51 protein-coding genes and 1 pseudogene (1 of these 52 only partly in view) are annotated in these 57,671 nt (G+C 51.9%); 24 read left to right on the forward strand and 28 right to left on the reverse strand.

Annotated elements, in window-relative coordinates:
- The 12 genes from ACJHX7_RS06725 to yrbL form a co-directional block, all read left to right on the forward strand.
- On the forward strand, positions 1–334 hold the 3' portion of the coding sequence (locus tag ACJHX7_RS06725; protein WP_022646167.1) for a calcium/sodium antiporter. Its footprint begins 644 nt before the window's first position; the window shows 334 of its 978 coding nt (coding positions 645–978); its start codon lies off the left edge, out of view; its stop codon occupies positions 332–334.
- Positions 335–347: 13 nt separating this feature from the next.
- Complete coding sequence (gene kdsD, locus ACJHX7_RS06730; RefSeq protein WP_001295557.1) at positions 348–1,334, forward strand: arabinose-5-phosphate isomerase KdsD; 987 nt, start codon at positions 348–350, stop codon at positions 1,332–1,334.
- Between the two features lie 20 nt (positions 1,335–1,354).
- Positions 1,355–1,921, forward strand: a complete 567-nt coding sequence (kdsC, locus tag ACJHX7_RS06735) for a 3-deoxy-manno-octulosonate-8-phosphatase KdsC (RefSeq protein ID WP_000030005.1) — start codon at positions 1,355–1,357, stop codon at positions 1,919–1,921.
- Positions 1,918–2,493: an LPS export ABC transporter periplasmic protein LptC gene (lptC, locus tag ACJHX7_RS06740; RefSeq protein WP_000030537.1), complete on the forward strand. Its 576-nt coding sequence runs from the start codon at positions 1,918–1,920 to the stop codon at positions 2,491–2,493. Before kdsC ends, lptC begins: the two co-directional genes overlap by 4 nt.
- Positions 2,462–3,019 (forward strand): lipopolysaccharide ABC transporter substrate-binding protein LptA, encoded by a 558-nt coding sequence (gene lptA, locus ACJHX7_RS06745; RefSeq protein ID WP_000669785.1) that lies wholly within the window; start codon positions 2,462–2,464, stop codon positions 3,017–3,019. Before lptC ends, lptA begins: the two co-directional genes overlap by 32 nt.
- Positions 3,020–3,025: 6 nt before the next feature.
- The gene (gene lptB / locus ACJHX7_RS06750; protein ID WP_000224099.1) at positions 3,026–3,751 is read left to right on the forward strand and encodes an LPS export ABC transporter ATP-binding protein; all 726 of its coding nucleotides are present in this window, start codon (positions 3,026–3,028) and stop codon (positions 3,749–3,751) included.
- Positions 3,752–3,798: 47 nt separating this feature from the next.
- Positions 3,799–5,232, forward strand: coding sequence for an RNA polymerase factor sigma-54 (gene rpoN, locus ACJHX7_RS06755; protein WP_000809051.1), 1,434 nt, complete (start codon positions 3,799–3,801; stop codon positions 5,230–5,232).
- A 22-nt stretch (positions 5,233–5,254) separates the two neighbouring features.
- Complete coding sequence (gene hpf / locus ACJHX7_RS06760; RefSeq protein WP_001176599.1) at positions 5,255–5,542, forward strand: ribosome hibernation promoting factor; 288 nt, start codon at positions 5,255–5,257, stop codon at positions 5,540–5,542.
- A 117-nt stretch (positions 5,543–5,659) separates the two neighbouring features.
- Positions 5,660–6,151: a PTS IIA-like nitrogen regulatory protein PtsN gene (gene ptsN / locus ACJHX7_RS06765; RefSeq protein ID WP_000183676.1), complete on the forward strand. Its 492-nt coding sequence runs from the start codon at positions 5,660–5,662 to the stop codon at positions 6,149–6,151.
- A 45-nt stretch (positions 6,152–6,196) separates the two neighbouring features.
- A complete protein-coding gene (gene rapZ / locus ACJHX7_RS06770; RefSeq protein WP_000243741.1) occupies positions 6,197–7,051 on the forward strand; it encodes an RNase adapter RapZ in 855 nt (284 codons plus the stop codon).
- The gene (gene npr, locus ACJHX7_RS06775) at positions 7,048–7,320 is read left to right on the forward strand and encodes a PTS phosphocarrier protein NPr (RefSeq protein WP_000216791.1); all 273 of its coding nucleotides are present in this window, start codon (positions 7,048–7,050) and stop codon (positions 7,318–7,320) included. Before rapZ ends, npr begins: the two co-directional genes overlap by 4 nt.
- Positions 7,321–7,532: 212 nt before the next feature.
- The gene (gene yrbL / locus ACJHX7_RS06780; protein WP_000620399.1) at positions 7,533–8,165 is read left to right on the forward strand and encodes a PhoP regulatory network protein YrbL; all 633 of its coding nucleotides are present in this window, start codon (positions 7,533–7,535) and stop codon (positions 8,163–8,165) included.
- On the opposite strand, the gene mtgA is transcribed toward yrbL, so the two are convergent.
- The 4 genes from mtgA to ACJHX7_RS06800 form a co-directional block, all read right to left on the reverse strand.
- Positions 8,162–8,890, reverse strand: a complete 729-nt coding sequence (gene mtgA / locus ACJHX7_RS06785) for a monofunctional biosynthetic peptidoglycan transglycosylase (RefSeq protein ID WP_000047098.1) — start codon at positions 8,888–8,890, stop codon at positions 8,162–8,164. The two genes, yrbL and mtgA, sit on opposite strands and share 4 nt — an antisense overlap.
- Positions 8,887–9,540, reverse strand: coding sequence for an isoprenoid biosynthesis glyoxalase ElbB (gene elbB / locus ACJHX7_RS06790; RefSeq protein ID WP_001302019.1), 654 nt, complete (start codon positions 9,538–9,540; stop codon positions 8,887–8,889). Before elbB ends, mtgA begins: the two co-directional genes overlap by 4 nt.
- A 229-nt stretch (positions 9,541–9,769) precedes the next feature.
- Complete coding sequence (gene arcB, locus ACJHX7_RS06795) at positions 9,770–12,106, reverse strand: aerobic respiration two-component sensor histidine kinase ArcB (protein WP_000809774.1); 2,337 nt, start codon at positions 12,104–12,106, stop codon at positions 9,770–9,772.
- 50 nt (positions 12,107–12,156) lie between these two features.
- A complete protein-coding gene (locus ACJHX7_RS06800) occupies positions 12,157–13,131 on the reverse strand; it encodes a TIGR01212 family radical SAM protein (RefSeq protein ID WP_410231547.1) in 975 nt (324 codons plus the stop codon).
- Between the two features lie 674 nt (positions 13,132–13,805).
- Here ACJHX7_RS06800 and gltB point away from each other — a divergent pair.
- From gltB to ACJHX7_RS06815, 3 genes and pseudogenes are all read left to right on the forward strand, one after another.
- Entirely contained in the window at positions 13,806–18,266 is a 4,461-nt protein-coding gene (gltB, locus tag ACJHX7_RS06805) for a glutamate synthase large subunit (protein WP_097465940.1), read from the forward strand.
- Positions 18,267–18,278: 12 nt separating this feature from the next.
- Positions 18,279–19,697, forward strand: a complete 1,419-nt coding sequence (gene gltD, locus ACJHX7_RS06810; RefSeq protein WP_094030174.1) for a glutamate synthase subunit GltD — start codon at positions 18,279–18,281, stop codon at positions 19,695–19,697.
- A gap of 183 nt (positions 19,698–19,880) precedes the next feature.
- Positions 19,881–20,994 (forward strand): annotated as a pseudogene (locus tag ACJHX7_RS06815) (YhcG family protein).
- Between the two features lie 59 nt (positions 20,995–21,053).
- Here ACJHX7_RS06815 and nanQ read toward each other — a convergent pair.
- The 6 genes from nanQ to nanR all read right to left on the reverse strand — a co-directional run bounded on the left by nanQ (position 21,054) and on the right by nanR (position 26,529).
- Positions 21,054–21,518 (reverse strand): N-acetylneuraminate anomerase, encoded by a 465-nt coding sequence (gene nanQ, locus ACJHX7_RS06820; protein WP_000979888.1) that lies wholly within the window; start codon positions 21,516–21,518, stop codon positions 21,054–21,056.
- Entirely contained in the window at positions 21,515–22,390 is an 876-nt protein-coding gene (gene nanK / locus ACJHX7_RS06825) for an N-acetylmannosamine kinase (protein WP_000208998.1), read from the reverse strand. The genes nanQ and nanK overlap by 4 nt, the downstream gene beginning before the upstream one ends.
- Positions 22,387–23,076, reverse strand: coding sequence for an N-acetylmannosamine-6-phosphate 2-epimerase (locus tag ACJHX7_RS06830; protein ID WP_000054239.1), 690 nt, complete (start codon positions 23,074–23,076; stop codon positions 22,387–22,389). Before ACJHX7_RS06830 ends, nanK begins: the two co-directional genes overlap by 4 nt.
- Before the next feature lie 47 nt (positions 23,077–23,123).
- Positions 23,124–24,614 carry a sialic acid transporter NanT gene (nanT, locus tag ACJHX7_RS06835; RefSeq protein ID WP_000108473.1) on the reverse strand — a complete coding sequence of 497 codons (1,491 nt, stop codon included), beginning with the start codon at positions 24,612–24,614 and terminating at the stop codon, positions 23,124–23,126.
- A gap of 108 nt (positions 24,615–24,722) precedes the next feature.
- On the reverse strand, positions 24,723–25,616 hold the full coding sequence (gene nanA / locus ACJHX7_RS06840; RefSeq protein WP_000224714.1) for an N-acetylneuraminate lyase: 894 nt from the start codon (positions 25,614–25,616) through the stop codon (positions 24,723–24,725).
- Between the two features lie 121 nt (positions 25,617–25,737).
- A complete protein-coding gene (nanR, locus tag ACJHX7_RS06845) occupies positions 25,738–26,529 on the reverse strand; it encodes a transcriptional regulator NanR (protein WP_000523843.1) in 792 nt (263 codons plus the stop codon).
- A gap of 379 nt (positions 26,530–26,908) precedes the next feature.
- Here nanR and dcuC point away from each other — a divergent pair, with 379 nt between their 5' ends.
- On the forward strand, positions 26,909–28,276 hold the full coding sequence (gene dcuC / locus ACJHX7_RS06850) for an anaerobic C4-dicarboxylate transporter DcuC (protein ID WP_410231548.1): 1,368 nt from the start codon (positions 26,909–26,911) through the stop codon (positions 28,274–28,276).
- Between the two features lie 43 nt (positions 28,277–28,319).
- Here the strand turns inward: dcuC and sspB are convergent, their stop codons facing one another.
- From sspB to zapE, 5 genes are all read right to left on the reverse strand, one after another.
- Positions 28,320–28,817, reverse strand: a complete 498-nt coding sequence (sspB, locus tag ACJHX7_RS06855; RefSeq protein WP_000366126.1) for a ClpXP protease specificity-enhancing factor — start codon at positions 28,815–28,817, stop codon at positions 28,320–28,322.
- A gap of 5 nt (positions 28,818–28,822) precedes the next feature.
- Entirely contained in the window at positions 28,823–29,461 is a 639-nt protein-coding gene (gene sspA / locus ACJHX7_RS06860; protein WP_000257293.1) for a stringent starvation protein SspA, read from the reverse strand.
- Positions 29,462–29,854: 393 nt separating this feature from the next.
- A complete protein-coding gene (gene rpsI / locus ACJHX7_RS06865) occupies positions 29,855–30,247 on the reverse strand; it encodes a 30S ribosomal protein S9 (protein ID WP_000829818.1) in 393 nt (130 codons plus the stop codon).
- Positions 30,248–30,262: 15 nt separating this feature from the next.
- Complete coding sequence (rplM, locus tag ACJHX7_RS06870; protein WP_000847559.1) at positions 30,263–30,691, reverse strand: 50S ribosomal protein L13; 429 nt, start codon at positions 30,689–30,691, stop codon at positions 30,263–30,265.
- Between the two features lie 218 nt (positions 30,692–30,909).
- The gene (gene zapE / locus ACJHX7_RS06875; RefSeq protein ID WP_001192358.1) at positions 30,910–32,037 is read right to left on the reverse strand and encodes a cell division protein ZapE; all 1,128 of its coding nucleotides are present in this window, start codon (positions 32,035–32,037) and stop codon (positions 30,910–30,912) included.
- A 193-nt stretch (positions 32,038–32,230) separates the two neighbouring features.
- On the opposite strand from zapE, the gene zapG reads away from it, so the two are divergent.
- The 3 genes from zapG (at position 32,231) to degS (ending at position 35,307) form a co-directional block, all read left to right on the forward strand.
- Positions 32,231–32,629: a Z-ring associated protein ZapG gene (gene zapG, locus ACJHX7_RS06880; protein WP_001295270.1), complete on the forward strand. Its 399-nt coding sequence runs from the start codon at positions 32,231–32,233 to the stop codon at positions 32,627–32,629.
- A 153-nt stretch (positions 32,630–32,782) separates the two neighbouring features.
- Positions 32,783–34,150 carry a serine endoprotease DegQ gene (degQ, locus tag ACJHX7_RS06885; protein ID WP_001365000.1) on the forward strand — a complete coding sequence of 456 codons (1,368 nt, stop codon included), beginning with the start codon at positions 32,783–32,785 and terminating at the stop codon, positions 34,148–34,150.
- 89 nt (positions 34,151–34,239) lie between these two features.
- Positions 34,240–35,307 carry an outer membrane-stress sensor serine endopeptidase DegS gene (gene degS / locus ACJHX7_RS06890; RefSeq protein WP_000497723.1) on the forward strand — a complete coding sequence of 356 codons (1,068 nt, stop codon included), beginning with the start codon at positions 34,240–34,242 and terminating at the stop codon, positions 35,305–35,307.
- A 62-nt stretch (positions 35,308–35,369) separates the two neighbouring features.
- Here degS and mdh read toward each other — a convergent pair whose 3' ends face one another.
- Positions 35,370–36,308 carry a malate dehydrogenase gene (mdh, locus tag ACJHX7_RS06895; protein ID WP_001315036.1) on the reverse strand — a complete coding sequence of 313 codons (939 nt, stop codon included), beginning with the start codon at positions 36,306–36,308 and terminating at the stop codon, positions 35,370–35,372.
- A 434-nt stretch (positions 36,309–36,742) separates the two neighbouring features.
- On the opposite strand from mdh, the gene argR reads away from it, so the two are divergent.
- A complete protein-coding gene (argR, locus tag ACJHX7_RS06900) occupies positions 36,743–37,213 on the forward strand; it encodes a transcriptional regulator ArgR (protein ID WP_001257846.1) in 471 nt (156 codons plus the stop codon).
- A 364-nt stretch (positions 37,214–37,577) separates the two neighbouring features.
- Positions 37,578–37,841 carry a peroxide/acid stress response protein YhcN gene (gene yhcN / locus ACJHX7_RS06905; protein WP_000695690.1) on the forward strand — a complete coding sequence of 88 codons (264 nt, stop codon included), beginning with the start codon at positions 37,578–37,580 and terminating at the stop codon, positions 37,839–37,841.
- A 55-nt stretch (positions 37,842–37,896) separates the two neighbouring features.
- On the opposite strand, the gene ACJHX7_RS06910 is transcribed toward yhcN, so the two are convergent.
- From ACJHX7_RS06910 to aaeX, 4 genes are all read right to left on the reverse strand, one after another.
- Complete coding sequence (locus ACJHX7_RS06910) at positions 37,897–38,169, reverse strand: barstar family protein (RefSeq protein WP_094030176.1); 273 nt, start codon at positions 38,167–38,169, stop codon at positions 37,897–37,899.
- 91 nt (positions 38,170–38,260) lie between these two features.
- On the reverse strand, positions 38,261–40,228 hold the full coding sequence (aaeB, locus tag ACJHX7_RS06915; protein WP_000510964.1) for a p-hydroxybenzoic acid efflux pump subunit AaeB: 1,968 nt from the start codon (positions 40,226–40,228) through the stop codon (positions 38,261–38,263).
- A gap of 5 nt (positions 40,229–40,233) precedes the next feature.
- Complete coding sequence (aaeA, locus tag ACJHX7_RS06920) at positions 40,234–41,166, reverse strand: p-hydroxybenzoic acid efflux pump subunit AaeA (protein ID WP_000854033.1); 933 nt, start codon at positions 41,164–41,166, stop codon at positions 40,234–40,236.
- Positions 41,167–41,173: 7 nt separating this feature from the next.
- The gene (gene aaeX, locus ACJHX7_RS06925) at positions 41,174–41,377 is read right to left on the reverse strand and encodes a p-hydroxybenzoic acid efflux pump operon protein AaeX (RefSeq protein ID WP_000051841.1); all 204 of its coding nucleotides are present in this window, start codon (positions 41,375–41,377) and stop codon (positions 41,174–41,176) included.
- 182 nt (positions 41,378–41,559) lie between these two features.
- Between aaeX and aaeR the strand changes: the two genes are divergently transcribed.
- Positions 41,560–42,489, forward strand: a complete 930-nt coding sequence (aaeR, locus tag ACJHX7_RS06930) for an HTH-type transcriptional activator AaeR (RefSeq protein WP_000440317.1) — start codon at positions 41,560–41,562, stop codon at positions 42,487–42,489.
- Positions 42,490–42,616: 127 nt separating this feature from the next.
- Here the strand turns inward: aaeR and tldD are convergent, their stop codons facing one another.
- The 8 genes from tldD to csrD all read right to left on the reverse strand — a co-directional run bounded on the left by tldD (position 42,617) and on the right by csrD (position 55,092).
- On the reverse strand, positions 42,617–44,062 hold the full coding sequence (tldD, locus tag ACJHX7_RS06935) for a metalloprotease TldD (protein WP_094030178.1): 1,446 nt from the start codon (positions 44,060–44,062) through the stop codon (positions 42,617–42,619).
- A gap of 155 nt (positions 44,063–44,217) precedes the next feature.
- On the reverse strand, positions 44,218–48,018 hold the full coding sequence (gene yhdP, locus ACJHX7_RS06940) for an AsmA2 domain-containing protein YhdP (protein ID WP_094030179.1): 3,801 nt from the start codon (positions 48,016–48,018) through the stop codon (positions 44,218–44,220).
- A 67-nt stretch (positions 48,019–48,085) separates the two neighbouring features.
- Positions 48,086–49,555 (reverse strand): ribonuclease G, encoded by a 1,470-nt coding sequence (rng, locus tag ACJHX7_RS06945; RefSeq protein WP_000123197.1) that lies wholly within the window; start codon positions 49,553–49,555, stop codon positions 48,086–48,088.
- On the reverse strand, positions 49,545–50,138 hold the full coding sequence (gene yhdE / locus ACJHX7_RS06950; RefSeq protein ID WP_000203099.1) for a nucleoside triphosphate pyrophosphatase YhdE: 594 nt from the start codon (positions 50,136–50,138) through the stop codon (positions 49,545–49,547). Before yhdE ends, rng begins: the two co-directional genes overlap by 11 nt.
- 8 nt (positions 50,139–50,146) lie before the next feature.
- Positions 50,147–50,635 carry a rod shape-determining protein MreD gene (gene mreD / locus ACJHX7_RS06955; RefSeq protein ID WP_000179409.1) on the reverse strand — a complete coding sequence of 163 codons (489 nt, stop codon included), beginning with the start codon at positions 50,633–50,635 and terminating at the stop codon, positions 50,147–50,149.
- Positions 50,635–51,738: a rod shape-determining protein MreC gene (mreC, locus tag ACJHX7_RS06960; RefSeq protein WP_000802511.1), complete on the reverse strand. Its 1,104-nt coding sequence runs from the start codon at positions 51,736–51,738 to the stop codon at positions 50,635–50,637. The genes mreD and mreC overlap by 1 nt, the downstream gene beginning before the upstream one ends.
- A 65-nt stretch (positions 51,739–51,803) precedes the next feature.
- Positions 51,804–52,847, reverse strand: a complete 1,044-nt coding sequence (mreB, locus tag ACJHX7_RS06965) for a rod shape-determining protein MreB (protein ID WP_000913396.1) — start codon at positions 52,845–52,847, stop codon at positions 51,804–51,806.
- Between the two features lie 304 nt (positions 52,848–53,151).
- Positions 53,152–55,092 (reverse strand): RNase E specificity factor CsrD, encoded by a 1,941-nt coding sequence (gene csrD, locus ACJHX7_RS06970; RefSeq protein ID WP_094030180.1) that lies wholly within the window; start codon positions 55,090–55,092, stop codon positions 53,152–53,154.
- 151 nt (positions 55,093–55,243) lie between these two features.
- Between csrD and ACJHX7_RS06975 the strand changes: the two genes are divergently transcribed.
- Positions 55,244–56,218 (forward strand): MDR family oxidoreductase, encoded by a 975-nt coding sequence (locus tag ACJHX7_RS06975; RefSeq protein ID WP_001148472.1) that lies wholly within the window; start codon positions 55,244–55,246, stop codon positions 56,216–56,218.
- 977 nt (positions 56,219–57,195) lie between these two features.
- Positions 57,196–57,666 (forward strand): acetyl-CoA carboxylase biotin carboxyl carrier protein, encoded by a 471-nt coding sequence (accB, locus tag ACJHX7_RS06980; protein WP_000354622.1) that lies wholly within the window; start codon positions 57,196–57,198, stop codon positions 57,664–57,666.
- The last annotated feature ends 5 nt before the right edge of the window (positions 57,667–57,671 follow it).

Raw genomic sequence — 57,671 nt, forward strand, 5'->3', positions numbered from 1 at the left:
AATTGCTATCGGAACCAGCCTGCCGGAACTGGCAACCGCAATAGCGGGGGTTCGCAAAGGTGAAAACGACATTGCTGTCGGAAATATCATTGGCGCAAACATATTTAATATTGTCATCGTGTTGGGTTTACCCGCGCTGATAACGCCAGGAAAGATTGATCCACTGGCGTACAGTCGTGACTACAGCGTGATGTTGCTGGTGAGCATTATTTTTGCGTTGCTGTGCTGGCGGCGCTCCCCGCAATCGGGCCGTGGTGTAGGGGTATTATTAACTGGCGGATTTATCGTATGGCTGGCGATGTTGTACTGGTTATCGCCAATACTCGTTGAATAACTGGAAACGCATTATGTCGCACGTAGAGTTACAACCGGGTTTTGACTTTCAGCAAGCAGGTAAAGAAGTCCTGGCGATTGAACGTGAATGCCTGGCGGAGCTTGATCAATACATCAATCAGAATTTCACGCTTGCCTGTGAAAAGATGTTCTGGTGTAAAGGGAAAGTTGTCGTCATGGGGATGGGGAAATCGGGGCACATCGGGCGCAAAATGGCGGCAACGTTTGCCAGCACCGGTACACCTTCATTTTTCGTCCATCCTGGTGAAGCCGCGCATGGTGATTTAGGCATGGTCACCCCACAGGATGTGGTGATTGCTATCTCTAACTCAGGTGAATCCAGCGAAATCACGGCCTTAATTCCAGTGCTTAAGCGTCTTCACGTACCGTTAATCTGCATCACCGGTCGCCCGGAGAGCAGCATGGCGCGCGCCGCAGATGTGCATCTGTGTGTTAAAGTAGCGAAAGAAGCCTGTCCGTTAGGGCTGGCACCGACCAGCAGCACCACCGCCACGCTGGTTATGGGCGATGCCCTCGCTGTCGCGCTGTTAAAAGCACGCGGCTTTACTGCTGAAGATTTTGCGCTCTCACACCCAGGCGGCGCACTGGGTCGTAAACTTCTGCTGCGCGTAAACGATATTATGCATACGGGCGATGAGATCCCGCATGTTAAGAAAACGGCCAGTCTGCGTGACGCATTGCTGGAAGTTACCCGCAAAAATCTTGGTATGACTGTCATTTGCGATGACAATATGATGATTGAAGGCATCTTTACCGACGGTGATTTACGCCGTGTCTTCGATATGGGCGTGGATGTTCGTCAGTTAAGTATTGCCGATGTGATGACGCCAGGGGGAATACGTGTGCGCCCTGGCATTCTGGCCGTTGAGGCACTGAACTTAATGCAGTCCCGCCATATTACCTCCGTGATGGTTGCCGATGGCGACCATTTACTCGGTGTGTTACATATGCATGATTTACTGCGTGCAGGCGTAGTGTAAAGATTCAAGGATAAACAACAATGAGCAAAGCAGGTGCGTCGCTTGCGACCTGTTACGGCCCTGTCAGCGCCGACGTTATAGCAAAAGCAGAGAACATTCGTCTGCTGATCCTCGATGTCGATGGCGTACTGTCAGATGGCCTGATTTATATGGGCAATAATGGCGAAGAGCTGAAAGCGTTCAATGTTCGTGACGGTTATGGCATTCGTTGTGCGCTCACCTCTGATATTGAAGTCGCTATCATTACCGGGCGAAAGGCTAAACTGGTAGAAGATCGTTGTGCCACATTGGGGATCACTCACTTGTATCAGGGGCAGTCAAACAAACTGATCGCCTTTAGCGATCTGCTGGAAAAACTGGCGATTGCCCCGGAAAATGTGGCTTATGTCGGCGATGATCTCATCGACTGGCCGGTAATGGAAAAAGTGGGGTTAAGCGTCGCCGTGGCCGATGCGCATCCACTGTTGATCCCGCGCGCCGATTACGTGACGCGCATTGCTGGCGGTCGTGGCGCAGTGCGAGAAGTTTGCGACTTATTACTCCTGGCGCAGGGCAAACTGGATGAAGCCAAAGGGCAATCGATATGAGTAAAGCCAGACGTTGGGTTATCATTGTGCTATCACTGGCGGTTCTGGTGATGATCGGCATTAATATGGCCGAAAAAGACGATACCGCCCAGGTGGTCGTCAACAACAATGATCCCACCTATAAAAGCGAGCATACGGACACGCTCGTCTATAACCCAGAAGGGGCACTAAGCTATCGATTGATTGCTCAACATGTTGAATATTATTCCGATCAGGCCGTTTCGTGGTTTACGCAGCCGGTACTTACCACGTTTGATAAGGATAAAATCCCGACATGGTCCGTAAAAGCAGATAAAGCCAAGCTGACCAATGACCGGATGCTCTATTTATATGGACACGTTGAAGTCAACGCACTCGTGCCGGACTCTCAACTTCGCAGAATCACGACGGATAACGCGCAGATCAATCTGGTGACGCAGGATGTTACCTCTGAAGACCTCGTCACGTTATACGGAACAACATTTAACTCCAGCGGTCTGAAAATGCGCGGCAACTTACGCAGCAAGAACGCCGAGCTGATTGAAAAGGTTAGAACATCCTATGAAATTCAAAACAAACAAACTCAGCCTTAATCTTGTGCTTGCCAGCTCACTTCTGGCCGCCAGCATTCCGGCATTTGCCGTAACCGGAGACACTGATCAGCCGATCCACATTGAATCGGACCAGCAATCTCTTGATATGCAAGGCAACGTGGTTACCTTTACCGGTAATGTCATCGTCACCCAGGGCACCATCAAAATTAATGCCGACAAAGTGGTCGTTACCCGTCCGGGCGGCGAACAAGGTAAAGAAGTGATTGACGGCTACGGTAAACCGGCAACGTTCTACCAGATGCAGGACAATGGTAAACCCGTTGAAGGTCACGCTTCCCAGATGCACTACGAACTGGCAAAAGATTTTGTCGTTCTGACGGGTAATGCTTATCTGCAGCAGGTCGATAGCAACATTAAGGGCGATAAGATCACTTACCTGGTGAAAGAGCAGAAAATGCAGGCTTTCAGCGACAAAGGTAAGCGCGTAACCACCGTTCTGGTGCCGTCGCAGCTGCAGGACAAAAACAACAAAGGCCAGACCCCGGCACAGAAGAAGGGTAATTAATTCGTTATGGCAACATTAACTGCAAAGAACCTTGCAAAAGCCTATAAAGGCCGTCGCGTGGTAGAAGACGTCAGCCTGACCGTCAACTCCGGGGAAATTGTCGGTCTGCTGGGGCCAAACGGTGCCGGTAAGACCACCACTTTCTACATGGTTGTAGGCATTGTGCCGCGCGATGCGGGCAACATCATTATTGATGATGACGATATCAGTCTGCTGCCTCTGCATGCACGCGCGCGCCGCGGTATCGGCTATCTGCCACAGGAAGCCTCCATTTTCCGTCGCCTCAGCGTTTACGATAACCTGATGGCGGTACTGCAAATTCGTGACGACTTGTCTGCTGAACAACGTGAAGACCGCGCGAACGAGCTGATGGAAGAGTTTCACATTGAGCACCTGCGTGACAGCATGGGGCAGTCACTCTCCGGGGGTGAACGTCGCCGTGTAGAAATTGCCCGCGCACTGGCTGCGAATCCGAAATTTATTCTGCTCGACGAACCGTTTGCCGGGGTTGACCCGATCTCGGTTATCGACATTAAACGCATCATTGAACACCTGCGCGACAGCGGCCTGGGCGTACTGATCACTGACCACAACGTGCGTGAAACACTGGCGGTTTGTGAACGCGCTTATATCGTCAGTCAGGGGCATTTGATCGCCCACGGCACGCCTACAGAAATCTTACAAGACGAACACGTTAAGCGTGTATACCTTGGGGAAGACTTCAGACTCTGATAGGGTAGAAGTTTGCGACGTTTTAGCAGGAGAGTACGATTCTGAACATGAAGCAAGGTTTGCAACTCAGGCTTAGCCAACAACTGGCGATGACGCCACAGCTCCAACAGGCAATTCGTCTGTTGCAGTTGTCGACGCTGGAACTTCAGCAGGAGCTACAGCAGGCGCTGGAGAGTAATCCGCTGCTTGAGCAAATCGACACTCATGAAGAAATCGACACCCGCGAAACGCAAGACAGTGAAACACTGGACACCGCCGACGCGCTCGAACAAAAAGAGATGCCGGAAGAGCTGCCGCTCGATGCCAGTTGGGACACCATTTACACCGCTGGTACACCATCCGGCACCAGCGGTGACTACATTGACGACGAGCTGCCGGTCTATCAGGGCGAAACGACGCAGACCTTGCAGGATTACCTGATGTGGCAGGTCGAGTTGACACCGTTTTCCGACACTGACCGCGCTATTGCTACCTCTATCGTCGATGCCGTTGATGACACTGGTTATCTGACTGTCCCGCTGGAAGATATTCTCGAAAGTATGGGCGATGAAGAGATTGACATCGACGAAGTTGAAGCCGTCCTTAAGCGGATCCAACGGTTTGATCCGGTCGGTGTGGCGGCAAAAGATCTGCGTGACTGCCTGCTGATCCAACTCTCCCAATTCGATAAAACCACGCCGTGGCTGGAAGAGGCCAGACTGATTATTAGCGATCATCTCGATCTGTTAGCCAATCACGACTTCCGCACTTTAATGCGCGTCACGCGTCTGAAAGAAGATGTGCTGAAAGAAGCCGTCAATCTGATCCAGTCGCTCGATCCGCGCCCCGGGCAGTCGATCCAGACTGGCGAACCTGAGTATGTCATTCCAGATGTGCTGGTGCGTAAGCATAACGGTCACTGGACGGTAGAACTCAACAGTGACAGCATTCCGCGTCTGCAAATCAACCAGCACTACGCCTCGATGTGCAATAACGCGCGCAACGATGGTGACAGCCAGTTTATCCGCAGCAATCTGCAGGATGCCAAATGGTTGATCAAGAGTCTGGAAAGCCGTAACGATACGCTACTGCGCGTGAGTCGCTGTATCGTTGAACAGCAGCAAGCCTTCTTTGAGCAAGGTGAAGAATATATGAAACCGATGGTACTGGCCGATATCGCCCAGGCTGTCGAAATGCATGAATCGACGATATCTCGCGTGACCACGCAAAAATACCTGCATAGTCCACGAGGCATTTTTGAACTGAAGTATTTCTTTTCCAGTCACGTCAATACCGAGGGCGGCGGCGAAGCTTCCTCCACGGCGATTCGTGCGCTGGTGAAGAAATTAATCGCGGCGGAAAACCCAGCGAAACCGTTGAGCGACAGCAAGTTAACCTCTTTGCTGTCGGAACAAGGTATCATGGTGGCACGCCGCACTGTTGCGAAGTACCGAGAGTCTTTATCCATTCCGCCGTCAAACCAGCGTAAACAGCTCGTTTGACCCAACCGATAAGGAAGACACTATGCAGCTCAACATTACCGGAAATAACGTCGAGATCACCGAGGCACTGCGCGAATTTGTTACAGCCAAATTTGCCAAACTTGAGCAATATTTTGACCGAATCAACCAGGTCTATGTTGTTCTGAAAGTGGAGAAAGTCACCCACACCTCAGATGCAACACTGCATGTAAACGGTGGTGAAATTCATGCCAGCGCGGAAGGTCAGGACATGTACGCTGCCATTGATGGCTTAATTGATAAGCTGGCACGCCAGTTGACCAAACATAAAGATAAACTGAAACAACACTAATTGTCCGGGCAATTAGCATGTGCATGGCGGCCTGTTGTGCGGCACAACGGGCCATTTGTACGGTTAATGCTCCGAGCCTGTTCCACTGTTTGAGTGGGCAGGTTCTTAGGTGAAATTATGACAAATAATGATACAACTCTACAGCTTAGCAGTGTTCTTAACAGGGAATGTACGCGAAGCCGCGTCCACTGTCAGAGCAAAAAACGCGCCCTGGAAATCATCAGCGAGCTGGCGGCGAAACAACTTAGCCTGCCGCCTCAGGTGGTTTTTGAAGCTATCCTGACGCGGGAAAAAATGGGCAGTACCGGTATCGGCAATGGTATTGCCATTCCGCATGGCAAACTGGAAGAAGATACTCTGCGTGCCGTTGGCGTTTTCGTTCAGCTCGAAACGCCTATAGCTTTCGATGCCATCGACAACCAACCGGTGGATTTACTTTTTGCCCTGCTGGTGCCGGCAGACCAAACTAAAACGCACCTGCATACTCTGTCACTGGTGGCGAAACGTCTGGCGGACAAAACCATCTGCCGCCGTTTACGCGCAGCCCAGAGCGATGAAGAGCTGTATCAAATCATTACGGATACCGAAGGTACTCCGGATGAAGCGTAGTTATTCGGTAATGTCTCTTTTAGACGTTGTGAGGAGAAACAGTACATGGTACTGATGATCGTCAGCGGACGTTCAGGTTCAGGTAAATCTGTCGCCCTGCGTGCGCTGGAAGATATGGGTTTTTACTGCGTGGATAACCTTCCCGTAGTGTTGTTACCCGATCTGGCTCGAACTCTGGCCGATCGCGAGATTTCTGCCGCCGTCAGCATTGATGTTCGTAATATGCCGGAGTCACCAGAAATATTCGAACAGGCGATGAGTAACCTACCTGACGCTTTCTCACCGCAACTACTGTTCCTGGATGCCGACCGTAATACCTTAATTCGTCGTTACAGTGACACGCGCCGACTGCATCCGCTTTCCAGCAAAAACCTGTCGCTGGAAAGTGCTATCGACAAAGAAAGCGATTTGCTGGAGCCTCTGCGTTCGCGAGCGGATCTGATTGTCGATACCTCAGAAATGTCCGTTCACGAGCTGGCTGAAATGCTGCGTACCCGTCTGCTGGGTAAACGTGAACGCGAACTGACCATGGTCTTTGAGTCTTTTGGCTTCAAACACGGTATCCCTATCGATGCAGATTACGTCTTTGACGTGCGCTTCTTGCCGAACCCGCACTGGGATCCGAAACTGCGTCCAATGACAGGTCTGGATAAGCCTGTCGCCGCGTTCCTCGACCGCCACACAGAAGTACACAATTTTATCTACCAGACGCGAAGCTATCTTGAGCTATGGTTACCTATGCTGGAAACCAACAACCGTAGCTACCTGACGGTCGCCATTGGTTGTACCGGCGGGAAGCACCGTTCGGTGTATATTGCAGAGCAACTGGCAGACTACTTCCGCTCGCGCGGTAAAAACGTCCAGTCACGCCATCGTACGCTGGAAAAACGTAAACCATGACCGTCAAGCAAACTGTTGAAATCACAAACAAGCTGGGCATGCATGCCCGGCCTGCAATGAAGCTGTTTGAATTAATGCAAGGTTTTGACGCTGAAGTGCTGTTACGTAATGACGAAGGCACCGAGGCTGAAGCCAACAGCGTTATTGCACTGCTGATGCTGGATTCTGCCAAAGGACGGCAGATTGAAGTTGAAGCGACCGGTCCGCAGGAAGAGGAAGCACTGGCCGCCGTTATCGCCCTCTTTAACTCTGGTTTTGATGAAGATTAATCTTCATCACTTTGACATTCAAATCCCTTCAAGCTCCCCCGGCAATAAGAAAAGCGCGTACTGAAATCGTTATCAATCAACGTCAATTGTACATTTCGTGCGCTTTTTACTTTCAGAAGAACCTTAAGAAAACCTTAAGAAGCATTGTTTAGATTTCGTTTAAGTTAATCGACCATACTGGAGATCGTCAGAAAATATTTCCAGGAGATGGCATGATTCGCTTATCTGAACAAAGTCCCCTGGGCACCGGAAGACATCGGAAATGTTATGCGCATCCGGAAGATGCCCAACGCTGTATCAAGATTGTCTACCATCGTGGCGATGGTGGCGATAAAGAGATCCGCCGTGAGTTAAAGTACTACGCGCATCTTGGTCGTCGGTTAAAAGACTGGAGTGGAATACCGCGCTATCACGGTACCGTTGAGACGGATTGCGGAACCGGTTATGTCTACGATGTGATTGCAGATTTTGACGGCAAACCCTCCATTACGCTGACCGAATTTGCTGAACAATGCCGTTACGAAGAAGACATTGCACAACTGCGCCAGATACTGAAACAGCTGAAGCGTTATTTGCAGGATAACCGTATCGTGACGATGTCGCTGAAGCCGCAGAATATCCTCTGTCACCGCATCAGTGAGTCAGAGGTTATCCCCGTCGTCTGCGACAACATTGGTGAAAGCACATTGATTCCACTGGCGACCTGGTCGAAGTGGTGTTGTCTGCGTAAGCAAGAGCGGTTATGGAAACGATTTATCGCCCAACCGGCGCTGACTATTGCCCTGCAGAAAGATCTGCAACCTCGTGAAAGCAAAACGCTGACCCTCACTTCGCGCGAAGCTTAATCCAGCTGGTGTTGTTGCATAAACGACTCACCGCCTAACTGATACATCTGCCGTAAAATCCACGCCTGACGGCTACGCACGTAGCCCGATGGCGCGGAGACTTTGAAACGAAGTGGATTAGGTAATACAGCTGCCAGTAATGCAGCTTCCGACCGGGTAAGCTTGCTCGCGGGTTTGTGGAAATAACGTTGTGCCGCAGCTTCGACGCCAAACACACCGTCGCCAAATTCGGCGATATTCAGGTAAACCGTCAGGATACGCTTTTTGCTCCAGACCGTTTCTATCCCCAGCGTTAATCCAGCTTCCAGCCCTTTTCGAACCCAGCTACGCCCATCCCATAAAAAGAGATTTTTGGCAGTCTGCTGAGAAATCGTTGAAGCACCGCGAATACGGTTTTCATTGCGCTCGTTGTGCGCCAGGGCTTTCTCAATGGAAGCGACATCAAAGCCCCAGTGCTCAGGAAATGTCTGATCTTCTGCGGCAATCACCGCCAGTCCCATCCACGGCGAGATTTGATCCATACTGACCCAGTCAGAATGTGCCACGTAACGAAAATTGCCATGCAGCCAGGCGCTGACCTGTCGCTCGACCATTACCGCTGAGAAAGGAACAGGCGCAACGCTAAACAACGCGATGCCCCCGCCCCAAAAAACGGCGAGGACAACCATTAACCGCAAAAGAAAACGGCGAACGAAACTAAACACCGTTAAGCGGCTTTTACTCATTCAGCCAGAACCAGCACGCGGGAAACCAGCTTATCAATGCCGCTCGCCGCTTCTGCAATGTTCTGCGCCAGCATATATGCCGGGGTGGTGACAATCTTATTGTCTTCATCAACCACGATATCATCGACAGGACACGGCACATGCTCCGCGCCCATCTCTTCCAGCACTTCTGCGGTATCAATATCAGTACCGATGGTCAAACGCAGCGGGAAATCGAAAATTTTCGGCAGCATCGCCGGGGCAATACACATAAAACCAAGCGGTTTTCCGGCCTGATGCATCGCTTGTGCCAGCGCCTTTAATTCACGGTCAACGGTGCATTCGCGACCAAGACTGGCAAAATTGCTTAAATTCTTCGCCGCGCCAAACCCCCCCGGCACAATCAACGCATCCAGTTCAGCGGCATCGGCCTGGGCCAGAGGACGGATTTCACCGCGCGTTATTCGTGCCGCTTCAATCAGCACATTGCGCGTTTCCGTCATCGCTTCGCCCGTTAAATGGTTGATAACATCAACCTGCTGCTTATCCGGTGCAAAGCAGACCGCCTGCGCACCGCTGCGTGAAATAGCTAACAACGTCAACACCGCTTCATGAATTTCAGAACCGTCATAAACGCCGCATCCGCTCAGAATTACGCCAATTTTCTTCATTGTGATCATCCTTTCGCAATTGACTGAAACACATTAATTTTTTTAATAAAAATGCTACGCATCACACATTTAACTGATTCATGTAACAAATCATTTAAGTTTTGCTATCTTAACTGCGTGCGGCCTGAAAAACAGTGCTGTGCCCTTGTAACTCATCATAATAATTTACGGCGCAGCCAAGATTTCCCTGGTGTTGGCGCAGTATTCGCGCACCCCGGTCTAGCCGGGGTCATTTTTTAGTGGCTTTTGCCACCCACGCTTTCAGTACTTCTACGTCGTGACGCCACTCTTCTTTCATCTCTTCAATCCATTCACCGACGTTATCTTCCCAGGCGGGAAGGTCAGGAGACTGAATTTGCTGACCCAGCTGTTGCAGATGGCGTAACCCCACTGACCCCGCCGCACCTTTAATTTTATGTCCTTCCTCAACAATGCCTTTTTTATCCTGCGCCGTCAGATTCGACTCCAGCACGCTGACATAGCCCGGCATCATCTTCTCAAACACCGCTAACCCGTCGGTGATCAGCTTCGGTCCTACAAGTTCGAGATACTGTTCCAGCATGGGAATATCGAGCAATGCTTCTGATTTACTGTTCTCTTCTGTCGTCACCGTACTTTCCTCATCATCCTGGGTATCCCAGAATTTCTTGATCATCGCGGTTAGCGCCGGAACAGAAAGCGGCTTACTCAGCACATCATCCATTCCAGCATTGAGGTACTCTTGTTTGTCTTTCAGCACGTTAGCGGTTAAGGCCACCAGCGGTGGTAAATCCTCGCGCGGATAACGCTTCGTCAGTTCACGAGAGATATCCAGCCCGGTCATATCTGGCAACTGAATATCCAGCAACACCAGGTCGTATTCGCCCGGTTTAAACATCTCCAGCGCCGCCTTGCCGGTCATGGCGACATCAACGCTGTTACCTAATTTTTCCAGCACAGAGCGTGCGACAATCACGTTCAGTTCAATGTCTTCCACCAGCAGCACATTCAGCGCCGGTAAAGGCATATCGTCTTCATCAAACGCATCATCAACCTCTTCTGCTACCGACGGTGCGTGGATCGTCAACGTAAAGGTTGAACCTTTGCCCTGTTCGCTGGTAACCGTAATATCGCCGCCCATATTTTTCGCCAGACGACGAGAAACGGCCAGACCAATACCGGTGCCGGTGGCAGGTTTACCGCCATGACTGTCTTTCACCTGGTAATACATGGCGAAGATTTTATCCAGCTCATCCTGCGGAATGCCGATACCAGAGTCTTCCACTTCAAAATGCAGCATATCGCCTTCATCGTAGCGCACGCGCACGGTAACCTGGCCTTGCTGGGTGAATTTGACGGCGTTACTGATGAGGTTCCACAGGATCTGCCGTAAACGCGTCCCGTCGGTAATGACCTGATGCGGTAATGGCAGCGTCGGCTCCAGATTAAAGCGCAATCCTTTTTGTTGCGCCTGCAAGGCGGAGAGATTTTCCAGATCGGCAAGGAAGCTGGTGAAATCAACCGGCTGATTATCAAGCTGGACCTTGCGCCGTTCCATCTTATCCATGTCGATAATATCGTTGAAGATATTCCCCAGCGTGACGGCCGAAACATGGATGGTTTTGAGGTATTTTTCCTGCTCGGCGGTGAGTTCGGTATCCAGCAGAATGCGGCTCAGGCCGACGATACCATTCAGCGGTGTACGCAATTCGTGACTGATGGTGGAGATAAACGTCGTTTTGTCGCGGCTGGCCCGTTCAAGCGCATCCTGATACCGCTTACGCTCGGTAATGTCGCGACCAAAGCCCATCAAACCGTGACGTTTACCCACGCGGTCGTAGTACGGCACTTTACGGATTTCAAAGCAGGCTTTGCGCCCGTCCGGGTAATCCAGCCACTGTTCATAGGTCAGTGACACATTATGACGGAACACTTTTTCATCGGTTTCAATGACTTTTGCGGCGGCTTCCGGTGAGTAAACATCAGCAGGTTTCAGGTGAACCAGTTGTTTTTCGCTTTTTCCGGTCAGCAGCTCCATCGCGCGGTTACAGCCGGAAAACTCTTTATCTTCGTTACGATAAAAAACCAGGTCGGGTGAAGCATCAAGGAAGGAACGTAAGAATGAGGATTGCTGTTCGAGCTGAATTTGTGTCTCTTCACGCTCTTTAATTTCAATTTTCAGTTGGCCGAAGGTTTCCTGCAGTTCTGCTTCCGCTTTTTCACGAACGGCGATTTCCTGATTTAGCTGGGCAATATTATCTTTTAACTGAACGTTGAGGCTCAAATCGCGCTCGCGCATCTCCTCCAGTTTTTGCACCAGCCGTGACAGACGTTGCCGTGACTCCTCCAGTTGCTCGACGACCACCGATAGAAAGTAGACCGCCCACGGCGTAATCAGCAAACCAAAGAAGATAGAACGAATAACATCAATGCTTTCGACCTGACCATGCAGCACCATGGTTACCGCCATTTGTACCACAATGGCAAGAACGACGAGGGCCAGCGCCAGCAACATTGAGAAGCGCACCAGACCTAACTTCATCATCAGGTCAACATAATACTGCGCCAGCAGACGAATTTGCTTCATTAGGGAATTCCTTCACGACAACCTGCCCCAATAATACCCAATTCTGACAGTTACGTTATAAATTGTGTGAGAAATGCGGAATTCCCCTCAATGACCCACTCCGTAGGAGGTAGCCACGGACGTCCCAGCGCCGATCCCTGTACGCCATGTTCATTCAGATAGCGATCCAGCTCGACCATTCCCGTCCATCGATTTTCGCACCACAGCGGAGCAAGCAGCGTCGGGCGACGGGCGCTGGCGGAAATGCGGTGGTAGATCACTTCCGGTGGCGTATGGCGAATCATTTCTCCGGCAGTGAGCGTGTAATCCTCCAGTTCAATTCCGTTCAAACGCCCCGCTTCCCAGGCTTTCGCCATAATGCTGCCTTTCACTATATGCAGCGGATGCAGCTTTATGCCGTCCACGCCGGTTTCAACCACTCGCTCCAGCGTTTGCAAACATTCAGCCTGCCCTTCGCCAGGCAGGCCGACAATTAAGTGAGAACACACCTTCAGCCCACGCTCACGCGCCAGCTGCGTCGTGCGCTGATAACAGGCAAAATCATGACCGCGATTGATGCGATGCAACGTTTTGTCGTGGGCGGTTTGTAGCCCCAGCTCCAGCCACACTTCGTAACCCTGGTCCTTATATTCGCAAAGCAGATCCAGCACCGCATCCGGCACGCAGTCCGGGCGGGTACCAACACACAAACCGACAATATTGGCCTGGCTCACCGCCTGCTGATACATAGAACGCAGCACCTGAACTTCCGCAAAGGTGCTGGTATACGCCTGAAAGTAGGCCAGATAGCGTTTAGCGCGGTTAACTAAATTCGCCTGGTGCGCCAGTTGCTCGGCAATGGAACGATGCTGCTGCGCTTCATCGGCAAACGAGGCAACATTACAGAATGTGCAGCCACCACGCCCGATGGTACCGTCACGGTTAGGGCAGCTAAAACCGCCGTGCAGCGTCAGCTTATGCACCTTTTGCCCATAACGACGGGTGAGATCACCACCAAACATATTGACTAATTTCTGTAACTGCATAATCTGATAGACCGCGCCTTGAAAAGAGGCCAAAGCCTGCCATTTTTAGCTCAATTCGGCGATGACCTGGATCAATCGTCCCGGCCTGCTTTTATCAACTGCATAATCAATCAAAATTACCGAAATTTCATGCATAATCACATAAATCACTTTTGCTTATCTTGTGTCAGATTTTTTTATCTCCTTATGGATTTTAGGCAAAAACAGTAGCATGAAACGTCATTACCAATTAAGGCAGTATAAAATGCTGGTTTTCTCGTTAGTTCAAGGCAGGATAAGGGTTAACACGCCTTTATGACAGTCAGGAATTGGCTGTTTCTCTAACGACGCCCCTTTTAGCCTTAATTAGAAAATCCATTTTAATTTCAGTCAATTAATAAAGAATTTTGCGCTAAAGCACATTTCTGTACCAATAAGCTTGCCATTTGACCTGTATCAGCTTTCCCGATAAGTTGGAAATCCGCTGGAAGCTTTCTGGATGAGCAGCCTGCTCATCATATTTATGCAGTAATTGAGATCCCCTCTTCACCGTATTAACCGATGCGAAAAGGACAACAAGGGGGCGAATGCGAGGCGCGCGTATGACACGCAAACCCCGTCGCCACGCTCTTTCTGTGCCCGTGCGCAGCGGTTCGGAAGTGGGGTTCCCGCAGAGCCTGGGGGAGGTTCACGATATGTTGTACGATAAATCCCTTGAGAGGGATAACTGTGGTTTCGGCCTGATCGCCCACATAGAAGGCGAACCTAGCCACAAGGTAGTGCGTACTGCAATACACGCACTGGCCCGCATGCAGCACCGTGGCGCGATTCTCGCCGATGGTAAAACCGGTGACGGTTGCGGCTTGCTGTTACAAAAACCGGATCGCTTTTTTCGCATCGTTGCGCAGGAGCGCGGCTGGCGTTTAGCGAAAAACTACGCCGTCGGGATGCTCTTCCTGAATAAAGATCCTGAACTCGCCGCTGCCGCACGCCGCATCGTTGAAGAAGAGCTGCAACGCGAAACCTTATCGATTGTGGGCTGGCGTGATGTCCCCACCAACGAAGGCGTGCTGGGTGAAATCGCCCTCTCCTCTCTGCCACGCATTGAGCAAATTTTTGTGAACGCCCCGGCAGGCTGGCGTCCGCGCGATATGGAGCGCCGTCTGTTTATCGCCCGCCGCCGCATTGAAAAGCGTCTCGAAGCCGACAAAGACTTCTACGTCTGTAGCCTGTCGAATCTGGTGAACATCTATAAAGGTCTGTGTATGCCGGCGGATCTGCCGCGCTTTTATCTGGATCTTGCGGACCTGCGTCTGGAATCGGCCATTTGCCTGTTCCACCAGCGCTTCTCCACTAACACCGTACCGCGCTGGCCGCTGGCGCAGCCGTTCCGCTACCTGGCGCATAACGGTGAAATCAACACCATCACCGGTAACCGCCAATGGGCGCGTGCGCGTACCTATAAATTCCAGACGCCGCTGATCCCTGACCTGCACGACGCCGCGCCGTTCGTCAACGAAACCGGCTCTGATTCCAGTTCCATGGATAACATGCTGGAACTGCTGCTGGCAGGCGGGATGGATATCATCCGTGCCATGCGCCTGTTAGTGCCACCCGCCTGGCAGAACAACCCGGATATGGACCCGGAACTGCGTGCCTTCTTTGACTTTAACTCCATGCATATGGAGCCGTGGGATGGCCCGGCGGGCATCGTGATGTCCGATGGTCGCTTCGCTGCCTGTAACCTCGACCGTAACGGTCTGCGTCCGGCACGCTACGTCATTACCAAAGATAAGCTCATCACCTGCGCCTCTGAAGTCGGCATCTGGGATTATCAGCCTGACGAAGTGGTCGAAAAAGGCCGCGTCGGGCCAGGCGAACTGATGGTGATCGACACCCGCAGTGGGCGCATTCTGCACTCGGCAGAAACTGATGACGATCTGAAAAGCCGCCATCCATATAAAGAGTGGATGGAGAAAAACGTCCGCCGACTGGTACCGTTTGAAGATCTGCCCGATGAAGAAGTAGGTAGCCGCGAACTGGACGACGACACACTTGCCAGTTACCAGAAACAGTTTAACTACAGCGCGGAAGAGCTGGACTCCGTAATTCGCGTACTGGGCGAAAACGGTCAGGAAGCGGTCGGTTCGATGGGCGACGACACCCCATTCGCCGTGCTCTCCAGTCAGCCGCGCATTATTTACGACTACTTCCGCCAGCAGTTTGCCCAGGTGACTAACCCGCCAATCGACCCGCTGCGTGAAGCGCATGTTATGTCGCTCGCCACCAGTATCGGTCGTGAAATGAACGTCTTTTGCGAAGCAGAGGGCCAGGCGCACCGTTTAAGCTTTAAATCGCCGATTCTGCTCTACTCCGATTTCAAACAGCTCACGACGATGAAAGAGGAGCACTACCGCGCAGATACGCTGGATATCACCTTTGACGTCACCAAAACCACGCTCGAAGCGACGGTCAAAGAGCTGTGTGACAAAGCCGAAAAAATGGTACGTAGCGGCACTGTGCTGCTGGTGCTCTCCGACAGGAATATCGCTAAAGATCGCCTGCCGGTTCCAGCCCCGATGGCGGTTGGCGCGATCCAGACCCGTCTGGTCGATCAAAGCCTGCGTTGCGATGCCAACATCATCGTCGAAACCGCCAGCGCCCGCGATCCGCACCATTTCGCCGTGTTGCTGGGCTTCGGTGCGACGGCTATTTATCCATACCTTGCCTATGAAACGCTGGGCCGCCTGGTAGACACCCATGCGATTGCCAAAGATTATCGTACCGTGATGCTGAACTACCGTAACGGCATCAACAAAGGCTTGTACAAAATCATGTCCAAAATGGGCATCTCCACCATCGCCTCTTACCGCTGCTCGAAACTGTTTGAAGCGGTCGGTCTACACGATGATGTAGTGGGCCTGTGCTTCCAGGGCGCGGTCAGCCGCATTGGCGGGGCAAGCTTTGAAGACTTCCAGCAGGATCTGCTGAATCTGTCGAAACGTGCCTGGCTGGCGCGTAAGCCCATCAGCCAGGGCGGCCTGCTGAAATATGTGCACGGCGGCGAATACCACGCCTACAACCCGGACGTGGTGCGCTCGCTGCAACAGGCGGTACAAAGCGGCGAGTACAGCGACTATCAGGAATACGCGAAGCTGGTTAATGAGCGTCCGGCAACCACGCTGCGCGATCTGCTGGCAATTACGCCGGGTGAAAACGCGGTCAACATTGCTGATGTTGAACCGGCAAGCGAACTGTTTAAACGCTTCGATACCGCTGCGATGTCTATCGGCGCGTTAAGCCCGGAAGCCCACGAGGCGCTGGCGGAAGCGATGAACAGCATCGGCGGTAACTCGAACTCCGGTGAAGGCGGTGAAGATCCGGCGCGCTACGGCACCAACAAAGTGTCGCGCATCAAGCAGGTGGCGTCCGGTCGCTTCGGTGTTACTCCGGCGTACCTGGTCAATGCCGACGTCATTCAGATTAAAGTCGCCCAGGGCGCGAAGCCGGGCGAAGGCGGTCAATTGCCGGGTGATAAAGTCACTCCTTACATTGCCAAACTGCGCTATTCGGTGCCCGGAGTGACGCTGATCTCCCCGCCGCCGCACCACGATATCTACTCTATCGAGGACTTAGCGCAGCTCATTTTCGACCTCAAGCAGGTTAACCCGAAAGCGATGATCTCCGTGAAGCTGGTGTCCGAACCGGGCGTTGGTACCATCGCGACTGGCGTGGCGAAAGCTTATGCCGATTTAATCACCATCGCAGGCTATGACGGCGGCACCGGCGCAAGTCCGCTTTCATCGGTGAAATACGCAGGCTGTCCGTGGGAGCTGGGACTTGTTGAAACACAACAGGCACTGGTTGCCAACGGCTTGCGTCATAAAATCCGTTTGCAGGTCGATGGCGGCCTGAAAACCGGCGTTGATATCATCAAAGCGGCGATTCTCGGCGCAGAAAGCTTCGGCTTCGGCACTGGCCCGATGGTGGCGCTCGGCTGTAAATATCTGCGTATTTGCCACCTGAACAACTGCGCGACGGGTGTAGCAACTCAGGATGACAAACTGCGTAAGAATCACTATCACGGCCTGCCGTTCAAGGTGACTAATTACTTTGAGTTTATCGCCCGTGAAACCCGCGAGCTGATGGCACAGCTGGGCGTAACACGTCTGGTGGATCTGATTGGTCGCACCGACCTGCTGAAAGAGCTGGACGGTTTCACCGCCAAACAGCAGAAACTGGCGCTGTCGAAGCTGCTGGAGACTGCCGAGCCGCATGCAGGTAAGGCACTTTACTGCACCGAAAACAATCCGCCGTTTGATAACGGCCTGCTGAACGCGCAGTTGCTGCAACAGGCAAAACCGTTTGTTGATGAACGCCAGAGCAAAACCTTCTGGTTCGATATCCGCAACACCGACCGTTCTGTCGGCGCGTCGCTTTCAGGCTATATCGCCCAGACGCACGGCGATCAGGGGCTGGCAGCCGATCCGATCAAGGCGTACTTCAACGGCACCGCAGGCCAGAGCTTCGGCGTGTGGAACGCGGGCGGCGTGGAACTGTACCTGACCGGTGATGCCAACGACTATGTCGGTAAAGGCATGGCGGGCGGCTTAATCGCCATTCGTCCTCCGGTTGGCTCAGCCTTCCGCAGCCATGAAGCAAGCATTATCGGCAACACCTGCCTGTATGGCGCGACCGGAGGTCGTCTGTATGCCGCAGGCCGCGCGGGTGAACGTTTCGGCGTACGTAACTCCGGTGCTATCACCGTGGTAGAAGGCATTGGCGACAACGGCTGTGAATATATGACGGGCGGTATTGTCTGTATTCTGGGTAAAACCGGCGTTAACTTCGGCGCGGGCATGACCGGCGGCTTCGCTTACGTTCTCGATGAAAGCGGCGATTTCCGCAAACGCGTTAACCCGGAACTGGTCGAGGTCTTAAGCGTTGACGATTTGGCGATCCATGAAGAGCATCTGCGTGGTCTTATCACCGAGCATGTGCAGCATACCGGTTCCCAGCGCGGTGAAGAGATTCTGGCGAACTGGTCAACCTTCGCCACGAAATTCGCGCTGGTTAAACCGAAGTCCAGTGATGTAAAAGCACTGCTGGGTCACCGTAGTCGTAGCGCAGCAGAGTTGCGCGTGCAGGCGCAGTAAGGGGTAGCAACAATGAGTCAGAATGTTTATCAATTTATCGACCTGCAGCGCGTTGATCCGCCAAAGAAACCGCTGAAGATCCGCAAAATTGAGTTTGTTGAAATTTACGAGCCGTTTTCCGAAGGCCAGGCCAAAGCGCAGGCTGACCGCTGCCTGTCGTGCGGCAACCCATACTGCGAGTGGAAATGCCCGGTACACAACTACATCCCGAACTGGCTGAAGCTCGCCAACGAGGGGCGTATTTTTGAAGCGGCGGAACTGTCGCATCAGACCAATACCCTGCCGGAAGTGTGCGGACGTGTCTGCCCGCAAGACCGTCTGTGCGAAGGTTCCTGCACCCTGAACGATGAGTTCGGCGCAGTGACCATCGGCAACATTGAGCGCTATATCAACGATAAAGCGTTCGAGATGGGCTGGCGTCCGGATATGTCCGGCGTGAAACAGACCGGTAAAAAAGTGGCGATTATCGGCGCAGGCCCGGCGGGTCTGGCGTGTGCAGATGTCCTGACGCGCAACGGCGTAAAAGCAGTCGTCTTCGACCGTCACCCGGAAATCGGCGGCTTGCTGACCTTCGGTATTCCGGCCTTCAAGCTGGAAAAAGAGGTAATGACGCGCCGCCGTGAAATCTTCACGGGCATGGGTATTGAATTCAAACTCAATACCGAAGTGGGCCGCGACGTACAGCTGGACGATCTGCTGAGTGATTACGATGCCGTGTTCCTTGGCGTCGGAACTTATCAGTCAATGCGCGGCGGGCTGGAAAACGAAGACGCCGATGGCGTGTACGCAGCGCTGCCGTTCCTCATCGCCAACACCAAACAGTTAATGGGCTTTGGCGAAACCAACGACGAACCGTTCGTCAGCATGGAAGGTAAACGCGTGGTGGTCCTTGGCGGTGGCGACACTGCGATGGACTGCGTGCGCACGTCTGTACGCCAGGGGGCAAAGCACGTTACCTGTGCCTATCGTCGTGATGAAGAGAACATGCCGGGTTCCCGCCGCGAAGTGAAAAACGCGCGGGAAGAAGGCGTAGAGTTCAAATTCAACGTCCAGCCGCTGGGTATTGAAGTGAACGGCAACGGTAAAGTCAGCGGCGTGAAAATGGTGCGCACAGAAATGGGCGATCCGGATGCCAAAGGCCGTCGCCGCGCGGAGATCGTTGCAGGTTCCGAACATATCGTTCCGGCAGATGCGGTGATCATGGCGTTTGGTTTCCGCCCACACAGCATGGAATGGCTGGCAAAACACAGCGTCGAGCTGGATTCGCAGGGGCGCATTATCGCCCCGGAAGGCAGCGACAACGCTTTCCAGACCAGCAACCCGAAAATCTTTGCTGGCGGCGATATCGTCCGTGGTTCCGATCTGGTGGTGACCGCTATTGCCGAAGGTCGTAAGGCGGCAGATGGCATTATGAACTGGCTGGAAGTTTAAGCTCTGTCCCAGCGCCGCCTCCTCAGAAAAGAGTCGGCGCTGAAATTCTCCTTTCGTACTGGAAAGCGCCTCGCATAATCTGAAGAAAACCAATGTAATACGCACATCTGGATTGTTACCGGCAGATACCCGGCGTATAGCTGATTCCATTATTCAACGCAGCGCCATATAAAGGGACAGATAATGGAATCGCTCTCAGAGAGAACCTCAACAGGCTACCAGCAAATCCACGACGGTATTATTCACCTGGTCGATAGCGCCCGGACAGAAACGGTACGTAGCGTTAACGCGTTAATGACCGCGACGTACTGGGGAAATTGGCCGACGGATTGTCGAATTTGAACAAGGTGGTGAGGCCAGAGCAGCTTATGGTGCACAGCTTATCAAACGGCTCTCAAAGGATTTAAGTCTAAGGTATAAGCGTGGGTTTTCCACCAGAAATTTATGGCAGTTTAAGAATTTTTATATTTGTTTTCAACGAATTGAAATTGTGCAGACACTGTCTGCACAATTCACCCCCACAATTCGCCAGACACTATCTGGCGAATCTTGCCATTTAGCGCAACTGGCCAAATCCTTCCCCCTGCCCTGGTCCACCTACGTCCGTTTACTTTCCGTTAAAAACGCTGACGCCCGCTGCTTTTATGAAAAAGAGACGCTCCGCTGTGGCTGGTCTGCTCGTCAGCTCGAACGGCAAATTGCGACCCAATTTTATGAACGGACACTACTGTCACATGACAAATCAGCCATGCTGCAACAACACGCTCCTGCCGAGATGCATATTCTTCCGCAACAGGCGATACGCGATCCCTTTGTGCTCGAATTTCTGGAATTGAAAGATGAATATTCAGAATCTGATTTCGAGGAGGCGCTGATCAACCACCTGATGGATTTCATGCTGGAACTTGGGGATGATTTTGCCTTTGTTGGTCGGCAGCGAAGGTTACGCATTGATGACAACTGGTTTCGGGTCGATCTGTTGTTTTTCCACCGCCGTTTACGCTGCCTGCTAATCGTCGATCTAAAAGTGGGCAAATTTAGCTATAGCGATGCCGGACAAATGAATATGTATCTCAACTACGCCAAAGAGCACTGGACGCTACCGGATGAAAATCCGCCCATCGGTCTGATTCTCTGTGCAGAGAAAGGAGTCGGAGAAGCGCATTATGCACTGGCTGGTTTACCTAACACCGTTCTGGCGAGTGAATATAAGATGCAACTACCTGATGAAAAACGACTCGCGGATGAACTCGTTCGAACACAGGCGGTGTTAGAGGAAGGCTATAGACGCCGTTAATTTCAGCGGTTTCGAATTCTCCAGACACTGTCTGGAGAATCTTTAAAACGAACTAAGTTTTAAGCCATTAAATCAGCCTTAACCTTCACCACAACCTTTTTAATTTCTCCAGGCTCGCCAACAACGCATCCTGGTTTATGCGGTTCTCCCGGCATAAACACGGCGAACATTCCCGGTTTTAAGATGATGGCTTGCTCGTTCTCAATGGCGCTGCAAAGCTGGTAATCATCCTCATGGTGGAACTCTTCACACTGACGCGCAGTGCCTGCCGTGCCAAACAGAATCCGTTCCTCACCGTTTAATAACAGCTGGATATCAATGTATTGCTCGTGCAGCTCCGCTTTTTTCTCAACGGGCGATTGAGTGTTAAACGTCATGACATTCATAAAGATATTGTCACCCTGTAATTCGTAACGGCCAGGCGCTTTTTCTTGCGGTCTGGCAGCTAATGCCAGCGTTAACGCGTCCTGTAACGCAGGATGTAATCCGGCAGACGGTAATGACTGTACTTCACCCATCATCATAATTTTTCTCCCTGGGCCAACAGCGCAGCCCCAAGTAAACCTGCATCATGGCGGTAGTGCGCCGCCAGTAAATCAACATGAAATGCCGCTGGCTCCTGCGCCAGATACGTTTCCACCAACGCCAGATACCCTTCTGCCAGACCAACGCTGCCACCGACCACTACGCACTGACAATCAGTTGTGGCTTTAATATCAGCGATCAGCCTTGCCAGCACATGTGCGGAGCGGTGAATCAGTTGCTGCGCCTGCTCATCGCCCTGCCCGGCGTGCGTGAAAATAGTTTTCGCATTCGCACCAGCCAACTCCCCTTGCGCCGCCGCCGCAATGCCGCGACCAGAAGCAATCGCCTCCACGCAACCTGTGCGTCCACAGCCGCAGACTGGACCATGCGGATCGGCAAGCGTATGCCCGATGTGCCCCGCCAGACCGCCAGGGCCGGTAAGCAGTTTGCCGCCGCTCACTACACCGCCGCCGACGCCAGTGGAAACGGTGATAAACACCATATCGGTTATATCGCCTTCCAGCGCCTGATACTCCGCCCACGCTGCTGCCTGCGCGTCGTTAATGGCAATGGTCGGCAAATCGGTAAGTTGTTCCAAAGTTTTGACTAACGGAAAGTGTAGCAATCCACCGAGATTATGCGGATTCAGCGCCAGCAGGCTGCCGTCGCGAATAATTCCGGTAGAAGCGATGGCAACCCGCTGCGCATGAGCTTGCAACGGAGAGACTAATGCGGATAAGGCATCACGCAAGGCTTCTGGTGTCTGGCTGGCAGGCGTAGGAAGTTCTCGGCGATCGCGGATCTGCCCGTCAGCGCCAATCAGCGCGGCGGCAAGTTTAGTACCGCCGATATCAATCGCCAGTGTGGTCATAGCACCGCCTTTTTCATCGCTGTGTTGTACCACTGACAAATGTGTTCAAGACGCGTAATGGCAGAACCGACCGTCACCGCCCACGCGCCGTGGCGCATCGCATCCGCCGCCTGAGCAGGCGTGTTGTAACGCCCTTCGGCAATCACTCGACATCCGGCGTCGCTCAACGTTTTCACCAGCGCCAGATCCGGCTCTTCTGGCGTTTCAGGCGTGGTATAGCCAGAAAGCGTAGTGCCAATAATTTCGGCTCCCAGCTTTTGGCATGCCAGGCCGTCTTCCGGCGTTGAGCAGTCGGTCATCGCCAGTAAACCGTGATGATGGATACGTGCCAGCAGCGTTTCAACAGGCACCGGACGCGGGCGGTCGGTGCCGTCAATGGCGATAATGTCCGCGCCCGCCTGCGCCAGCGCATCGACATCTTCAATATAGGCCGTGATACGTACCGGAGAATCCTCCAGATCGCGTTTGACAATCCCGATAATTGGCACGCTCACCACCGCACGCGTGGCTTGCAGATTTGCCACACCTTCAATACGAATGGCAACCGCGCCCGCCTGCTCTGCCGCTAATGCCATGGCTGCGACGATTTCGGGTTTATCGAGCGGGCTGTCAGGAACCGGCTGGCAGGAGACAATCAGGCCACCGTTAGCAGCGATTTTTTGATCCAGTTGTGCAAGTAACGACATACATCTTCCCTTAGCGAAAGGCCCGGTACAGAGACCGGGCAACAGGATTAACTTTTGGTTTTGACTAAATCGTTTTTGGCGCTGCCAAACGGCACGGCACCGCTAAATGGTTTGCCGTCGATAGCGTCATGAGTACGCAATGCTTCCGGGCGCAGCCAACGCTGAACGCGAGAAGGCATATCCAGACCAATCAGCAGGATCACCACAAACGTCAAACTGAACGAGAGCGATGCCAGCGCAGTACCCAGATCCAGACGTTGAGCGATCAACGCGCCGATGATTGGGGCCAGTGCGCCGCCCAATGCGCCAACGTTGTAGGTAAAGCCCAGGCCCGCTGCACGCTGGTCGGTATCGAAATAACCGCCAATCAGTTTCGGTAAGATCCCGGCGATCCCTTGTCCAAGCATTTGCTGGAAGAACAGTAACAGACCGAGCACCCAGACGTTTGCGCCGCCAATCGCAAATACCGGAATAATCAGCAGCTGCGAGGCCAGCAGACTACAAACGTACGCTTTGCGGGTTCCCAGCCAGTCACCGAGGAAGCCACCGACGCAGCACCCCACCGCCGCGCCAAAGCCACTAAAGAACAGCACATTGGCGACAGTATGCGGGTCATAAGCCAGATCGGTTTTCAGATACGTTGGCAGCAGCGCCTGAATCGGCCATGAGTAGAGGAAAGCAAACAACACGACCACCATCAGCATTACGCCCGTTGGCCAGCGTTTGCCCGTACTCTGCACCATAAAGCTGATAAAGATTGCGGCGCATAACAGCCCAAGAACAGCGACGATCGCGGCATTTTGCAGGTTACCGGCGAAGCAGAACCACAGCGCAGTAGCCGCCGCCAGTGTCATTACGATATTGGCAATGCGATGTTCACCACGGTAGAGAATATCCACCATTGTGCGTACCGGTGCTTTACCCCCGTGTTTCTCTTTCCAGTCTTCCGCTTCCGGGATGTTTTTACGCAGCCAGAGAGCAAAGATGATTGGCAAAATGCCGATAAAGAACAGCGCACGCCAGCCCCAGACCGGAACCACCAGACTATAGACCTGAGCGGCAACGACGGCCCCCACTGAGAAGCCGGAAATCAGAAAACCACTGGCTTTGTTACGCAGATGCTTTGGCCAGCTTTCAATGACATAGGTGGCGCTGGAACCGTATTCACCCGCCATCCCCATGCCGATGACCAGACGAGCGATAAACATGGTGATGTAGCCTGGCGCAAAGCCGCAGGCCAGCGTCCCGGCCGAGAAGAGAACGATGCTGGTGACCATTGCCAGACGACGCCCGTAGCGGTCACCCATAGCGCCGAGCATCAGGCCGCCGAACCAGCGAGAGATAAAGGCTGCGGAGATCAGACTTGCCGCCTGCACCGTCGTGAGCCCGAATTCACCCTGTACTTCGGTGAGTACCAGGGCGATTAAAACGAAATCAAAACCGTCAAGCAGATATCCCAACCAGGCAGCGGAAAATGCCCGCCATTGTGCGCGGTTAAGATGGCGATACCACGGGATATTCTGGGTTGTAGTACTCATTGTGAGTCTCCCGCGGTGGGCGATGCCCACACGCTTTGGTATGAAAATTGTAGGGTACAGATGCGTTTATTTCCCCTCACCCGGTAGGGGCGAGCGAGGGGAAAAAACTCACCCGCGCTCTTGCATCAACTGCTGGGCCAGCGCCTTCAGTTCTGGCAGATATTTTTCATCTACCGGACCAAACGGTTTGCGGCACAGCGGCACAGAAACGACATCCATATAATGGAGGACAGTTTTCAGGCCGCGGAATACACCCGTTTTGATCAGTAAATCAATGACTTTGTTGCACTCAGTTTGCAGTTTCTGCGCGGTCTGGATATCGCCTTCTTTCAGCGCCTTCACGATCCCCTGATAACGCCAGCCCATTATGTTGTAAGTGCTGCCGATACCGCCGTCTGCGCCCGCCAGAAGACCAGAGGCGAAGATTTCGTCGTAACCGTTATAGAGCACCAGATCAGGATGTTCACGACGGATCTGCTCCATCTGATAGAGATCGCCAGAAGTCTGTTTCAGCGCACCGACGCCAGGCAACGTAACCAGAGTGTTGATCTGATCCAGGGTAAGTTTTACCCCACTCAGGGCTGGAATGTTGTACACCACCATCGGCAACCCATCCGCTGAATCAATAATTGCCCGATAGTGATCGCAGTGTTCTTCAAAGCTGAAAGGATAGTAGAACGGCGTAACGGCAGAGACGGCATCGAAGCCATAACGTTTAGCCGATGCCGCAAGTTGTTGGCTTTCAGCAGTGCTGACGCAACCTACGTGAGCGATGAGTTTAATCTTGCCTTTCGCCTCTTCGGCGACGATTTCCAGTACCTGTTCACGCTCGGAAAGGCTTTGTACAAAGGCTTCGCCGGTAGAACCACCCACGTATAAACCGTCGATGCCCTGCTGAATATTGAACTGAACCAGGCGACGCAGACTCGCTTTATCCAGTGCTTGTTGTTGATCAAAAGGAGTCAGGAGTGCGGCCATTACGCCACGTAAATTCGTTGCCATAAATACCTCTGAAGTGATGCTTGTCTGATAAACGATATACCTTTATACCTGTTATACCAGATCAATTAAGCAACACCCCATACAGAAAGCTTATAATGCGATCTGCTTCACTAAAGTGGCATTATTTCTTTTTGTTGGTGCTCTGACCGAAGGCATGCCAGGTAGCAGAGACGCTGTTGAGATGCGATTGCAACGCGCGATCGGCTTCATCGGGATCGTGGCGGCGGATCGCGTCAACGATCGCAATATGCTGTTGATAGCTAACGTTGTTATGCTCGTGCAGAGCCTGATCAGCCACGGTTGGGCGTGCGGCGATCAGCCAGTCGAGCAGGGCAACGTGGATCGCCATGAAGATTGGGTTACCGGGGATCTCCGCCAGCACGCGGTGGAAATCAACGTCTGAACGAATGAATGCCGCGTTGTTATCCAGCGACTGACTGTTGATTTCCAGTGCTTTTGCCAGCAAATCGATTTGCTCATCGGTGGCGTGTTCAGCCGCATAGCGCACCAGGCTGGATTCAAAGAACAGACGTAATTGTTCGAAATGGGCAATCCCGCCAGGATGAGAAAGGAAATCTTTCGCCATGCCGGAAAGCTCGCCGATGATGGTGTCCGCAGAAGGACGTGAGACGCGAGCGCGTTCGCCGTTGTTTATCTGCACCAGACCTTTGCGTTTTAACGCTGCCAGCGCTTCACGCACCGAAGGACGCCCGACGTTAAAGAACGCCATCAGTTCGCGTTCAGACGGTAATTGTTCACCTTCGCCAAATTCACGACGGCGGATCATCTGTTCCAGCTCTTCTTCCACCATTTCGGAGAGTTTTTTACGCGCCAGCGGGCGGCTGCGTAAGTTGCGGCCAATTGCAGGTGAAGAATCTTCGGTTTGCGAATCAAATGCGTTCATAAGGCCCATTCTGTAAGGTCAGTGTGATTAACATCATCAGTGACATCCTATCACAGGATTGAAAGTAGGGGGAAATGGCGGGGTTTTCTCTTTGTGCCTCATCATTACTATAATTAACTGAATAATTAACTATTGCGAAAAATTAATGTAACGCAGATAAAAACATCCCGACTGAATTATTCATAAGACTATTAACAAGTATTATGAATATTATGAATGTGTTCTTACAAAATAATCATAAGCGCATATTTTTTAATGAAAAATCACCTCATCTACAATTAAAAACACGACATCCGCACCATAAATAGCCTTGCAAAAAATATAACATCATTGTTTTCAATCTGCCGTTTATGGGATTGACCGTTTTCTTTTGACACGGAGTTCAACAATGTTCGGCATAATTATATCTGTCATCGTATTAATTACGATGGGCTATTTGATCCTGAAAAACTACAAACCTCAGGTGGTGCTGGCTGCCGCAGGTATCTTCCTGATGATGTGCGGTGTCTGGTTAGGGTTCGGTGGTGTGCTCGATCCCGCCAAAAGCAGCGGCTACTTGATCGTCGATATTTATAATGAAATCCTGCGCATGCTGTCCAACCGCATTGCCGGATTGGGGCTGTCGATTATGGCAGTGGGCGGTTATGCCCGCTATATGGAGCGCATAGGGGCAAGTCGCGCGATGGTGAGCTTGTTAAGCCGCCCGTTAAAACTCATTCGCTCGCCGTATATTATTCTGTCGGCAACTTACGTCATCGGCCAAATCATGGCGCAGTTTATTACCAGCGCCTCCGGTCTGGGTATGTTGCTGATGGTCACCTTATTTCCGACGCTGGTGAGTCTGGGAGTAAGTCGCCTCTCTGCGGTGGCGGTTATCGCAACCACGATGTCCATTGAGTGGGGGATTCTGGAAACGAACTCCATTTTTGCTGCCCAGGTCGCAGGAATGAAAATTGCCACTTACTTCTTCCACTACCAGCTTCCGGTCGCCTCTTGCGTCATTATCTCGGTGGCGATCTCCCACTTTTTCGTGCAACGCGCTTTCGACAAAAAAGATAAAAATATCAATCACGAACAGGCAGAGCAAAAAGCTCTCGATAATGTCCCGCCGCTCTATTACGCCATTTTACCGGTGATGCCGTTAATCCTGATGCTCGGCTCGCTGTTCCTTGCCCACGTCGGGCTGATGCAGTCAGAACTGCATCTGGTGGTGGTGATGTTACTGAGTTTGACGGTGACGATGTTTGTTGAGTTCTTCCGCATGCATAACTTGCGCGAAACAATGGACGATGTGCAGGCGTTTTTTGACGGCATGGGTACGCAGTTTGCCAACGTGGTAACGCTGGTGGTCGCGGGTGAAATATTTGCGAAAGGCTTAACGACGATTGGCACTGTCGATGCGGTTATCAGGGGGGCGGAGCATTCTGGTCTGGGCGGTATTGGCGTGATGATTATTATGGCGCTGGTCATTGCCATTTGTGCCATTGTGATGGGCTCAGGCAATGCGCCGTTTATGTCATTTGCCAGTCTTATTCCGAATATCGCAGCCGGACTACATGTACCAGCGGTTGTAATGATTATGCCGATGCATTTTGCCACGACGCTAGCGCGCGCTGTTTCGCCGATTACTGCGGTGGTGGTCGTTACGTCAGGAATTGCAGGCGTTTCGCCTTTTGCGGTAGTGAAGCGGACAGCGATCCCCATGGCAGTCGGTTTCGTGGTGAATATGATTGCCACTATCACGCTATTTTATTAAGCGATTAAAAAGACAAAACAGGCCGCCAGGGCCTGTTTTAGTATTACTTCACAACGCGTAATGCTGGTCGACCACCGCGTGGTGGCTGCGGTGGTTCATCGTCAGGATGAGTGTCATCATCGTGATCTGGCTTGTCGCCATCAATAACCGACATAACGGTTTCGTTGTCTGCCGATGCCTCTTCATCATTCATGATGCTGGCATCTTCATCGTAGGCAGCTTCAGGCTCAAACATCGTGCCTGCGCCATTTTCACGGGCGTAGATAGCCAGCACCGCAGCCAGCGGCACAGAAACCTGACGCGGAATGCCACCAAAGCGCGCGTTAAAGCGCACCTCATCATTCGCCAGTTCCAGATTGCCGACAGCTCGCGGCGCAATGTTGAGTACGATTTGCCCGTCACGCGCATATTCCATAGGAACCTGCACGCCAGGGAGCGTCACATCCACCACCAGGTGCGGCGTGAGCTGGTTATCCAGCAACCACTCATAGAATGCACGCAGCAGATAGGGACGACGTGGTGTTAGCTGTGACAAATCCATACAGATTAACTCCGGCCCAGACGCATTTCACGTTCAGCTTCAGTTAAAGAAGCAAGGAAAGAGTCACGCTCAAAGACACGGGTCATATAGCCTTTCAGCTCTTTCGCACCCGGGCCGCTGAACTCGATGCCCAGTTGCGGCAAACGCCACAGCAGCGGAGCAAGGTAGCAATCGACCAGGCTGAACTCATCGCTCAGGAAGTACGGCTTCTGACCGAAGACCGGCGCAATCGCCAGCAGTTCTTCGCGCAGTTGCTTACGTGCGGCATCTGCTTCAGAAGCTGAACCGTTGATGATGGTGTTCATCAGCGTGTACCAGTCTTTTTCGATGCGATGCATGTACAGACGGCTTTCACCGCGAGCTACCGGGTAAACAGGCATCAGTGGCGGATGCGGGAAACGCTCATCCAGATATTCCATAATGATGCGAGATTCCCACAGGGTCAGCTCACGATCCACCAGGGTCGGAACGCTCTGATTCGGGTTGAGGTCAATCAGATCCTGAGGCGGATTGTCCTTTTCCACGTGTTCGATCTCGAAACTTACACCTTTCTCAGCCAGCACAATGCGGACCTGATGGCTATAGATGTCAGTAGGACCGGAAAACAGCGTCATTACCGAACGTTTGTTGGCAGCGACAGCCATGAAAACCTCCAGGTATAGTCAGAATTTTTACTGCTACCAGCCACCAGGTGGCCAGTCAGAAGTTGTGTTACCCAGTAAGGAACGACTCTCTTTGTTCGAAAATCAAACAAAAAATGAGCAATACCCGACATTTGGGCAGAAAATTGGATGATAGTTTACCAGATTTTGCGACCTTTGTGGTGAGTCGATGCCGGAAATGGGGAAAAAGAGATGCGCTTTAGTCTGAAATAGTTGACTTAGTCCCTTATTGGCGATGTGGTTTTTGTTTTGCCTGTTGTCAGACGGCAGCAAAAAGCAACTTTCCATTTTTTACGCTGATTCAGAATTTAGCCATAAAAAAACCCGCCGAAGCGGGTTTTTTCGCAAATTGTTTTCTGCCGGAGCAGAAGCCAATTAACGTTTGGAGAACTGCGGACGACGACGTGCTTTACGCAGACCGACTTTCTTACGTTCAACCTGACGAGCGTCACGAGTAACGAAGCCAGCTTTACGCAGTTCAGAACGCAGGGACTCGTCGTATTCCATCAGAGCGCGGGTGATACCGTGACGGATCGCACCAGCCTGACCAGAGATACCACCACCTTTAACGGTGATGTACAGGTCCAGTTTCTCAACCATGTCGACCAGTTCCAGCGGCTGACGAACTACCATGCGGGCAGTTTCACGACCGAAGTACTGTTCCAGAGAACGTTGGTTGATTACGATTTTACCGTTGCCCGGTTTGATGAAAACGCGAGCTGCGGAACTTTTGCGGCGACCAGTGCCGTAGTATTGATTTTCAGCCATTGCCTATAATCCCGATTAGATGTCAAGAACTTGCGGTTGCTGTGCCGCGTGGTTGTGCTCGTTACCCGCGTAAACTTTCAGTTTACGGAACATAGCACGACCCAGCGGGCCTTTTGGCAACATGCCTTTAACCGCGATTTCAATCACACGCTCAGGACGGCGAGCAATCATCTCTTCAAAGGTCGCTTGTTTGATACCACCGATGTGGCCGGTGTGGTGATAGTACACTTTGTCAGTACGCTTGTTGCCGGTTACAGCAACTTTGTCAGCGTTCAGAACGATGATGTAATCACCGGTATCTACGTGCGGAGTGTATTCCGCTTTGTGCTTACCGCGCAGGCGACGAGCCAGTTCAGTAGCCAGACGGCCCAGAGTTTTACCGGTCGCGTCAACAACATACCAGTCGCGTTTTACGGTTTCTGGTTTAGCTGTAAAAGTTTTCATTAAAAGCTTACCCAATAAATAGTTACACGTTGGTGAACACCCAAACGTCTTCAATTGTTGAGGTTCACACGACAAAGTCCGGCAAACCTACCCCTTCGAATAGCCTATGCCAGCACACAAAAAGTTTTGGGAAAAAAACTTTCTTGTAACGTGGGGTCGCAGGATTATAGAGAAGTCGGGGTCAAAGATCGACCCCTTTTTGTGATTTGTGGCAGGTTTTAACCCGCTAAATGCTCGCGCTTCAGATACTCTTCGCTTTGCATCTCTTGCAGACGTGACAGGCAACGCTGGAACTCAAATTTCAGCCGCTCGCCCTGATAAATGTCATATAGCGGCACTTCTGCACTCACCACTAATTTGACATGGCGCTCGTAAAACTCATCCACCAGCGCAATAAAGCGCCGCGCTTCGCTCTCCATCAACCGCGTCATCACTGGTACATCAAACAACATGACCGTGTGAAAGAGGCGTGAGAGCGCAATATAGTCATGCTGACTACGGGCGTCGACGCACAGCGTAGTAAAAGAGACCGCCAGCGTCTGGTTCTCGACGCCCATTGTCGCCAATGGCCGATGGTTGATTTCTAATGTCGGTGAATTTTCTCGTTTCGCCCCCGCCAGCGCCAACCATAGTTTATCCATTTGCGCCCGAGTTTCATCGTTGAGGGGCGAAAGCCACAGATGCGCCTGAGTGAGTGTACGCAGTCGATAATCAACACCAGCGTCCACGTTCATTACATCACAATGCTGTTTAATGGCATCGATTGCAGGCAAAAAACGCGCACGTTGTAGGCCATTTCGATAAAGTTCGTCCGGCGGAATATTTGACGTCGCTACCAGGGTAATACCGCGGGCGAACAGGGCTTTCATCAGACCGCCAAGTAGCATGGCATCGGTAATATCAGAAACAAAAAATTCGTCAAAACAGAGCACGTCAGTTTCTGCTTTAAAGCGATCAGCAATAATTTCCAGCGGATCGGTCTGCCCCTGTAAGGCAGTTAGCTCTTCATGCACCCGCAGCATAAAACGGTGAAAGTGCAGGCGCTGTTTCCGCTCTCCCGGCAGGCTTTGATAGAAAAGGTCCATCAGCCAGGTTTTCCCGCGTCCTACACCGCCCCACATATATAAGCCACGCACTGGCGTATGCTTTGTGTCTTCGCGTTTACCCCACAGCTTACCGACCCGCGCCATTAGCCCACTCGTCGTGGGGGCTGGAGGCGTGCTATTGATGAGTTCCTGATAAATAATTTCCAGGCGGCTGACGGCCTCTTTTTGAACGTCGTCGGGTTGATGGCTGCCTTCATTGAGCGCCTTCAGGTATTGCGATGTTGGGGTAACGCTTTGCATGATCTTATTGTTATTCCTTGAATAATCGGTGCGCCGTTGTTCACGGTTGACGAAAAAAAGGCCGTTCTACACTACGCGATATGCAGTCGGGATTCCACTTCTGTGGAATTAACGGTTATAGTGGCATAATCAGCCGCAGGCATGGAGCCTGAAGCCAACACCCTACGGAAACAAAAGACAACGGGAGATGTTCATGACCTGGGAATATGCGCTAATTGGGTTAGTCGTCGGCATCATTATTGGTGCTGTGGCCATGCGTTTTGGTAATCGTAAACTACGCCAGCAACAGGCGTTGCAGTACGAACTGGAAAAGAATAAAGCTGAACTGGACGAGTATCGCGAAGAGCTGGTTAGCCACTTTGCCCGCAGCGCGGAATTACTGGATACCATGGCGCACGACTATCGCCAGCTGTATCAGCACATGGCGAAAAGCTCCAGTAGCCTGCTGCCGGAACTGTCTGCGGAAGCAAACCCGTTCCGTAATCGTCTGGCAGAGTCTGAAGCCAGCAACGATCAGGCACCGGTGCAGATGCCTCGCGACTATTCTGAAGGCGCATCCGGCCTGCTGCGTACTGGCGCGAAGCGCGACTAATTTATTTTTCGGGCGCAGCCATTGCGCCCTCCTCTTCTCTCCCTCCCCGACTATCATTTAATCTGGTGTCTCATTGTTAGCCGTCTGAAAATTCAATAACATCAAACTGTTTTGAATCTCTTTTCTTATCATTCAGGTACGAGAGCAGGAATAATGAAAAAACAAACCCAGCTGTTGAGTGCATTAGCGTTAAGTGTCGGGTTAACTCTCTCGGCGTCATTTCAGGCCGTTGCGTCGATTCCAGGCCAAGTTGCCGATCAGGCCCCTCTCCCCAGTCTGGCCCCAATGCTGGAAAAAGTGCTTCCGGCAGTGGTGAGCGTACGGGTGGAAGGAACGGCCAGTCAGGGACAGAAAATCCCGGAAGAATTCAAAAAGTTTTTTGGTGATGATTTACCGGATCAACCTGCACAACCCTTCGAAGGTTTAGGCTCCGGTGTCATCATCAACGCCAGTAAAGGCTATGTGCTGACCAACAACCATGTGATTAATCAGGCACAGAAAATCAGTATTCAGCTCAATGATGGGCGCGAGTTTGATGCAAAACTGATTGGTAGCGATGACCAGAGCGATATCGCCCTGTTGCAAATTCAAAACCCGAGCAAATTAACGCAAATCGCTATTGCCGACTCCGATAAATTGCGCGTCGGTGATTTTGCCGTGGCGGTCGGTAACCCATTTGGCCTTGGGCAAACCGCCACCTCTGGCATTGTTTCCGCATTAGGCCGCAGCGGGTTGAATCTTGAAGGTCTGGAAAACTTTATCCAGACAGATGCTTCCATTAACCGCGGTAACTCCGGCGGAGCACTGTTAAACCTTAACGGTGAGTTAATTGGCATCAACACGGCAATCCTTGCGCCTGGCGGTGGGAGCGTCGGGATTGGATTTGCCATCCCCAGTAATATGGCGCGAACACTGGCGCAGCAGCTTATCGACTTCGGTGAAATCAAACGCGGTCTGTTAGGCATCAAAGGCACCGAGATGAGTGCCGATATCGCCAAAGCCTTCAACCTTGACGTGCAGCGTGGCGCGTTTGTCAGCGAAGTGTTGCCAGGTTCTGGCTCGGCGAAAGCGGGCGTCAAAGCGGGCGATATTATTACCAGCCTCAACGGCAAACCGCTGAATAGCTTTGCTGAGTTGCGCTCTCGTATCGCGACCACCGAGCCGGGCACAAAAGTGAAACTTGGCCTGCTGCGTAACGGCAAACCACTGGAAGTAGAAGTGACGCTCGATACCAGCACCTCTTCGTCGGCCAGCGCTGAAATGATCACGCCAGCGCTGGAAGGTGCAACGTTGAGCGATGGTCAGCTAAAAGATGGCGGCAAAGGTATTAAGATCGATGAGGTTGTCAAAGGAAGCCCAGCTGCTCAGGCAGGCTTGCAAAAAGACGATGTGATCATTGGCGTCAACCGCGATCGGGTGAGCTCGATTGCTGAAATGCGTAAAGTGCTGGCGGCAAAACCGGCCATCATTGCCCTGCAAATTGTACGCGGCAATGAAAGCATCTATCTGCTGATGCGTTAATGTCGTAAACCGGGCATCAGGCTGACGTGTGATGTCCGGTTAACTCGTGGTATGCTGCTGCCGTTCCCTTTTTTAATGACGCCTCCATCATGTTTGTGAAGCTCTTACGTTCCGTTGCGATTGGATTAATTGTCGGCGCTATTCTGCTGGTTGCCATGCCTTCGCTGCGCAGCCTTAACCCGCTTTCCACTCCGCAATTTGACAGTACCGATGAGACGCCTGCCAGCTATAATCTGGCGGTTCGCCGCGCCGCGCCAGCGGTGGTTAACGTTTACAACCGTGGTTTGAACACCAACTCTCACAACCAGCTTGAGATCCGCACCCTGGGATCCGGTGTAATCATGGATCAACGCGGTTATATCATCACCAATAAACACGTCATCAACGACGCCGATCAGATCATCGTCGCCTTACAGGATGGACGTGTATTTGAAGCATTGCTGGTGGGATCTGACTCTCTAACCGATCTGGCGGTACTTAAAATTAATGCCACTGGCGGTTTACCTACCATTCCAATCAACGCACGTCGCGTACCGCACATTGGTGACGTGGTACTGGCGATCGGTAACCCGTACAACCTCGGGCAGACCATTACCCAGGGGATTATTAGTGCCACGGGTCGAATCGGTCTGAACCCGACCGGGCGGCAAAACTTCCTGCAAACCGATGCTTCCATTAACCACGGTAACTCTGGCGGCGCGCTGGTGAACTCGCTGGGCGAACTGATGGGCATTAACACGCTATCGTTTGATAAGAGTAACGATGGCGAAACGCCGGAAGGTATCGGCTTTGCGATTCCTTTCCAGTTAGCAACCAAAATTATGGATAAACTGATCCGCGATGGTCGCGTGATCCGCGGCTACATTGGCATTGGTGGACGTGAGATCGCACCACTGCACGCGCAAGGCGGTGGTATAGATCAACTGCAAGGGATCGTGGTTAATGAAGTGTCACCTGACGGCCCGGCGGCGAATGCGGGTATTCAGGTCAATGATTTGATTATTTCGGTGGATAACAAACCGGCCATCTCTGCTCTGGAGACGATGGATCAGGTGGCGGAAATTCGCCCTGGCTCGGTGATCCCGGTTGTAGTGATGCGTGATGATAAGCAGTTAACGCTGCAGGTCACCATTCAGGAATATCCGGCAACCAATTAAGTCGTGCGCTCAAAACAAAAAACCGGAGTCTGTGCTCCGGTTTTTTATTATCCGCTAATCAATTACTTATTAACGAACTCTTCGCCCAGAGCGATATCTTTCTTCAGCGTATCCAGCATACCTTCCAGCGCGTTCTTTTCAAATGCGCTCAGAGTGCCGATAGATTTACGCTCTTCCACGCCGTTTTTACCCAGCAGCAGCGGTTGAGAGAAGAAACGTGCGTACTGACCGTCACCTTCAACGTAGGCACATTCGACAACGCCTTGTTCACCTTGCAGTGCGCGAACCAGAGACAGGCCAAAACGTGCAGCTGCCTGACCCATAGACAGGGTTGCAGACCCGCCACCGGCTTTCGCTTCAACCACCTCAGTACCCGCGTTCTGGATACGTTTGGTCAGATCAGCCACTTCCTGCTCGGTAAAACTAACGCCAGGAACCTGTGACAGCAGCGGCAGAATGGTAACACCAGAGTGACCGCCAATAACCGGCACTTCAACTTCGCCTGGCTGTTTGCCTTTCAGTTCCGCAACAAAGGTGTTGGAACGAATGATATCCAGCGTGGTAACGCCGAACAGTTTGTTTTTGTCATAAACACCGGCTTTTTTCAGCACTTCAGCAGCAATCGCAACTGTGGTGTTAACCGGGTTAGTGATAATACCAATGCACGCTTTCGGGCAGGTTTTCGCAACTTGCTGTACCAGGTTTTTCACGATGCCGGCGTTAACGTTAAACAGGTCGGAACGATCCATACCCGGTTTACGCGCTACACCTGCAGAGATAAGAACGACATCTGCGCCTTCCAGCGCCGGAGTCGCATCTTCACCAGAAAAACCTTTGATTTTCACAGCAGTAGGGATATGGCTCAGATCGACAGCCACACCGGGAGTCACTGGAGCGATATCATACAGAGAGAGTTCTGAACCTGAAGGCAGTTGGGTTTTTAACAGTAGTGCAAGCGCCTGGCCAATACCGCCAGCAGCGCCGAGGACTGCGACTTTCATCCTAAACTCCTTATTATATTGATAAACTAAGATATGTTGCTCCGCTGCCGCGACCTTAATCCACAAAATTGCCGTTTACAATGACCACATCTCAAGAATGTGTAGTCACGCAAGTTTAGCGTTTATGCATTTAATTGCCGTAATCAGGAACCTAACTTACGTAATTAACAGTCGCTTATGCATTAGCGCAACATTCCAACAGGTGGTGACAATATACCCTACCGTTCAGCCAAAACAACATCAATTTGATAACAATTAATTTACTTTTAAGCAGAATTTGCATGCCGTGACGCAGGCATGTTTCTCAATAACGAAATTTGATAAAATCCCGCTCTTTCATAACATTATTTCAGCCTTCTTCAGGGCTGACTGTTTGCATAAAAATTCATCTGTATGCACAATAATGTTGTATCAACCACCATATCGGGTGACTTATGCGAAGCTCGGCTAAGCAAGAAGAACTAGTTAAAGCATTTAAAGCATTACTTAAAGAAGAGAAATTTAGCTCCCAGGGCGAAATCGTCGCCGCGTTGCAGGAGCAAGGCTTTGACAATATTAATCAGTCTAAAGTCTCGCGGATGTTGACCAAGTTTGGTGCTGTACGTACACGCAATGCCAAAATGGAAATGGTTTACTGCCTGCCAGCTGAACTGGGTGTACCAACTACCTCCAGTCCATTGAAGAATCTGGTGCTGGATATCGACTACAACGATGCAGTTGTCGTGATTCATACCAGCCCTGGCGCGGCGCAGTTAATTGCTCGCCTGCTGGACTCACTGGGCAAAGCAGAAGGTATTCTGGGCACCATCGCTGGCGATGACACCATCTTTACCACCCCTGCTAACGGTTTCACCGTCAAAGACCTGTACGAAGCGATTTTAGAGCTGTTCGACCAGGAGCTTTAATCTCTGCCCCGTCGCTTCTGGCGGCGGGGAAAATGTTGCTTATCCCTCTCAACCCCCTGCTTTCCCCTGCAATTAATTTAACGAATAGTGCGTTTTACTGCGACATATCATTCACACAATGAATACATACGGTAAAAAAAGCACATTATGCAAAATCCATTATCTAATTGAAAAATCTGGTATTTATAATAAATAACCGTGTTTTTAATACTTTTTTGTTATTAAAATTCACATTTTTAACACTTAGTATCAACTGAAACAGTTAGCGTGGTATTAATTAGTTCAATAATTAGTGTATACTTGATTTTGTGATATGGGTCACGAAACAAAGGCCCAGCTAAAAGATTATGTCGAGGTAAAAATCATGAAAATCAAAACCACTGTTGCTGCATTAAGCGTACTTTCTGTTCTCTCTTTCGGTGCATTCGCTGCCGACTCCATTGATGCTGCACAAGCACAAAATCGTGAAGCAATCGGGACCGTATCCGTAAGTGGTGTGGCGTCTTCGCCAATGGATATGCGTGAAATGCTGAACAAAAAAGCAGAAGAGAAAGGCGCAACGGCCTACCAGATTACGGAAGCTCGTAGCGGTGACACCTGGCACGCTACGGCTGAACTGTACAAATAAACCCTCATCGTCTTGTCCGACGATATTGCCCCCGGTTCGGGGGCTTTTTTTTGCGCTAATGACGAACATTAAAACGCAAATGCCCTTCCAGCTCTTCCTCTGCCTCATCAAACAGCAATATTAACGCGCCAAAACGGCGACGCGTTTTCTCTCCCAGATGAACAAATTCAATCTCAAGTGGTAGCGGCAGGACATCGTTCATTAACACATCCCATAGAGAGTCGAGATCGCGTACTTTATCTTTTGCCAGACCAAAGGTTTGGCGGAAGTCGCGGTAAAAATCCTCCTGACTCTCAATCTCATCAAAATCAAAGGTATAAATATTCATCTGTTGCCACCGTCACGTTTCGCGGCGAGTTCTGCCGTTCATTGCTAAGTATAGCCATGAAAAAACCGACGCTTTTGGCGTCGGTTTTGACTTAACTATCGGTCAACGCATGTTGATACTTATGGAGCATACCCGTAAGCCGATGTACTGGTTCCGTCACCTGCGGTGGCGCTTGCCAGATGCGTAGCTTTTCCTGGTAGATTTCCAGTTCTTCCAGCAACTGGCCAAAGTACCGACGACGTTTATCATCGCTACGGGCAGATATCACATGGTCTGCTGTGCGGCGCATTTGTCGGTGAAACGCCGATAAATCCTCGTTAACCGGGATCGGCGCATCACGCAGGCGCTGGTGCGCGATAATCATCGTCAGCGCCAGGCGAAATTTCGGCAAATCCCCTGGGAACTTATTCATCAGCAAAAACAGCTGCTGATAAAGTGCCGGGAGGTGGTTCTCTTTACGACGTGCCACATTGGTAGTCATCGCGGAAACAGCAGCAGAAACAAACTGATTAAGCAGTACACGTCCAGTCCTGTCGCGCGATTTATCCCGCACCAGCAAAATAACGGTGAACGCGAGCACACAGCCGACGATTTGCCCTAATGCGCTGTCGAGAAACTGACTGAAATGGAAAGTCATCGGGTTATCCAGCACGATAATATTTATGGTGCTGGCCAGCGCCCCCATCGAGCCCAGTCGCCGTTTCTGTACTTCTATACCGAGGAAAAATCCCAGCACTGCCAGGCTAATACACAGCAATAACATGCTTTGTTGGGTATTAGGGATAATCACCAAAAAGTAGAGCAGCCCTAACGGCAGCGCCGCCAGCGTCCCATAGATAAAGTCGATCGCCACCATGCGTGGATTCGGCAAACGCATTGCCAGTGACGTCACTACCGCAATCATCACCATTGCACCACTGCCTGAAGTCCAGCCCGTCCACAGCCAGAAAAGCGTCCCCAGAATGCAGGAAAGTGTGGTTCGCCAGAAGTTAACCATCGCATGATGACGTTCGGCTGACTCTACTTTGACTTCCGGTTCGCCTTGCAGGATCTCTTCTTCGGTGGCGTTGATTTTTGTGTTACTGATAACGCCGCGCTTGAGAAGCTGATAACGCGTTGCCGCCGCGACCCAGCTATAAATGGTGACAGGCGTTTCCCGTTCCCCGGTCCAGGCGATAACTCTCCGCAGGCGTTTGAGCTGCTTGTGGACGTCCTGCGCGGTTTCTACCGGCGTGTCAAAAAATTCGCGGAAAGTATCAGTGATCAATTCCGGGCGCGTATTCTGAATAAGATAAGTTTCGCAGGATTGTGTAATCAGCGTCAGCGATAGCGTATTGATCGCTTTTAAACGTCGATTGGCCCGCGCCCAGCGGGAAGATTCCATATTCAGGTTGCTGCGCATACCTTGTAACGCCGTAGTACGTCGCACCAGATCGCCCCAGGCTTTATCGACAACTTCACCATCGCCATGCTTGATACAGAGTTGCATTAATTGATATTGCGCAACCAGCAAACTTTCCAGCTCTCGATCCACTTCTTGTTTGATCGATCGCGGAGAAAAGAGCAAATCCGCCATAATTGCACACACAATACCGATAACGATCTCGCTACAACGTTCGACGGCAAACTGCGGCGTAAGCAATGGTTCCGGCTGAATAGTGATCACAATGATCAGCGCGGTATAACCGGCCAGCCCCCACGCATACGAGTTTTCTATTCGTACCAGCGAGGATATCCAGGTACAAAAACCGGCCCAGATACAGCACACCAGAATCATCAATAATGGTGCGCGGATCATCGCAATGATGATCACCAGTCCAGCAATACAGCCAATAAATGTGCCGATGATGCGCAAAAAGCCACGATAGCGAATAGCGCCAGAATACGGTTCACCTCCCGCAGCAAAGGCCGGACCGGCGGCAACAATCGCCGCTGTCAGTACCGCCCAGCGTGGCGTTTCCAGCTGGAAGTGAAAGCCAACAAACAGCGCCAGTACAATGGCGGTCGCCAGTTTTACCGCAAAGCGAATATGTTGGTTAGCAATGGAGAAAATACCCATCGTGATTAACCAAACTCACGCAGGCGATGGGCCATTTTACGGAAGAACGAATCCTGGCTTTCGTCGCGATCTTGTTTGCCAGTGACCACCACTGTAGCAGTGGTGCCCGCAGGCCAGATGTTCTCTTGCTGGTTGTCGAGACGAATACGAACCGGAACACGTTGCGCCAAACGCACCCATTCAAGGTTAGAGTCGATGGTCGCCATCCCTTTGTCGTCACGCGTGCTGCTGGCGTTGGTGACCCCAGCGGCAACACTATCAACAGTCCCTTTCAGCACTTTGTTACTGCCAAGCGGCGTGATCTCCGCACGATACCCAGGGCGCACCCCTTCCAGCTTAGTTTCTTCCATATAGGCCAGTACATAGAAGGAGTTCTGTTTGACCAGCGCAACCGCCGTTGATCCACGGGTAATAAACTCACCGGTATAGACGTTGAGGTTGGTCACCCAGCCATCTGCTGGCGCGCGGATGACTGTACGTTCAAGATCCAGTTTTGCCAGATCGCGGGTCGCCTGCGCTTTCGCTAACTGATGCAGAACTGTTTGTAGTACGTTGTTGGCCTGGTCGATCTCTTCGCGAGACATCGCCTGCACACCGAGACGGTTACGACGTCCGGCCTCCTGGCGTTTCTCCTGTGCCAGTACCTGATAATAAGCAACATCGGCTTGCGCTTCCTCAAGCGCCTTTTGATAGCGCGGCTGGTCGATGGTGAACAGTACCTGTCCTTTTTTCACCAGCTGGTTATCATGAACATTCACCTGGGTGATAAGTCCAGAAACGTCCGGCGCGATCGCAACGACGTCAGCGCTAAAGCGCGCGTCACGCGTCCAGGGGGATTCGGTGTAATAGACCCAGGCATTAAAAATTGCGATGAAGGCCAGAATGACTAATACGACCGTGATGGCCGTACGGGAGAATTTTCTTATTAGTGTTTTCACTTCAACCTCAAACGAACAGTCGCGATATCAAATAAAACAAGCAGCAATAGAGCGCGGTGTTGAACAACGCCGGATGCCAGACAAAGTCGTAGATACCTGTTGGCACAAGTACCCGGCGCACCAGCCAGAAAATCGCCAGTGATAAAAGCAATTCGAAAAATATCGGTGGGAAGGACAGCCCAAACACCACGATAACGGGAAACAGACTCATGTTGACCTTGGTTGTATAGAGAGAGCAGGCGTTATTATTTTCAGCATCTGTCGCCGCAGAGAAGGGCATGGAAAGCCGGGCGAGAGCAACATTGCTGTAGATTGATATTTAATATATTAGCGTAACTGTTATGCTGTTATCTATATTATGTGATCTAAATCACTTTTAAGTCAGAGTGAATAATGGAACGACTAAAACGCATGTCGGTGTTTGCCAAAGTAGTTGAATTTGGCTCTTTTACCGCCGCCGCCAGACAGCTACAGATGAGCGTTTCGTCCATCAGTCAGACGGTGTCAAAACTGGAAGATGAGTTGCAGGTAAAGCTGTTAAACCGTAGCACACGCAGCATTGGCCTGACCGAAGCCGGTAGAATTTACTACCAGGGCTGCCGTCGGATGCTCCATGAAGTGCAGGATGTTCATGAGCAACTGTATGCCTTCAATAACACCCCCATCGGGACGCTGCGCATTGGCTGTTCTTCAACTATGGCACAAAATGTTCTCGCCGGGCTGACAGCAAAAATGCTGAAAGAATACCCAGGTTTGAGCGTCAATCTGGTTACCGGAATTCCTGCCCCCGACCTGATTGCCGATGGTCTGGATGTGGTGATCCGCGTCGGCGCGTTGCAGGATTCCAGCCTGTTTTCCCGCCGTCTGGGCGCGATGCCGATGGTGGTGTGCGCCGCGAAAAGCTATCTCACACAATACGGCATACCGGAAAAACCCGCCGATTTGAGTAGTCATTCATGGCTTGAATACAGCGTGCGGCCCGACAATGAATTTGAACTGATCGCACCGGAAGGGATCTCGACTCGCCTGATCCCACAAGGAAGATTTGTGACTAATGATCCGATGACGCTGGTGCGCTGGCTGACGGCGGGTGCCGGGATCGCCTACGTGCCGCTGATGTGGGTGATCAACGAGATCAATCGTGGGGAGCTGGAGATCCTGCTGCCGCGTTATCAGTCAGATCCACGCCCGGTTTATGCGTTATATACCGAAAAAGATAAGCTGCCGCTGAAGGTACAAGTCGTGATCAACTCGCTAACGGATTATTTTGTTGAGGTCGGTAAATTGTTTCAGGAGATGCACGGGCGCGGGAAAGAGAAGTAATTAATATTGTACTGTTACGTAGTACAAACCTGTGCCAACGGGTTCCCCTCACCCTAACCCCAGAGGGGCGAGGGGACCGTTCGTACACGGAGAAGGATTAATTATCTTTCTGAAAATACTGAAATTATTACGCAGTACCGCCAACAGTCAGGTTATCAACTTTCAGCGTTGGCTGGCCCACGCCAACCGGCAAACTTTGCCCTTCTTTACCGCAGACACCCACGCCGTTATCCAGTTTCAGGTCGTTGCCAACCATCGAAATCTGCTGCATGGTTTCGATACCGGAACCAATCAACGTTGCGCCTTTCACCGGCTTCGTTACTTTACCGTTTTCAATCAGATACGCTTCTGAGGTGGAGAAAACGAATTTGCCGGAGGTGATATCCACCTGACCGCCACCAAAGTTCGGTGCATAGATACCGTACTCAACGGATTCAATAATTTCCCGCGGGGTCGATTTACCCGGCAGCATATAGGTATTGGTCATACGCGGCATGGGCAGATGAGCGTAGGATTCACGGCGACCGTTGCCAGTCGGCGTCATCCCCATCAAACGCGCGTTGAGTTTATCCTGCATGTAGCCTTTCAGAATGCCGTTCTCAATCAGCACGTTGTACTGGCCTGGCGTACCTTCGTCATCAATCGCCACCGAACCACGGCGATCGACCATCGTGCCGTCATCAACCACGGTACACAGTTCTGAAGCCACCAACTCCCCGACCTGTCCACTAAATACTGAAGTGCCACGGCGGTTGAAGTCGCCTTCCAGACCGTGACCCACCGCTTCATGCAACAGCACGCCCGGCCAACCTGCGCCAAGTACTACCGGCATGGTGCCCGCTGGTGCAGCAACGGCAGAAAGATTGACCAGCGCCATACGCACTGCTTCTTTTGCCCACGCATCCGCACGGACTTCGCCGTCGAGATCGGCAAGGAAGAACTCATAACCAAAACGACCGCCGCCGCCACTGGCACCGCGTTCGCGTTTGCCATCTTCTTCGACCAGAACGCTCACGGAAAGACGCACCAGCGGACGGACATCCGCCGCTAGCGTGCCGTCGGTGGCCGCAACCAGAATTAATTCATAGACACCACTGAGGCTGGCAGTCACTTCCTGTACGCGCTTGTCCGCTTCGCGGGCAACCTTATCGACGCGACGCAGGATATCCAGCTTATCTTCACGGCTCATGCTTTGCAGCGGATCTACCGAGGTATATAACGGGCTATGCTCTACCGCGCCCAGCGTCTGTACTTTGCCATCACCACTATCACGGACGATGGTGCGCGCCGCTTGTGCACTCTGTTCCAGCGCCAGCAGGCTGATTTGGTCAGCGTAAGCAAATCCGGTTTTTTCACCACTGATTGCACGCACGCCAACGCCCTGATCGATGTTGTAAGAACCATCTTTAATAATACGGTCTTCTAAAACCCAGGATTCGTGATAGCTCGACTGAAAATAGAGATCGCCATAATCAAGGCGACGTTCGGCCAGTTGACCGAGGATCGCGAACAAGTCCTGATGTTTCAGGCCGTTCGCCGCTAGCAATTGTTCACTTACCAGGTTCAGACTCATCGTTTTTGCTACTCGTTAGTTACTGCAGTAGAGGATTTTTTACGGCTGCCGGATGCGGCGTGAACGCCCTGTCCGGCCTACGGTTATGTTCTGGCTCGTTGGCCTTTGGCAACGATTATCCTATGAGATTGGGGCAATTACGCGCCCTCGTCAAATCATTGCGCTTTTTCTTTACGCGGTTGTCGCAACACTTCGTTGATTTGCGGATCGTCCAGCGGACCCGAAATGTGATAGCGCAAAATGGAGACTTTGCTCCACAGCGGTCCCAGCACTTTACTGGCGGCAAACACTGCCGCGCCAACAATGGGGTTAACCGCAAAAGCCGCAGCCACGCCCACCGTCGCAGAAATCTCTGGTGCGACAACCGCTTCCATATTCAGGTCGCGACGCACCAGATTTACCGACCCTTTCATGGCAATGTCCGCTTCCAGGCCATCCACCAGCGTGTCGTCGGTGTGCATAACGCCGTCTTTAATCCACGCGGTGCTGCGAATGGAGTCAAAATAGAACCCTTCACCAAAGGTGTCTCTGAAATCAAAACGCAGCTTACGCATCAGGGCATCAACGCTCAATAAGCGCAGCAATTGCCCGGCATGTCCGGTATTGATTTCGGTAATTTCGCCTTTACCCAGTTGAGTATGAATGATGCCATTCAACGTCGCCTCATCTGGTTGCCAGGGTGCTTTGCGCCAGTGTAAATCGTAATCCACATTAAATGACGACTGGCGTATGGGCGTCGTGACACCAAAAAATTCTGCGGCTGCATCAATTTTCTGCCCACGCAGTTTTCCTTTCAGCGAGGTGCGTTCATTTCCCGGATTGTTAACCCATTCACCATCGGCAGTGAGCCGCGAAAAACCAGTATCAATCAGTCCATTAGTCAGCGTTAATGTATTGCCAGAAATGGTGATATCACTGTCAATGCGCCCGAATTTTTGCCCCCAGAACCAGCACTCTGCGCATCGTATTTGTGCGTCCGGCCAGCCACGGAAGTTAATGCGCTCCGTTGTCGGGAAAGGTGATGACGGCGTTGAATCACCACGAGTTTTCGCCACGCTCGGGTTGTAATAAAGATATTTGATATTCGCCAGCCACGGCGCGTTATTACGCATCGCCAGCGTGGCGTTGATTTCACGCCCTTGCGCCTCAACCTGGGTGCCATTTGCCGTCGGTTGCGAAACAATACTCAGGTTATTCCATTGCTGATTTCCCAGCGACAACATAGGCGTACGTAACGTTATGTGTTGTGGGAAACTCGCTGCACCACCGACACTCTCCGCCGCGCCTTTCTGGAACAGGGCCAGCCACTCGGCACCATTCATCGGCGGCATATTGAGTTCAACGCCACTTTGTTCCGGCAACGGCGGGAGCGTTTTACTGTCTGCCGCCCAAATAGCACGGTCGAGCGTCAGCTTTTGACCAAGCAACCAGCGGCTATTGAAATGGTTATCCGCACCAGCCTGTCCGGTTAACTCAAAGCTGTTGAGATTGCCATCAACCTTAACGTTTACCGGTAGTGGTTCACCCGCAGGTTTGGCTAACGGTGAAGGTAAGTGACTGCTCACATTCTTCAAATCGCCGTTCAGCTCTACGTTATAGGTCGCGCCAGCATGATAAGGCAGCTCAATGCCCACTTTACCATCCCACGCCACGCTGCCACTTAATGCTTCGTTCACCGCTTCAGGCAAAACGCCGGTTTTCGCTGGTTGCCAGTTACCGTTGAGATTCACCGCAACCTGGTAGGCTTTTGCCCCTTCTTTGGTGGAAAAATCCACGTTCAACGGCTGATTAAACCAGCTTGCTGTCAGTGGTTCACTTTGCAGATCGCCATTGATAAAGCTGAATTTACCGCTCAAATTTTTCAGGGTGCTGTCGAGTGGTTTGATAAACAGACTGTTATTACGCAGCGTCACTTCACCTTTCGCGGTTACCAACTCGCCGTTCAGCGGGATATCAAGATGTAAGCGAGCATTCACATCGCCGTCGAGCTGGAGTTCTTGCAGGGTCGCCCCCAGAGAATCTTTCAGCGGTGTCTCATCAAAGTAAGGGCCGACGGCTTTACCCGGGCCTTTAATGTCAGCGTCAATCAGCAGTTTTTCTTTTGAGTAGTCAGGGATCACTGCGGTGAGATTACTCGCGCGCACGCCGCCCAGATTAACGCCATCGGTTTTCATCCATAAACCGTCGTTAATAAAGTCCAGTTCAATATCAAGGTTAGTTAATGCAGGCCAGTCCGGCTGGAAGGCAAACTTCGCGTTACGCAGCGGCACCAGCACTTCAAACTGACCTTCGTTGTGTTTATAGGGGAAGAGTTGCGGATTGCCACCATAAACCAGCGTCGCGTTATCCGCTTCACCGCCCTGAATCGCGCCACTTAAGTAATCAACCAGGTCTTTACCCATCAAGTTTTCCGGGAAATAGCGCCAGGCTTGTGAACCATCGTCGGTACTGATGCCAGCCAGAATCCCCAGCCAGGGTTCATCGTTAGCAGGTTGCAGGTAACGAAAACCGCCGCGCGCATGGACGGCTTTGGCTTTAACGTCAATATTACGTCCATCCAGCTGGAAACCTTTGTCATTGTTCAGCCAGCTTATCGTTGCCTGGCCGTCGGCGATTTCCAGTGGCGCGCGGAATACCGTTTCGTAAGGCATCTTTGCCTGCTTCATCGACGCAGTAAGCAAACCATTTTCTACGCTGCCGGAAAGCGTCCCGGAGAAGTGTTCCGCACCCGGTAATAATTTCCATTGCTTCCAGGCCAGATCGCTCCACGATGCCTGAAAACGGGTCTTGTCTGCCGCCTGAAGCGGGATATCCAGCGCCAGAGTGTTAATCTTGCCGCTCGGTTGTGTGGAGCGCCAAACATCACCCAGTGCAGGTGAAAGTTTCGCGGCCAACGGGCGTACGCCCTCCAGGCCTGCCAGCTCCAGATTACTGGCGCGAATCCGGAGTTCGTCACTGCGTTTATTGTCTTTGCCTCCAACGTCCTGTTCCGGTATCCAGGCCAGCGTCAATGCTCCGCTCGGCCAGGGTTTGCCGTCCATCGTGATCCGTGTGTCGGGAATAGAGAACTGCCAGCCCGGATTTTCACGCGTAATATGCGCGGTCAGATTATCCACCGACAGCGTATGCGTTTGCTTCTCGCCCAACCAGCTGGCACCGCCCTGTTTCAGCCAGACGTCACCGCCGGTTACATCGCCTTTGTCGATCGTCATCCAGCCTTCAAGGGAGAACTGTGCCGTTTCCAGCGCAATATTGTCCTGCATCCATTTACCGAGCCACGGCTTCAGGTCGATGTCATCCGCCTGGAGCCAGACGCGACCATTGCTTAACAACCCCTCATCATCGCGCAAATCCATGCGCACCTGCATCACGCCGTGCTGTCCGGTAAGGCTGGAGAGGCTTACCAGGCCTTCCGCACGGTGTCGACGTGGATCGTTCAGCCAGGTGAGTTGTGGGATCGCCAGCTCGGCGCGCTGACCGGATGGCGTCAGGAAACTGACTTCACTGTCGCGGAGATCGAAATGGTCGAATTGACGAAGAAACAGATCGCTGATGTGACTGGCTTCCAGGCTATCATTACCACCACCGCTGGTGATAGGAGTGTTGGTGCGAAAGCGCAGCTGCCAGAAAGTGAGATCACGAAACTGCCAGCGCATATGTAACAGGCTTTGCCAGACATCCAGCGCCAGAGTAACGCGTTTAACCGAAAATTCGCCGCCATCTTTTAGTTCTGCACGGATGTCGTGCGCTTCAAGCGTCGGACCAAAATTCTGCCAGCTGGCTGAGAGCTGACTGGCTTCTACCGGCATGCCAGTCGCGGATTCTATTTTGTTGAGGATTTCCGGACGCCAGGCGTCAAGATGCGGTAAAGCAATACGCAGGCCGCTAACCAGCAGGGCAGCGATCACAACGAGCGCAGCTCCAGTAAGCAGTAAAATCCCCGGCAATCGCCTCACCCGTCACTCCTTGTCTGCTAAAAATGTGACTCAAAAACCCTTTGCCGGATGGCGGCCCAGCATCTGTTTACATCATTACGACGTCAAACTGCTCCTGGTTATAGAGCGGTTCAATTTGTACTTTAACCTGTTTGCCAACGAAAATTTCCACTTCCGCCAGCGAGTGTGACTCTTCACCTTTCAAGGCTTCGGCTACTGCCGGAGAAGCATAGACCAGGAAACGGTCGGAGTCGTAAGCATGGTGGACACGAACAATCTCGCGCATGATTTCATAGCATACCGTTTCCACGGTTTTCACCGTTCCGCGACCGTGGCAGGTTGGGCATTCGTTACACAGTACGTGCTCAATGCTTTCGCGGGTGCGTTTACGCGTCATCTCCACCAGCCCCAGCGCCGAAAAACCATTAACGCTGGTTTTCACCCGGTCTTTGCTCAACGCCTGCTCCAGCGAATGCAACACGCGGCGACGGTGATCTTCATTATTCATGTCGATGAAATCAATAATGATAATCCCGCCCAGATTGCGCAACCGTAACTGGCGAGCGATAGCCTGCGTCGCTTCAATATTGGTATTGAAAATGGTGTCGTCCAGATTGCGATGACCGACAAACGCTCCGGTATTGATGTCCACAGTGGTCATCGCTTCGGTCTGGTCGATAATCAGATAGCCACCGGATTTCAGTTCTACTTTGCGTTCCAGCGCCCGCTGGATTTCGTTTTCGACATCAAAGAGATCGAAAATCGGCTGGCGTCCGGTGTAATGCTCCAGCTTGCTGGTCATCTCGGGAATGTACTCCGAGGTAAACTCCAGCAATGCTTCGTAAGTCAGGCGTGAGTCAACGCGAATGCGGTCGAGTTCGGCGTCGGCGAAATCACGCAGAACACGCTGCGCCAGCGCCAGTTCGCCGTACAGCTGATAACGGGTCTGTGGGCGCTTTTTACGCTCCATAACTTTGGTCCAGACGCGTTTCAGATAAGCGGCATCGGAGGCCAGTTCAGCCTCGCCAACCCCTTCCGCTGCAGTACGGATGATAAACCCGCCCTGCTCGTCGCAATACTCTGCGACCACTTTTTTCAGGCGTTCACGTTCTGATTCGCTTTCAATACGTTGGGATACCCCAACGTGAGAAGCCCCTGGCATAAACACCAGATAGCGAGAAGGCAGCGTGATATCGGTGGTCAGGCGCGCACCCTTAGTGCCAAGCGGATCTTTCACCACCTGCACCATCAGATCTTGCCCCTGACGGACCAGCTCCGAGATGTCGCGCACCGTGAATTGCTTTTGTTCTTCACCCGCCACACATTCGGTGTGCGGCATGATGTCGGATGCATGAAGAAACGCGGCTTTATCCAGCCCAATATCTACAAAAGCCGCCTGCATACCCGGAAGTACACGACTTACACGACCCTTGTAGATATTGCCTACTATTCCGCGTCGCGCCTCACGTTCAATATGAATTTCCTGCAGAATACCGCCATCAATATACGCCACTCGCGTTTCCGAAGGCGTTACATTTACTAACAATTCAGCCGTCATGTTTATCCCTTTTCTCACGCAGTGCGTTAAAATTACTTAATAATTCATACGTTTCAACCAGCGGTAAGCCGACAACGGCGTGATAGCTGCCATTTATCTTCCTGACAAAACAGCCACCCAGCCCCTGAATACCGTATGCACCTGCTTTATCTAACGGTTCACCGCTGGCGACATAGCCCGCGATGTCTTCGTCTGTTAACGTTCTGAAAGTCACATCGGTGACCACCAGGCAATCGAGAATGTGCTGGCTGTCGGCCAACGCCACTGCCGTCATTACCTGATGGGTCTGACCCGATAATTTGCGCAACATCTGCACCGCATGCTCTGCGTCGCGCGGTTTCTCCAGCACTTCTCCATTCAGGATAACGATAGTATCCGCACCCAGCACCGGGAGATCCTGCGCCGTTTGCGCGACACCCGCCTGTGCTTTCTCGCGCGCCAGACGCACAACATACTGCTGCGCGCTCTCCTGCGGCTGACGCTGCTCCTCAATGCCCGTAACAATACGTTCAAAGGTTACGCCAAGTTGCGCAAGTAACTCCTGACGACGCGGAGAACCGGAAGCTAAATACAGAGAAGTCATAGAAACCTTTATTGCACTGCAAACTGCTGACGGACTTTACGCATCAGCAAGAAAATCCACGGCCAGAGCACCCCATTGACTACACTACTCCAGAACACTTCCGGTCTGAAAGAGACGTTAATCACTAAAAACTCTGCCCAGAAAACAATAATATCCACCACCAGCGAAAGCAACATGACGACCAGCGCCTGCTGCCATAATGCGAGGTTGCGGAAAAGCTGGTATTTCAGCGCCACCAGGTAAGCAATGATGCTCATCGCCAATACGCGTACGCCAAGCGTCGAGCCGCTGATCAGATCCAGTATGGCACCCATCACAAAACCTGTGCCCACATTTACGCGATGGGGCAAGGCCAGGATCCAATACAACAAGATGAGTAACACCCAGTTTGGCCGGAAAACTATCAGGTTGTCCGGCCAGGGCATGATTTGCAGCAAAAGCGCAATAAGGAAAGAGAGCCAGATTACCCAGCGTCCCTGGCTACGATAGCTCGCCACTATTGCCCTCCCGGCGCACGCGCAGGCGGTTGAGCACCACTTTGCGGCGGCGTAGCCCTTTGTGGAGAGCGATTAGCAGCAGGCTGTGTCGGCGCAGCAGGCGCAGTAGCTGCATTTCCTGTCGCCGGTTGCTGCGGAGTCGGCTGAGCGATCCCCGTTGCCGGTTCGGGTAACTTTGGCCCCATCGCGTCTGGCGAAGGCAATACCTGCGGCATCATCTGCATCAGACGTTCATTAGCAACACGATGCACCTCTTCCGGCGTCATCGGGTTAGCGCCGTTACGATCCGCGCCCCACAGCAGCAGCAGATAACGCAAACGTTGCAGTCCCGCAGTCGGACGCGCCTGAATCACAGTATAAGCGCGCTGGGTATCGAGTTTTACGGAAGAGACAACCGCGACCGGATAGCCTTCCGGGAAACGACCGCCCAGACCGGAAGTCACCAGCACATCACCAACACGAATATCCGTATTCGCTGGCAAATGCTCAAGCTGCAAATCATCCGTACAACCGTTACCGGCTGCAATCACGCGGATATCGTTGCGCAGCACCTGGATTGGCAGCGCGTGGGTCGCATCACAAATCAGCAGCACGCGACTGGTCAGTTTAGCGACGGCCACCACCTGACCAACAACACCTTTGTCGCTGATGACCGGCTGGCCTTCATAAACGCCATTAACGCTACCTTTATCGATAACAACTTGATCGCTATAAGGATCGTTAACCGTGGAGATAACCTGAGTCACCATTTTCTGCTCATCCTGACGCAGCGGGGAACCCAGCAGCTCGCGCAGACGCGCGTTCTCCTGTTTGTATTGTCCAAGCATCAGCAGTTCACTGTTTTTCAGCAACAGTTCCTGACGTAACGCCCGGTTTTCAAGTTCTAGTTGGTCACGCGAGGCCAGCGTCTGCGATACGCCATCCAGCAATTCACGAGGAGCATTGGAAACAAAGTAGAAAGGACTGACGGCGGTATCCATATAAGTACGGATTTGACTGAACGTCCCCAGGCGGCTGTCGGCAATAATAATGCCGAGCGCCACCAGCACCGCCAGAATAAGGCGAATCTGTAGCGACGGGCCACGGCTAAAAATTGGCTTCATAAGTTATGCGTATTCTCGTATCAGACCAGGCAGGGTAAACAGACGCTTCCCCTGCCTGCATCCGATTACTCTTCGCTGAACAGGTCGCCGCCGTGCATGTCGATCATTTCCAGCGCTTTGCCGCCACCGCGCGCCACACAGGTCAGCGGGTCTTCAGCAACAACGACTGGAATGCCGGTTTCTTCCATTAACAAACGGTCAAGGTTACGCAGCAGTGCGCCACCACCGGTGAGCACCATGCCGCGCTCGGAGATGTCGGAAGCCAGTTCCGGCGGGCACTGTTCCAGTGCAACCATTACCGCGCTCACAATACCGGTCAGCGGTTCCTGCAGTGCTTCGAGGATTTCGTTGGAGTTCAGGGTAAAACCGCGTGGAACACCTTCTGCCAGGTTACGGCCACGAACTTCGATTTCACGGACTTCATCGCCCGGGTAAGCCGAACCGATTTCGTGCTTGATACGTTCTGCGGTGGCTTCACCGATCAGAGAACCGTAATTACGACGTACATAGTTGATGATAGCTTCGTCGAAACGGTCACCACCAATGCGCACGGAAGAGGAGTAAACCACGCCGTTCAAGGAGATAACAGCAACTTCAGTGGTACCACCACCGATATCAACCACCATAGAACCGGTCGCTTCAGAAACCGGCAGGCCAGCACCAATTGCGGCAGCCATCGGTTCTTCAATCAGGAAGACTTCACGGGCACCAGCGCCCTGCGCGGATTCACGAATTGCGCGGCGTTCAACCTGAGTCGCGCCAACCGGTACACAAACCAGAACGCGCGGGCTTGGACGCATAAAGCTGTTGCTGTGCACTTGTTTGATGAAGTGCTGGAGCATTTTTTCAGTCACGAAGAAGTCGGCGATAACGCCGTCTTTCATTGGGCGAATGGCAGCAATATTGCCCGGCGTACGGCCCAGCATCTGCTTCGCGTCATGACCTACTGCAGCTACGCTTTTCGGTGAACCGGCACGATCCTGACGAATGGCCACCACGGAAGGCTCATTCAATACGATGCCTTGTCCTTTTACATAAATGAGGGTATTCGCAGTACCCAGGTCAATGGACAAGTCATTGGAAAACATGCCACGAAATTTTTTCAACATACTAAGGGATAATCCTGAAAGCTGGGGCGGAAAAGAAAATCCGCTTACTTTACCAACCACACGCAGCAGCGACAAGGCGCAAAAATCATCTGCTACGGTGAAAATTAGTGCAGTTCGTTTCCTTTGTTACAAATCTCTGCCTGAGTCCAGAAAGGCTTAATGCATCAGCAGCATTCCTCGCCTGTTTGCAACCGCGTAAGGTCATTCATCTGCATATGTGCTGCAACAATCTGGCGAGCAGACAAGCACACTCCCATGAGACGCAGCGCGCGTTATTCTACGTGAAAACGGATTAAACGGCAGGTTAAACCGAGTATCTTTGTGAATATTTTTTCACGTTAGTATCAAGTGGCTGTGAGGACGCGAAAAAATCCCCTTGCCCACCTGTAACACCGCGCTGAATCAGGGTCTGCCACTCGCTTCGCGAACGCACGCCGGTGGCGTAAACCTGGGTGCTGGTCCCGGAGCAGGCTTCCACCAGGCTTTGAACCAGCAGCTGGTTCTCCGTTCGCTTCTCAATGTTTCTGACCAGCCCCGGATGGAGCTTGAGTAACTCAACATTAAGTTCTTTGATCCAACTGGTGCTTACCAGCGTCAAACCAGCCTGGTTGACGGCTACCCGTACCCCTAAAGCATTCACTAAACGAATAACAGGTTGTAAGCGACTGATATGTTGACCAACATCGGCCTCTGCAAGTTCAATAATTATGCGTCTTCGTTGCGATTTTTCACATTGCATTAACGTATCGCGCAGCCAACGCTGAAAACGCGGGCGAATCAGCGACTCAACGGTAACCTGAATCGCCAGATTTTCCTCTGGCCAGTAACGCAATAGTGGAATAAGACGGCTGATTAGCAGGCGGTCATACTCTTCCGATAAACCAAACTGCAAGACCATCGGCATATACTCTGCCGAGCTAACCTCTTCATTACCATCGAAGATGCGGCACATGAGTTCACGATGATGAACCCGGCCTTCGCGAGTAACCGCCGGTTTTTGATAAAGGCGCGGGCCGCCGCGACTGAGCATTTGCTCGATAAGCGTACGCCAGCGAACATTACCGCGTCCTTTTTCAGGCAACGAGTCATCGTAAATAGCCCAGCTATTGCCGCCCTGCAATCCCGCATTACGCGTGGCAGACTCTGCATGTTCCATTACCTGCTCGGTATCCTGACCACTACGCCAGGCACAGATACCAATGTGGATCATATCGTCGCGATCGAGCATTTTATTGTTCGGCAAGGTATCGACGGCTTTGATTAACTGACTGGCGATGCTCTCTGCCTCTTTTAACGTCCGGTGCGGTAACAGCGCAGCAAAATCACTGCGGTGGTAACGCGCCAGCAGTGCGCCAGGGTAGCGCATCATAAATGTCGATAGCAGATTCGTCAGAGAGAAGAACTGTTCTTCAACCTGGCTGTGCCCCCAGGTATCACTCAACATATTGAAATCCGGCAGACGAATCATCATCACGATCCCGTGGGTACCTACTTTCTCCTGATCTTCCAGTAACGTTGCTAACTGATTATCGAAGAAGAGTCGGTTATTGAGGCCGGTTTTCATGTCCTGGGCGGCATAAGAGCGGATCAGCGTATCAAGACGGCTGTGTTGTTCGCGTGCGTTCTGAATTTCACGAAGCAGCGTATCCAGCGCACTGCTGGTTCTGGGCGGCCATTCATAGATGGTTCCCAACACATTAGAGCCACGCTCACCGTTTAAGATACGAGTAGCCCGGGTTTCCAGCAATTCTTGCCCGGCAAGTTGCCGTTGTAACCAGCGTACCGCCAGGAAGAGCATAAGAATGATAAAGCCAATCGCCCCCGTGAGCGGCGCGGTGGTCATCAACGAATGGAAATAGTTGCCCATCGGATCCTGATAAACCAGACGCAGCGACATCCCCGGATGCTTTATCAACGGAACGCTCAGTTCACGAAATAGATCGTTGGTGCCAACCGGACGATAACTACCATTTCTGGCCAGGGTATAAACCTGCTTATCACCATGGAGCAGGTCTACACGAACGATATCTGCCGACATCATTAATTCGGTAATTTGTGGCCTTAATGTGCTGAAGTCATTCGACACCAGGTGGGTATCGATCGCCGTCGCCACCGCCTGAACACGATGACTAAACTTATACTGAATGGCGTTGTAGAAACTTAGCGAACAGCCCAGCAAAGTCACAAAAATTGTTAACCCGGTGAGCAGCGTAACAAAGGCCGAAAATTTCGTCGTTAATCTCATCCTTGTGTTAACTCCGATAGTGAGGAAGCGGGCATACTAGCAAATCAGATTTATCTCGCAATTTATTGCGCTTCATCGGCTTTGCTTTTCCATTAGCGAGTATAGTCTTCAGAAATTATTTTCCAATCCATCATGCACATGAGGACCACTTATGCAGGCGTTACTTTTAGAACAGCAGGACGGCAAAACTCTCGCATCGGTACAGACTCTGGACGAAAGTCGCCTGCCGGAGGGCGATGTCACGGTTGATGTTCACTGGTCGAGCCTGAACTACAAAGATGCGCTGGCAATTACCGGTAAGGGAAAAATCATCCGTAATTTTCCGATGATTCCTGGGATCGATTTTGCCGGAACTGTACGCACCAGCGAAGATCCGCGTTTTCATGCCGGTCAGGAGGTGTTACTCACTGGCTGGGGCGTTGGTGAAAACCACTGGGGTGGGCTGGCGGAACAGGCGCGAGTGAAAGGTGACTGGCTGGTTGCCATGCCGCAAGGGCTGGACGCGCGTAAAGCAATGATTATCGGTACTGCCGGTTTTACCGCCATGTTGTGTGTGATGGCGCTGGAAGATGCCGGTGTTCGCCCGCAGGATGGGGAGATTGTCGTGACGGGTGCCAGTGGTGGCGTCGGCAGTACCGCCGTGGCGCTGCTGCATAAGTTGGGTTATCAGGTCGTTGCCGTTTCCGGTCGCGAAAGTACCCATGAATATCTGAAAAGTTTAGGTGCCAGCCGTATTCTCCCTCGCGATGAGTTTGCCGAATCCCGTCCTCTGGAAAAACAAGTCTGGGCTGGGGCAATTGACACCGTTGGCGACAAAGTGCTGGCAAAAGTGCTGGCGCAAATGAATTACGGCGGCTGCGTGGCGGCCTGTGGTCTGGCGGGTGGTTTTACTCTGCCAACCACGGTCATGCCATTTATTCTGCGTAATGTCCGTTTACAGGGGGTGGATTCAGTAATGACGCCACCAGCACGCCGCGCACAAGCCTGGCAGCGATTGGTCGCCGATTTACCGGAATCATTCTATACCCAGGCGGCAAAAGAGATATCTCTGGCAGAGGCACCGAAGTTTGCCGAGGCCATCATTAATAACCAGATCCAGGGGCGCACGCTGGTGAAGGTTAACTAACCATTTAGCAAGGATTAATAAGAGAGGGAACTCATTTTGAAATCATTATTCAATCGGTTAACGGGAAAAGCGGTTAGCCGGACAGCTTTCGTCGAACATCTTGGTCATGAAGTTGTACAACATCATCCAAACTGGAAAGTCATGATTTCGACTGACCATAAATTGATGCGCACTGTTACTCCACCAAACAGCCATTATTGATACGCCTCCGTCGCCTGTTAGGTTTATGGTGCTTTGCCTGGGCGACGCTACGCTTAACCTGTTACTGATTTCTGGTACCATGGGGTGAATAATCTGATTTTATTTGCCTACAAATTAACCACTCGAACGTATTTAATGCTGAGCATTGTCAGTCGGTTGATTTTGCGTGCTTTAGCATTCACATCTATCCAGACGATGCAGTGAAAATTGGGCAATCCCCAGCAACCGCTGCGTAATGTCGTCTATCTTGTCGCGATCCTGGCATCCCTACATTATTTGTGGTCTGTGAAGATTATCTCATTGCAGCCCCTCATCTTCGCAGGGCTGGCTTTACAGCTTTTCACCTTACGTTATAAGAAGTTCCATCGATGATGGCGCTAATTTCGTGAATTGTGCGGCTTGTTGCAAATTACACGGTGTTGAAGGTTATTTACATGTTAGCTGTTGATTATCTTCCCTGATAAGACCAGTATTTAGCTGCCAATTGCTACGAAATCGTTATAATGTGCGACCTCGTCCTCCCTGACGCAGTTTTTGCGCTGCGGAAAAGGTGACATTGGCGCAACGAAGGTATATTTTGTTTTTTGCCGGAGGATAGCAGCAGATCGCTGCACAATGTCCGTCAAGTCTAACATTGACACTCTGGGGCAAAATAGACCGGCGTCCCGGCCTGCTGGAATTTATCGCTATGCATACAGCTGTCGGGGCATACGCTTTACAGACGGCGGTGAAACGCCTGTCACAATCACACTAAACAAAGAGTACGGAACCCACTCATGGATATTCGTAAGATTAAAAAACTGATCGAGCTGGTTGAAGAATCAGGCATCTCCGAACTGGAAATTTCTGAAGGCGAAGAGTCAGTACGCATTAGCCGTGCAGCTCCTGCCGCAAGTTTCCCTGTGATGCAACAAGCTTACGCTGCACCAATGATGCAGCAGCCAGCTCAATCTAACGCAGCCGCTCCGGCGACCGTTCCTTCCATGGAAGCGCCAGCAGCAGCGGAAATCAGTGGTCACATCGTACGTTCCCCGATGGTTGGTACTTTCTACCGCACCCCAAGCCCGGACGCAAAAGCGTTCATCGAAGTGGGTCAGAAAGTCAACGTGGGCGATACCCTGTGCATCGTTGAAGCCATGAAAATGATGAACCAGATCGAAGCGGACAAATCCGGTACCGTGAAAGCAATTCTGGTCGAAAGTGGACAACCGGTAGAATTTGACGAGCCGCTGGTCGTCATCGAGTAACGAGG

This window comes from Escherichia sp. WS1451 (genome assembly GCF_046487365.1).
Lineage (GTDB): Bacteria > Pseudomonadota > Gammaproteobacteria > Enterobacterales > Enterobacteriaceae > Escherichia > Escherichia coli.

Coding starts and splice junctions, on each gene's coding strand:
- kdsD (WP_001295557.1), top strand. CDS start 348: ATGTCGCACGTAGAGTTACAACCGGGTTTTGACTTTCAGCAAGCAGGT.
- kdsC (WP_000030005.1), top strand. CDS start 1,355: ATGAGCAAAGCAGGTGCGTCGCTTGCGACCTGTTACGGCCCTGTCAGC.
- lptC (WP_000030537.1), top strand. CDS start 1,918: ATGAGTAAAGCCAGACGTTGGGTTATCATTGTGCTATCACTGGCGGTT.
- lptA (WP_000669785.1), top strand. CDS start 2,462: ATGAAATTCAAAACAAACAAACTCAGCCTTAATCTTGTGCTTGCCAGC.
- lptB (WP_000224099.1), top strand. CDS start 3,026: ATGGCAACATTAACTGCAAAGAACCTTGCAAAAGCCTATAAAGGCCGT.
- rpoN (WP_000809051.1), top strand. CDS start 3,799: ATGAAGCAAGGTTTGCAACTCAGGCTTAGCCAACAACTGGCGATGACG.
- hpf (WP_001176599.1), top strand. CDS start 5,255: ATGCAGCTCAACATTACCGGAAATAACGTCGAGATCACCGAGGCACTG.
- ptsN (WP_000183676.1), top strand. CDS start 5,660: ATGACAAATAATGATACAACTCTACAGCTTAGCAGTGTTCTTAACAGG.
- rapZ (WP_000243741.1), top strand. CDS start 6,197: ATGGTACTGATGATCGTCAGCGGACGTTCAGGTTCAGGTAAATCTGTC.
- npr (WP_000216791.1), top strand. CDS start 7,048: ATGACCGTCAAGCAAACTGTTGAAATCACAAACAAGCTGGGCATGCAT.
- yrbL (WP_000620399.1), top strand. CDS start 7,533: ATGATTCGCTTATCTGAACAAAGTCCCCTGGGCACCGGAAGACATCGG.
- mtgA (WP_000047098.1), bottom strand. CDS start 8,890: ATGAGTAAAAGCCGCTTAACGGTGTTTAGTTTCGTTCGCCGTTTTCTT.
- elbB (WP_001302019.1), bottom strand. CDS start 9,540: ATGAAGAAAATTGGCGTAATTCTGAGCGGATGCGGCGTTTATGACGGT.
- arcB (WP_000809774.1), bottom strand. CDS start 12,106: ATGAAGCAAATTCGTCTGCTGGCGCAGTATTATGTTGACCTGATGATG.
- ACJHX7_RS06800 (WP_410231547.1), bottom strand. CDS start 13,131: ATGCAGTTACAGAAATTAGTCAATATGTTTGGTGGTGATCTCACCCGT.
- gltB (WP_097465940.1), top strand. CDS start 13,806: ATGTTGTACGATAAATCCCTTGAGAGGGATAACTGTGGTTTCGGCCTG.
- gltD (WP_094030174.1), top strand. CDS start 18,279: ATGAGTCAGAATGTTTATCAATTTATCGACCTGCAGCGCGTTGATCCG.
- nanQ (WP_000979888.1), bottom strand. CDS start 21,518: ATGATGATGGGTGAAGTACAGTCATTACCGTCTGCCGGATTACATCCT.
- nanK (WP_000208998.1), bottom strand. CDS start 22,390: ATGACCACACTGGCGATTGATATCGGCGGTACTAAACTTGCCGCCGCG.
- ACJHX7_RS06830 (WP_000054239.1), bottom strand. CDS start 23,076: ATGTCGTTACTTGCACAACTGGATCAAAAAATCGCTGCTAACGGTGGC.
- nanT (WP_000108473.1), bottom strand. CDS start 24,614: ATGAGTACTACAACCCAGAATATCCCGTGGTATCGCCATCTTAACCGC.
- nanA (WP_000224714.1), bottom strand. CDS start 25,616: ATGGCAACGAATTTACGTGGCGTAATGGCCGCACTCCTGACTCCTTTT.
- nanR (WP_000523843.1), bottom strand. CDS start 26,529: ATGGGCCTTATGAACGCATTTGATTCGCAAACCGAAGATTCTTCACCT.
- dcuC (WP_410231548.1), top strand. CDS start 26,909: ATGTTCGGCATAATTATATCTGTCATCGTATTAATTACGATGGGCTAT.
- sspB (WP_000366126.1), bottom strand. CDS start 28,817: ATGGATTTGTCACAGCTAACACCACGTCGTCCCTATCTGCTGCGTGCA.
- sspA (WP_000257293.1), bottom strand. CDS start 29,461: ATGGCTGTCGCTGCCAACAAACGTTCGGTAATGACGCTGTTTTCCGGT.
- rpsI (WP_000829818.1), bottom strand. CDS start 30,247: ATGGCTGAAAATCAATACTACGGCACTGGTCGCCGCAAAAGTTCCGCA.
- rplM (WP_000847559.1), bottom strand. CDS start 30,691: ATGAAAACTTTTACAGCTAAACCAGAAACCGTAAAACGCGACTGGTAT.
- zapE (WP_001192358.1), bottom strand. CDS start 32,037: ATGCAAAGCGTTACCCCAACATCGCAATACCTGAAGGCGCTCAATGAA.
- zapG (WP_001295270.1), top strand. CDS start 32,231: ATGACCTGGGAATATGCGCTAATTGGGTTAGTCGTCGGCATCATTATT.
- degQ (WP_001365000.1), top strand. CDS start 32,783: ATGAAAAAACAAACCCAGCTGTTGAGTGCATTAGCGTTAAGTGTCGGG.
- degS (WP_000497723.1), top strand. CDS start 34,240: ATGTTTGTGAAGCTCTTACGTTCCGTTGCGATTGGATTAATTGTCGGC.
- mdh (WP_001315036.1), bottom strand. CDS start 36,308: ATGAAAGTCGCAGTCCTCGGCGCTGCTGGCGGTATTGGCCAGGCGCTT.
- argR (WP_001257846.1), top strand. CDS start 36,743: ATGCGAAGCTCGGCTAAGCAAGAAGAACTAGTTAAAGCATTTAAAGCA.
- yhcN (WP_000695690.1), top strand. CDS start 37,578: ATGAAAATCAAAACCACTGTTGCTGCATTAAGCGTACTTTCTGTTCTC.
- ACJHX7_RS06910 (WP_094030176.1), bottom strand. CDS start 38,169: ATGAATATTTATACCTTTGATTTTGATGAGATTGAGAGTCAGGAGGAT.
- aaeB (WP_000510964.1), bottom strand. CDS start 40,228: ATGGGTATTTTCTCCATTGCTAACCAACATATTCGCTTTGCGGTAAAA.
- aaeX (WP_000051841.1), bottom strand. CDS start 41,377: ATGAGTCTGTTTCCCGTTATCGTGGTGTTTGGGCTGTCCTTCCCACCG.
- aaeR (WP_000440317.1), top strand. CDS start 41,560: ATGGAACGACTAAAACGCATGTCGGTGTTTGCCAAAGTAGTTGAATTT.
- tldD (WP_094030178.1), bottom strand. CDS start 44,062: ATGAGTCTGAACCTGGTAAGTGAACAATTGCTAGCGGCGAACGGCCTG.
- rng (WP_000123197.1), bottom strand. CDS start 49,555: ATGACGGCTGAATTGTTAGTAAATGTAACGCCTTCGGAAACGCGAGTG.
- yhdE (WP_000203099.1), bottom strand. CDS start 50,138: ATGACTTCTCTGTATTTAGCTTCCGGTTCTCCGCGTCGTCAGGAGTTA.
- mreC (WP_000802511.1), bottom strand. CDS start 51,738: ATGAAGCCAATTTTTAGCCGTGGCCCGTCGCTACAGATTCGCCTTATT.
- mreB (WP_000913396.1), bottom strand. CDS start 52,847: ATGTTGAAAAAATTTCGTGGCATGTTTTCCAATGACTTGTCCATTGAC.
- csrD (WP_094030180.1), bottom strand. CDS start 55,092: ATGAGATTAACGACGAAATTTTCGGCCTTTGTTACGCTGCTCACCGGG.
- ACJHX7_RS06975 (WP_001148472.1), top strand. CDS start 55,244: ATGCAGGCGTTACTTTTAGAACAGCAGGACGGCAAAACTCTCGCATCG.
- accB (WP_000354622.1), top strand. CDS start 57,196: ATGGATATTCGTAAGATTAAAAAACTGATCGAGCTGGTTGAAGAATCA.